This is a genomic window from Phenylobacterium sp. GW821-FHT12F10 (assembly GCF_058806695.1).
On sequence record NZ_JBXAPY010000001.1, the window covers coordinates 1,299,881 to 1,353,432 of the forward strand.

Consider the following 53,552-nt stretch of genomic DNA (forward strand, 5'->3'; position numbering starts at 1 on the left):
TCTCCCTGCGCCGCAGCGCCCCGTCCTCCGCCGATCTCAAGGTCGCGCTCTCCAAGGGCGCCTTCCTGGCCGCCGGGAGCGTCACCGGGGCGGTGAAGATCGTCGACGCCCCCGGCGGCCCCCGCGCCAGCCTGGACCTGCGCGCCGAAAAGGCGATCCCGCCCGGCGCCCAGCTGGAGATTCGCACCGCCCACGTCACCGCCGACGGCCCGCTGGCCCGGCTGCCCTATCAGGCCCAGGCCACGGGGATGTCGCGCAACGGCGGCTGGAGCCTGGATGGCCGGGGCCTGCTCACCGACACCAAGCCCGGCCATCTCCTGGCCTTCGACGGTCAGGGCCGTTACGGGCGCCGCGACCTGAAGACGGTGGAGACCGCCACCTTCCGCTTCGGCGGGCCCGAGCGCAGCGCCCGGCTGCGGTTGGCGGCCGCCGAGGGGGGGCAGATCGACGTGGACGCCAGGCTGGCCGGCGACAGCGCCGACGTCCGCGCCCAGATCCGTCAGCTGGGCCTGGGTCTGTTCAATGAGGATCTGACCGGCAAGGTCGACGCCAGCCTGTCCCTCTCGGGCAAGGGCGCCCGCCTGGACGGGGTGATGACCGCCAAGCTGGACGGCGCGCGCGGCCGGGGCTCGCCGAGCTCCCAGGGCCTGGACGGCACGCTCAACGCCCGGCTGGCCGACAGCAGCATGACCATCGACGCGGCCTTCACCAACCCCAGCGGGCTGAAGGCCAACGCCAACTTGGTGTTGCCGGCCGAGGCCTCGGCCGCGCCCTTCCGGGTGGCCATCAACCGCCAGAAGCCGCTGCGCGGCCACGTCTTCGCCGACGGCGAGGTCAAGCCGCTGTGGGACCTGCTGGTGGGCGGGGAGCGGGAGCTGGCCGGCCGGGTGCGGCTGGACGGGACCCTGAGCGGCTCCCTGGCCGACATCCGGACCCGCGGCGAGGCCTCTGTGGACGACGGTCGGTTCTCCGACGGGGCCACCGGCCTGGTCCTGCGCGAGGTCGTCCTGCGGGCGACCCTCACCGACAACGTGATCAACGTCACCCGCGCCACTGGCGCCGACGGCCACGGCGGCTCGGCCACCGGCTCGGGCCGGATCAGCCAGGACGGGGTCAGCACCTTCAAGCTCGACCTGACCGGGTTCCGCCTGATCGACAACGACCAGGCCACCGCCTCGGCCAGCGGCCAGGTCACCCTGGACCGCGACGCCGCCGGCAAGGTCCGCCTGGCCGGCAAGCTGCTGGTGGAGCGCGCCGACGTCTCGGCCCGCACGCCCACCCCCTCCGGCGTGGTCCCCATGGACGTCATCGAGGTCAACAAGCCCATCGACCTGGGGACCGCCCAGCAGGCCGTGGTCCGCCAGGGGCTGGGGATGAATCTCGACGTCACCCTGACGGCGCCGCGCCGCATCTATCTGCGCGGCCGCGGCCTGGACGTGGAGCTGTCTCTCGACGCCCATGTCGGCGGCACCACCAACAAGCCGGTGCTGACGGGGGTCGCACGGGTGGTGCGCGGCGACTACGACTTCGCCGGCAAGCGGTTTGAGTTCGACCAGCGCGGCGTGGTCTATCTGGCCACCTCGCCCCGCGACATCCGTCTCAGCCTCTCGGCCACGCGGGACGACCCGGCGCTGACGGCGGTGGTCAGCATCCGCGGCACGGCGGCCAAGCCGGAGATCACGCTGACCTCCACCCCTGTCCTGCCCAATGACGAGGTCCTGTCCCAGGTGCTGTTCGGTCGATCGGCCTCGCAGCTCTCGCCCCTGGAGGCCGCGCAACTGGCCTCGGCGCTCTCGTCCCTGGCCGGGGGCGGCGGCTTCGACGTCATCGGCAACCTGCGCACCTTCGCCGGCCTCGACCGCCTGGCCCTGGGGGGCGACGGCGAAAGCGGCATGACAATTTCCGGGGGCAAGTATCTGACCGACGACGTTTATCTGGAGCTCACCGGTGGCGGCCGCACCGGTCCCTCGGCCCAGGTGGAGTGGCGGGTCGGCAAGAACCTGTCCATCATCTCCAAGCTCGCCGGCCAGGGGGACGGCAAGCTCGCCGTGCGCTGGCGCAAGGACTACTGAGCATGACGAAGCGGGGGGCGATGATCGGCGTGGCGGGGGCCATGGCGCTGGCCGCCTGCGCGCCGCCGCTCAAACCCCCGACCCATACCGGTGTCTGCTGGCGACTGGCCCCGGCCATGAACGGGACCCAGGACTTCAAGCCCATGACCAACAGCGTCGAGAGCCTGCAGGCCTGCGCGGTCCAGCTCGAGGGCCTTCGCCTGAAGCACGGGGTTCCGATGACCGGCGCCTATCAGGGCCAGATCATCTTCGTCACCGACCAGGATATCAGCGCGGCGGCCAGCACGAAGGCCAGGCGCTATCCCCTGTTCACGCCGCAGCAGCGGGCGGAGATGGACGCCGGTCTCAGGCGGCTCATGGCGCAGGAGGGCCGCTAGGCCTTGGCGGCCGCATAGGCCTGGCTGCCGCGGGTGAACACCTGGTCCCCGGCCTCGATCGCCGCGATGGGGATGTCGGCGGCGCCCGACAGGCGCTGATAGATCGGGGCGAAGTCCTGCAGGGTGGCGTCCAGCAGGGCCCGCAGGGACGGGATCACGAAATAGACCTGCTGGAAGTCGTCGATCCGGTAGGGGGTGCGCATCACCCGCTCCAGGTCAAAGCCCAGGCGGTTGGGGGAGGGGTCGTCCAGGGCGAAGATCGACTCGGCGTGGGACGAGACGATGCCCGCCCCGTAGATCCGCAGGCCTTCGGTCGTCTGCAGCAGGCCGAACTCGACAGTGTACCAGTAGAGCCGCGCCAGGTTGTGAAGTTGGCCTCGGCCCAGGGCGCGCAGACCGCCCTCGCCATAGGCGGCCATATAGTCGGCGAACACCGGGTCGGTCAGCATCGGCACGTGGCCGAACACGTCGTGGAAGATGTCGGGTTCCTGAAGGTAATCAAGCTGCTGCGGCTGGCGGATGAACCGCCCGGCGGGGAACCTGCGGTTGGCCAGGTGCTCGAAGAACAGGGCGTCGGGCACCAGGCCCGGAACCGCCACCACGCTCCAGCCGGTCAGGCGGTTCAGCTCCTCGTTGATCCGCGCGAAGTCGGGGATGCCGCCCCGGTGGAGGTCCAGCGCGTCCAGGCCGTGCAGGAAGGCGTCGCAGGCCCGTCCCGGCAGCAGCTTGGCCTGCCGCTCATACAGGGTCATCCAGACCTGGTGCTCGGCGGGCGTATAGGCGGCCCAGTCCTGATCGATGGTCCAGTCGGCCCGGGCTCCGGGCGGGGGAAGGCCGTCAGCGCTCATGGCCGGAGAATGGCCCCAAATCGCCGGAAGTTCCGTTCGCAATGGGCGGGATTCGGCCCAGTCGGCGCGAAAACCTTGCTCAGGAGGGCGCGATCACGCCCAAGCCTTGCCTAGTGGCTGATGCGCGGCCGCAGGGTGTAGTGGCCTTCGTTGAAGGATTCGAAGATCAACGGCGCCTGGGGATGGCCCACCGGCTCGCCGCTCTCGTCGGGCAGCAGGTTCTGCTCGGACACGTAGGCGACATAGGCGTTGTCGTCGTTCTCGGCCAGCAGGTGATAGAAGGGCTGGTCCTTGCGGGGCCGCACATGCTCCGGGATCGACTGCCACCACTCCTCGGTGTTGGCGAAGGTGGGATCGACATCGAAGATCACGCCGCGGAAATTGAAGACACGGTGCTTCACGACATCGCCGATGGCGAACTTGGCCAGCCGAACGTCCGCGATCGCCGCGGGATTGGGCAGGTGGCCTGCGTTTGGCTTTTCGAGTCGAGCGTCCATGACCTGAGAATCTACACCGAGGTACCTAACTGGGAGATGAACGTAGCGCTCACGCGTCCGTGTTCAAGTGCGCGCCTTCCGGCAGGCGAACTTGCTTGGTACAGTCGCTTTGAAACGAGGCGCCCGTACCGGCGTCTGCGAAGGACTTAAGGTTGGTCCATGTCTGAGGCGCGCAGAAACACGCGATGCGTGTTTCGCCCTCTTGATCTACGCGCTTTCCGGGCGCCTGAATGAGCGATCAGGCTGGAAACGCGCCCGGAGCCATGCGCAATGGCCGGGAGAGGTCTGGGAATGATGCGCCCTGCTATGGCGCCCTCGACCTCGGCACCAACAACTGCAGGCTCCTGATCGCCACCCCGTCGGGAAAGAGCTTCCGGGTGGTTGAGGCCTATTCGCGCATCGTGCGGCTGGGGGAGGGGCTGTCCCAGAGCGGCCGGCTGTCGGACGTCGCCATGGAACGCGCCATGGCCGCGCTGAAGGTCAGCGCCGAAAAGGTCCGTCGCCGGCGGGTCGTCAAGCTCAAGGCCATCGCCACCCAGGCCTGCCGCATGGCCGAGAACGGCCAGGAATTCATCGACCGGGTCTTCGAGGAGACCGGCCTGCGCCTGCAGATCATCGCCCCGCGCGAGGAGGCCCAGCTCTCCGTCGCCGGCTGCCTCAATCTGCTGGACCGCAGCGCCGACGCCGCCCTGGTGGTGGACGTGGGCGGCGGCTCCACCGAGCTCTCCTGGGTCGATCTCCAAGGTGAGGGCCTTGGGGGCGAGCTGAGCACCTTCGTGGCCTCGAAACTGCCCATCAAGGCCTGGCTCTCCATCCCCATCGGCGTCGTCACCCTGGCCGAGCAGTTCCCGGAGGGCGAGACCGCCACCGAGGCCTGGTTCCGCGCCATGGTGGACCGGGTGAAGCTCGATCTCGCCGCCTTCCGCCACGCCGATCCGATGCGGCCGATCTTCGACGAGGACCGCGCCCACCTGATCGGCACCTCGGGCGCCATCACCAGCCTGGCCGGCATGCACCTGCGCCTGCCGCGCTACGACCGCTCCCGCGTCGACGGCATCTGGATGACGCGGGCCGAGTGCGAGGGCGCGGCCAACCTGCTGCTCGGCCTCACCGCCCAGCAGCGCGCCGACCAGCCCTGCATCGGCCCCGACCGCTCGGACCTCGTCCTGGCCGGCGCCGCCATCCTCCAGGCCGTCCAGGAACTCTGGCCCTGCACCCGTGTCCGGGTCGCCGACCGCGGCCTGCGCGAGGGCATCCTGATGTCCCTGATGTCCGAAAGTGGCGGCCGTGGCCGCCGCAAGCGCCGCCGCGGCCGTCGCGGCAAACCCCTGCCCCAGGCGGCCGAATGACCGACGAACTCCCTCCGGCTCGCAAGCGCATGGTCAAGCCGCCCATGGGCGGCACCGAGGAAGGCCGCGGCAAGCCCGCGCGCCTGAAGACCGCCAAGATGCGGACCCCGTCCTCCCAGGCCTGGCTGTCGCGTCAGGTGAACGACCCCTTCGCCGCCAAGGCCAGGGCCCATGGCTACCGCAGCCGCGCGGCCTATAAGCTGACCGAGATCGACGACCGCCTGCACCTGCTCAAGCCCGGCATGCGGGTCATCGACCTCGGCGCGGCCCCCGGCGGCTGGACTCAGGTCGCCGTCGAGCGCGGCGTGGTCAATATCGTCGGCGTCGACCTGCTGCCGGTCGATCCCATCTCGCCGGCCCAGATCATCGAGATGGACTTCACCGACCCGGCCTGCGGCCCCCTGCTGATCCAGATGCTGGGCGGGCCGCCGGATATCGTGCTGTCGGACATGGCCCCCAACACCGTCGGCCACCGCAAGACCGACCACCTGCGGATCATGGGCCTGATCGAGATCGGCGTGGATTTCGCCATCAGCGTGCTGAAGCCCGGCGGATCCTTCATCGCCAAGGCCTTCCAGGGCGGCGAGACCTCCCTGGTGATCGCCAAGCTCAAGCACCACTTCACCGACGTGAAGAACATGAAGCCCAAGGCCAGCCGCGCGGACTCCTCGGAGACCTACCTGGTGGCGACGGGGTTCAAGGGGCGGACCTAGCGGCGCCCGGCGAACCGGGCGCCGTCATATCCTAGGCCAGCATGCGGACCTTCGGCTCCCGGTCCCACTGGCGGGTGCGGGCCGGCGGGATGAAGCCGTCGGCGCCCCCCGCCAGGTCCACGATCCCCGCGTCCGGCTCCACATTGGCCTTGTCCAGCAGGGGTTGAGCCTCCGCCGTGAAGCCGATGGCCTTCAGGTGGACGAAGGCGTTGGCCACGAAGTCCACCGCCGCGCTCTCCTTCAGCAGCTCGGCGCAGCCCGCCTTCGACAGCACCAGGGCCACGGCGTCGAACAGCACCGAGGGCGTGCCGGCCAGCTGGCCGTCCGCCGGCAGCTTCTTGCCGTCCTTCAGGGTCACCCCGCCGACCTTGGGGGCGACGATCTTGACGCTGGCGCCCTCGGCGAGCGCCGCCTTCTTCACCGCGTTGATCACCGCCCCGTCGGCGCCGTCGGTCACCAGGATGGCCACCGCCCGGCCCATCAGGGTCTCCGGATACTTGCCGACGATGCGCAGGGCGGGCGAGGGGTCCATGTCCACCGGCTTGACCGCCGCCTCGGACTTGGCCGGCAGGTCCATGGCCAGGCCGTCGGCCACCCGCTTGGCGAGGCCCGCATCGACGTTCTGCAGATTGCCCAGGATGCGCAGCCGCACGTGCTCGAAGCTGCACTTGGACAGCTCGAACACCAGGGCGCTGGCCAGGTGGGCCTGCTCGATGGGCGTCTGGGAGGCGTAGAACAGCCGCGCATGGCTGTAGTGATCGGCGAAGGTCTCCGCCCGCAGCCGCGCCTTGGGCGCGTCATTGGCCACCGCCGCCGAGCGGAAGCCGCCCTTGGGGTCCTCGCGCGGACCGCCGGGTTCACCCGCTTCGCCCAGGCTGTTGGGTTCGTAGTTGGCCCGGCCGACGGGAACCTCCATCTGCATGTGGCCGTCGCGCTGGAAGTTCTGGAAGGGGCAGCCCTTGGCGCGGTTGATGGGCAGCTGGTGGAAGTTCACCGAGCCCAGCCGCGAGAGCTGGGTGTCCTGGTAGGAGAACAGCCGCCCCTGCAGCAGCGGGTCCTCCGAGGCGTCGATCCCCGGCGGCATGTTGGTGGGCAGGAAGGCCGCCTGCTCGGTCTCGGCGAAGAAGTTGTCGACGTTGCGGTCCAGCACCATCCGCCCGATCACCTTGATGGGGACCAGCTCCTCGGGGATCAGCTTGGTGGCGTCCAGGATGTCGAAGGGCAGGGCGTCGGCCTCGGCTTGCGAGAGCAGCTGCACGCCGAACTCCCACTCAGGGAAGCCGCCGGTGTCGATGGCCTCGAACAGGTCTCGGCGGTGATAGTCCGGATCGGCGCCGGCGATCTTCACCGCCTCGTCCCAGCAGGTGGACTGGGTCCCCAGCTTCGGCCGCCAGTGGAACTTGACGAAGGTGGCCTCGTCCTTGTCGTTCAGCAGCCGGAAGGTGTTGACCCCGAAGCCCTCCATCATCCGCAGGCTGCGCGGAATGGCGCGGTCGGACATGGCCCACATGACCATGTGGGTGCTCTCCGGCATCAGGCCGATGAAGTCCCAGAAGGTGTCGTGGGCGCTGGCGGCCTGCGGATAGCCGCGGTCGGCCTCCATCTTCACCGAGTGGATCAGGTCGGGGAACTTGATGGCGTCCTGGATGAAGAACACCGGGATGTTGTTGCCCACCAGGTCCCAGTTGCCCTCCCTGGTGTAGAACTTCACCGCGAAGCCCCGCACATCGCGGGGCGTGTCCACGCTCCCCGCTCCGCCGGCCACGGTGGAGAAGCGGGTGAAGACCTCGGTCTTGACGCCGACCTCCGTCAGGATCCTGGCCCGCGTGTACTTGGCCAGCGACTCCGTCAGCTCGAAATAGCCGTGCGCCGCCGAGCCGCGGGCGTGGACGATCCGCTCGGGGATCCGCTCGTGGTCGAAGTGCTGGATCTTCTCGCGCAGGACGAAGTCCTCCAGCAGGGTCGGGCCCCGCGGGCCGGCCTTCAGGGAGTTCTGGTCGTCGCTGACCGGCACGCCGAAATTGGTGGTCAGCCGCGCCTCCGGGGCGCTGGCGGTCTGGTGCAGTTCGCCGCCGGTCCCGACCTGCGAGGTCTCGGCGCCGGAGGGCGGGGTCTTGGGCTTGGTCATGTCGAGGGTCCTGATGGAGGGCGGTTGCTTGCCTTGTCCAACGCGGCGCCCTTCGATTGGTGGCCGACCCCAGGTAGAAAAACCCGCTCTGTCAGGCGCCCGACGCAAGGCGGCGCAAGGGTTTGCGGCCCGTCGCCCGACCTAGGGCGCCAGTTTGCACGGCCTTGTGTCGGATCGCGGCCCCGTCCTTCGTCCTGGGATCAGGGAAACAGAACAGGAGGCTTCCATGCCCTATGTCGACGGCTTCATCCTCGCGGTCCCCAAGGCCAAGATCGAGGACTACAAGGCCATGGCCCGCCTGGGCGCGGAGGTCTGGAAGGATCTCGGCGCGCTCGCCTATGTCGAGTGCATCGGCGACGACGTGCCCCATGGCGAACTGACCTCGTTTCCCCGCGCCGTCCAGGCCACCGACGACGAGGTCGTGATCTTCTCCTGGATCGTCTACGAGAGCCGCGAGGCGCGAGACGAGATCAACGCCAAGGTCATGAGCGACCCGCGCATGAAGCACTATGATCCGACCAACACGCCCTTCGACGGCAAGCGGATGATCTACGGCGGCTTCCAGCCCTTCATCCAGGCCTAGAACCCGAAGGGCGACCCATCGGGATTCAGCACCTTCGGCTGCTGGAAGGGGACATAGGCCAGGCGCGCCGGTCGCGACGAGCCGCCTCGGTGATAGGCCTTACCCTCGCCGTTCAGCGGCCCGATATATTCCCAGTCGCCCTGATGATAGCGGCCCTCGCCGCGCGCCTCGCCGCGAGCGTAGACGGCGTTGAAGCGCGACCCGTCGCCATAGGTCCACTCGCCGGGCCCCTCGGCCAGACCGTCCTTCCAGTTGACCGAGAGCTGGTCGAAATTGGCGGCGTAATAGACCCCGTGCCCGTTGCGGGCGCCCCCGCTCACCCCGCCGTCGTACTTGGCGGCGAAGCGGTTGTTGCGGGAATAGACGATCACGCCCTGGCCCTCGGCCATGCCGTCCACGCACCGCCCGCTCCAGCGCACGGTGAGGGCCGGATCGGGGCGCGTGTTGTAGATGGCGCACTTGCTGAGAGGGTCCACGATCCAGTGCGGATCCCTGGCATAGTCGAGGTAGCGCGCGCCCTGCGGCTTGGGCTGGGCCGGAACCTGGGCCTGGGCGGTCCCCGCCAGCAGGACCAGGCCGATCGCCATCATCGCGACCCTCATCTCAAGCCCTTCCGTCATCGCCGACGCAGACCGGGAAGCCGGCCGCCTCGCCGCGGCGGCGCAGGCGAACCGTGCCCAGGCGCTTGCTCTTCAGCACCAGCGTCTCCCCCACGAAGCGGCCGGTGAACACCTCGCCGGTGGCGGTCACCGTGAAGCTCAGGCCACGGGCGTTCACCTTGGCGGCGTGCGCGGCCAGGGGCGGCAGGGGCGCGCCCTCCGCCGTCTGCACGACGATCCGGGGGCTCATCCCCTCGGGGCGTACGAACACCCGCATGCCCCGCGCGTCCCCCGTCTCCTGGGACAGGCAGATATTGGACCAGGTCTCCGCCCCCCGCAGGTCCCAGGACCCGGCCTGGGCCGGACCGGCAAGGAGGGCCAAGGCCAGGATGAGGGTTCGTCGCATGGTTCGCCTCCTCAGCGGGCCAGCCTCTCAGAGGCGCCGCCGTCGCGGCACTGGCGAAAATTGGGCCGTCCTTGACTCGAAAAGAGAAAGAGAAACATCATTCTCTTATTGGAGATCCGAATGGGCCAGGCGCGGTCGACATCGACGCAGGACGGGGAGGGCGAGGCTGTCGCGCGCTTTTCCGGCGACCACGGCGTCGAGGCCCCGCCCCGCCAGGCCCGCAGCCGCGAGACCCTCCGCGCCCTGCTGGCCGCCGCCGAGGCCCTGTTCGACGAGGTGGGCTTCCACGCCTCCACGGTCCCGGAGATCTGCCGCCGGGCGGAGTCCTCCACCGGGGCCTTCTACAAGCGCTTCCGCGACAAGGACGAGCTGCTGGCGGTGCTGTTCGCCGACCTGCTGGCCGACGTACGCGCCCGCCTCGACGCCTGCCTCAACCCCGCCGCCGTCGCCGCCCAGGACCTCGCGCCCCTGGTCGCCTCCGTCGTCCACGCCCTGGCGCAGGCCTATCGCGGCCGGGCGGGAACGGCCCGCGCCCTGATCCTGGTGGGGGAGCAGCGCCCGGAGTTCCAGGCCCTGTCGCGCCAGACCCACGCCGAACTGCTGGTCCAGGTCGCCCAGGCCCTGGCCGCCAAGCGGGCCCATTTCAGCCACGCCAATCCCCGCCTGGCCGCCGAGTTCGTCTCCCGTCAGCTCACCGCCGTCTTCCAGCAGCAGGTGCTGACGGGCGGCTTCGACCCCCAGTCCCAGCTCCCCGGCTGGCCCGCCCTGGAGCAGGAGCTGGTCCGTGCGGTCTGCGCCTATCTGGGCCTGCGCGTCCCGCGTCCGCCGGCCCCGCCGCAACAGCTCTCCTTGGACCTGGGCTGATGGAGGTCGCCGAGGCCCTGGCCACCCGCATCACCTGCCGCGCCTTCCGCGACGCCCCGGTTCCGCGGGCGACGGTGGAGACCATCCTGACGGCGGCGTCACGCGCCCCCTCCGGCGGCAACCTCCAGCCCTGGCGGGTCTGGGCGCTCCGCGGCGACGACCTCGCGGCCCTGCGGCACGCCATCAAGGCCCGCATCGCCTCAGGCGCCCTCTCCGACGGCCAGACCGAGTACAACATCTACCCGCCGGACATGGGCCCGCCCTTCAGCGACCGGAAGTTCGCCGCCGGAGCGGCCATGTACGCCGCCCTCGGCGTGGCCCACGCCGACCTGGCCGGCCAGATGGCGCAGTAGGTCGCCAATTTCGAGCTGTTCGGCGCCCCGGTCGGCCTGGTCTTCGCCATCGACCGGTCCCTGCAGCAGGGCCAGTGGGCGGACCTGGGCATGTACATGCAGTCGGTCATGCCGCTGGCCCGCGAGCACGGCCTGCACACCGCGGCCATGGAGTCCTGGGCGCTCTGGCACGCCACCATCCGCCAGGTCCTGGGCATCCCCGACGAGCTGATGATCTTCTGCGCCATGGCGCTGGGCCACATGGATGAGGCCGCCCCCATCAACCGCGTCCGCACCGCCCGCGCCCCCCTGGCCGAGTTCGCCGTCCTGCGCGGGTTCTGAGCGCGCCTGGGCGGCCGGCGCGGCGCGGTGTAGCTCTTGCCGTCCCACGCCCTGGAGAAGCCCGTGGCCCAACTGACCTTCGATGCGGCCGCCGCCAAGGCGCTGGAGGCGATCTACCTGACCCCCGACGTCATCGCCCAGCGTGCCCGGGTGCTCGACCTGTTGGCGCCCCAGCCGGGGGAACGGGTGCTGGACGTGGGCGTCGGCCCCGGCCTGCTGGCCTATGACCTCGCCCGCTTGGTGGGAGAGGGGGGAACCATGGTGGGCCTGGACCTGTCGCCGGCCATGGTCGCGGCGTCGGCCGAGCGCCTGGCGGCCTTTCCCCAGGCCCAGGTCCGCCAGGCCGACGCCACCGCGCTCGGCGGTCGCGACGCGGCCTTCGACGCGGTGGTCTCTACCCAGGTCTACGAGTACGTCGCCGACATGCCTACCGCCCTGGCGGAGTTGCATCGCGTCCTGGTCCCCGGCGGCAGGGTCCTGATCCTCGACACCGACTGGCGCAGTATCGTCTGGCATTCCTCCGACGAGGCCCGCATGGCCCGGGTCCTGGCCTGCTGGGACGCCCACCTGGCCGATCCCCACCTGCCGGCCCGCCTGGGGCCCCTGCTGCGGGCCTCCGGCTTCACGGTGCGCCGGGTGGAGATCCTGCCCATGCTCTCGCCCCGCTGGCAGCCGGTCAGCTATGCCGGCGCCATGATGCGCACCATCGCCAATTTCGTCCGCGCCAACGCCGAGCGCGCCGGCCTTGTCCCCGAGGAGATCGAGGCCTGGTGGGCCGACCAGCAGGCCCTGATCGCCCGCGACGAGTTCTTCTTCAGCCTCAACCGCTACGCCTTCCTGGCCACCCGCGCCTGAAGCGGGCCGACCCCTAGTCCGGCGCCCGGGGCTCGGCGCCCGCCGGCTCGGCGCGCAGGCGGTTGCGGAACTCGTCCAGGCGGCTGCGATATCCCTCGGCGTCGCCGTATTCCAGGAACTCATAGTAGCGCCGGTGCGGATCGGAGACCTTCAGGGCGTGCTTGATGGGGCACCAGTACTGCTCGGTGCGGCTGGACACCTCCCGGACATAGGCCACCAGGCCGTTGGCGTAGGCGCAGAAGCTGCAGTTCAGGGCCTCGATGACGTTGAGATAGGACAGCCGCCCGCGGTCCATGGCGATGTAGTCGCGGCGTTTGACCCGGGGAATGCCATAGGCCCGGAAGCATATGGCCTGGTAGGCGCTGACCCAGGCGTCGACGATGAGCAGGGGGATGATCAGCGAATAGATCACCGGCGCCGTCAGCACCACGGCCGGGGAGGCCCCGCCGAGGAACCTGCGCAGACCCAGGCGCAGGCGGCGATGCTCCAGGGTTATGCCGTGCTCGAACTGCCCGATCTGTTCCTTGAGCTTCCAGCCCAGGGCCTTGCGGCGCGCCTCGATCTCCCGGTCGAGGTCGCCCTGGAGGCGGACGATCTCCTCGGCGAGATCCTTCATGTGCTGGGTCATGGGCGGGGGGCGGCTCCTGGAGGGACCGCCACCCTAGCCTAAATGCTCAAGGTTTGGGGCGCGACCGACAGCGGCCATCCCAGCGGGAGCAAACAGGCGCGGCAACCTGAAGTCGACGCCGCCGCGGGCTTGATGTAGCGTCACCATGGGGAGGATCGACATGGACTCAGATCCGCGCGCCGGAAGGGCGCATTCAATGCGTCCGCCAGGCGTCCTGGCGCGCCTGCTGCGCGGCGCCCTCGCCGGCGCCCTGGTGGCGGCGCTCGCCGGCTGCGCCTCGTTCTCGGGATCGGCCGAGCCGGTGGTCTCGCTGAAGACCCGCCTGGACGCGGTCAAGGCGCTGCCGGAGGCCGACGCCCTGGCCGCCTTCGCCTCGGGCGACGACGAGGACCGCGGCGGCCTGGATCCGAAGAGCTACCGGGACTATGTGGCCGGCGTCTATGTGCGCGCCGCCGACGCCCAGTACCTGGCCTTCCGCACCAACCTCTCGCGGGAGACCAAGGGCGCCGGCTTCGGGTCCAGCACGGCGATCCTGGTGATGAACGGGGCGGCCATCGTCTCCGGCGTCGAGGGCGCCCGGGCCCTGGCCACGGCGGCCGCGGTGACCAGCGGAACCTACTCGGCCCTCAGCAAGGAGGTCTTCCAGGACAAGACCCTCCAGGCCCTGCTGGCGGCCATGGACAGTCGCCGCGCCACGGCGAAGATCGCCCTGCAGAAGGGCCTGCAGCAGCCCGCCAATGTCTACACCCTGCGCGACGCCTTCGACGCCATCTACGACCTCGAGCGCCAGGCCAGCCTCGACGTCGCCGTGCAGCAGCTCACCACCCTGGCCACCGCGGACGCCGCGGCCCAGGAGAAGGCGCTGAAGTCCCTCTACCAGGCGCCCATCCTGACCCAGGCCGCCGTGGACCGGCTGGCCGCCATCCTCGACTATGTGGACGCGCTCGCCGCCTCCAATCAGCGGGCGGACCTCGACATGCTCAATGCGATCGCCGCCGCGCCGGGGATCGAGGTGGGGGTCGGGGACACGCCGGGGAAGACCCGCAACAACATCGTGGTCTGGCTGAACGACCCCGCCCAGACGGCGGACATCGACGCGGTCATCGCCAAGCTCAAGCCCGTGACCAAGAAGGATACCTACTGATGGCGGACGTCAGGGTGGTGGGGGCGTCGAAGGATCTCGACCTGGCGCTGCTGAATACCTGGATTGGCCAGCGGGAGCGCCTGATGGGCCCGGTGGTGGGGGTCGGCGCGGGCCAGACCCCGGAGGGCCAGCCGGAGACGGCGGTATCCCTGGACCTCGACCAGCCCCGCCCGAAGAAGAACTTCGCCAAGGTGAAGCTGAAGGTCGGCGGCGCGGCCGTGGTCGCCCCCGACCAGGTGTTGGTCTGCGAAGGCCAGGCCTATGTCAGCGGCGCGCTCAGCGAGGTCTTCCTGGTCCGCAAGAAGAGCTAGGCGCGGTCGGCCGCGCCCCGACGGGCGCTTGAAGGAGACGAGCGATGAACTGGATGATCCTGCCGCTGAAGCGGACCTTCGATTTCGGCGGACGCTCCCGCCGAAAGGAGTTCTGGATGTTCGTCCTCTTCTGCGTCCTGGTGGGCGTCGGGGCGGGGATCCTCGACCTGATGCTGGGCTATGGCGCCTCTGGCGCCCATGCCGGCGGCGGTGGCTACGAGGCCTGGGTGGAGACGCGTGGCCCGGTGGGGGTGATCAGTTCGCTGCTGCTGATTGTTCCCCAGCTCGCGGTGTCCGTCCGGCGGCTGCACGACATCAACCGCACCGGCTGGTGGCTGCTGCTGTTGCTGCTTCCCTTGGTCGGCTGGCTCGTCCTGCTGGTCTTCTATGTCACCGAGGGCACGCGCGGTGAGAACCGCTTCGGGCCGGATCCCAAGCCAGCCCCGCAGACGGCGGAAGCGCCCTGAACGGGCGGCGTCCGGACCTGTTTCAGGCGGCCGGCGCCGTACCCTGGCTCAGAGCTTCCCGAACGCCACGCCCCGCCAGCCCCAGCCGCCCGCGTGGACGGCCTTGATCAGCGGGCCTTTGATCTCGCCGGTGCTGAAGCTGTATTCGTAGATCTTGCCGAAGGAGAGGTCCTCCTCCCGGAAGGCGTAGACCGCCTCGTAGCTCTTCTCCCACTTGCGGCCGCGCGACGCGCTGGCGGCGGCCGAGAGGGTCGGCACGCCCGCGCGCCATTCCACCTCCCACTCCTCGTCGACGGCCCGCACCTCGCCCTTGGCCTCGTCGAACTTCATCCGCACCTTGAACACCCGCTTGATGCCGGCCTTGGCGAAGATCTCGATCCACTTGGCGTCGACGATCCGCCACTCCGCCACCAGGTCGCAATGCTCCTTCTTCGTGGCCTCGCGGATCTTGAAGGGGGCGGTGGGGCGGTTCACGGCCATCAGCCGCTTGCGGAGCTTGGCCACGGGCTCCCGCGCCACGCCGCTCGGCGCCGGCTTGGCGCCGCTCAACCAGTCCAGGATGCTCATCGCGGCCTCTCCGTGGGACGCGCTGTCCAGGGCGCGAGTCCTTGACACCATGGCACGATCCCCCGTCAGGTGGCTCCTATTCCTGGTCGGTGACCACAGTTGGAAGGACCGCCAGATGACCCACCGCAACCGTCTTGCCCGCGCCGCCGCGATCGTCGCCGTGCTCCTGCCCCTGGCGGCCGGCGCGCCGAGTCAGGCCGCGGCCAAGAAGCCCGCCGGCGAGCTGCGCTGCGGCTGGCTGCAGAACCCGTCGCCGGGCAACTGGTGGCTGTTCGACAACGCCGGCGAGTGGACCGTGGGCACGCAGGGCGGCTTCCAGGCCCGCGGCCTGGACAACGTTCCCGACCTCACCGAGCGCAACTGGGTCGTCACCAACGGCTCATCCTACGGCTATGGCTGCGTCTGCATGCGCGTCGAGACCGACGCCAAGCAGCGCCGCATCACCCGCATCCACAGCGTCACCCAGAAGCCCATCAAGGTCTGCCGCTCCGACAGGAAGCTCCCCAAGCAGTAGGGGCCGGCCTCATAATCGCGGCGAGGGCGGTGGGTCTCCCAAGTTGAGCTTGACACATTCGACACGTGGGCGACGAGTAGGCGTCGCCCCGTTCCGGGCGCCGTCCGTGCGGAGGGCCGAACATGCCACTCGTGTTCGTTCATGGCGTCGCGACCCGGCCCAAGCCGGAATATCTGGCCGAGGTCGCGCAGCGTAGCGCGCTGTTCAAGAGTCTGGTGCTGCACAAGGACGCCGTCGTGCTCAACCCCGACTGGGGAAGTCATGCGGTGAAGTTCACCGAGACCTTGCCGTGGCTGCCCAATCCGTCGGGAAATCAGGCCTATGGCGCGGGCGCCCTGGCCGGATCGGGGGGCGAGATCGGACTGTCGGCCATGGCCCAGGCCGATGCGGCCCAGGCCGTCGACCTGGCGATCGCCGGCGTTCTCGAACAGGCGATCGTCGAGGCGGGCAGGGCGCAGGACCCCGACCTCGCCGCGGGCCGCAATGTCGCCCTGGCCAAGGCCGCCGCCCTCTATCTGGACCAGCACGCGCCGGATGAGACGCCCGCGGGCGTCGACGCCCTGGCCGGGGACAGCGACGCGGCGTTCGCGGAGGCCTTGGACCTCCAGCTGAACATGATGCCCGGAATCGAGGCCTATGGCGGGATCGGCGACGCGATCAAGAGCGGCCTGGACGCCGTCGGCGGGTGGCTCGGAAACGGCGCCAGCGATCTGGCCCTGAAGGCCAAGCGGCGGGACCTCAGCAAGGGGGTGGCCTTCTTCCTGGGCGACATCTTCGTCTATCTGCGTCAGCGCGAGGTGGCGGGGGGCGAGGGGGTCCAGGCGCGCCTGTTCAAGCCCATCCTGGATGACCTCATCGCCGCCTTCCACGCGCCGCGCCAGCCCAAGGAGCCCTTCGTGGTGGTGGGCCACAGCCTGGGGGGCGTGCTGCTCTACGATCTGCTGACCGACCTCGACTGCCTGGCCCGCCTGGCCGCCGAGGCTCCGGGCTTCAAGATCGATCTGCTGGCCACCGTGGGGTCGCAGCCGGGGTTCTTCGCCGACCTGAAGCTCTATTCGGGAAAACCCCTGACCGGAACGCTCCTCGCCAGGCCCCCCGGCGTCGCCGCCTGGCACAACGTCTATGACTTCACCGACGTCTTCTCCTTCCTGGCCGCCCCGGCCTTCGCCGGCGTGCAGGACTTCGGCTACGACACGGCGGTGGACGTGCTGGCCGCCCACACCGCCTATTTCAAGCGCCCGTCCTTCTATCAGCGCATGCGCAAGCGCCTGCAGGGCCTGGGCTATTCGTGACCCGGGTCTTCGAAGCGCCCGTCGCCGGCGGAGGGGTCCGCGTCCTGATCCTGGGCGCCGGAACCTATCCCAACGCCCGGGTCGCCCAGCCCCGCGTGCCGACCCTCCCCGACGTCTCCAGCGCCGCCAAGAGCGCGCTCGACCTGGCCCTGCGGGTCCTGGGCCCCTGGAAGGGTCTGTTCGAGCGGCCCCTGGCCAGCGTCGACCTGCTGGTCAACGCGCCGGGCTCCCCCGACGGCGTCAGCTTCACCCCACCCGGCCAGGCGGCCCTGACGCTGGCCGCCCCGACGCTTGCGAACATCAAGGCCGCCCGCACCCGGTGGCTGGCCGGCGCGGAGAAGGACGACATCCTGCTGTTCTACTGCTGCGGGCATGGCATCTGGCTGCCCTCGATCAGCCGCACCTTCCTGGCGGCGGATTTCGGGGCCGATCCCGAAGACCCCTGGCCGAACGCGGTGGCCCTGGACGACTTCCGCTTCAACCTTGGGGAACGCAAGCCGCGCAGGCAGTGGGTGATCTTCGATTGCTGCGCCAATACCCCCACGGCGGCCTTGAGAGCCCTGGCCGCGCGCCCCGATCCGCTGCTGGTGGGGGATGCCGGAGGGCGTCAGCAGGCCGAGGATCAGTACGGGGCGCTGTCGCAGGTGACGCTCGCCTCCTCGACCCCGGGCGCCCAGGCCTTCGGCAAGGATCAGCGCGCCTCGCGCTTCATGGAGGCCTTCCTGGAGGCCTGTGACGGCGCCGCCTTCGTGACCCAGGACGCCGATGGCAAATGGTGGGTGGACCAGCAGAGCCTGGAGCGGGCCATCGCCACCTATGCGGTGCGCGTCGCGCCGAGCGCCGACCAGACCTATTTCACCTTTCCGCGGGTCAGCCAGACCGACGCCAACGACATTCCGCGCCTGCTCAAGCGGGACCAGACGGCGCCATGCACCCTGCTGGTGCGCTCCGACCCGCCGGTCCGCCTGACCCAGGCGGAGCTGACCATCACCTGTCCGCCCTCCGTCGCGGTGGTGGGACGGCAGGTTCCGGGCCCGGCGGCCCTGGCCCGCTTCCGCCAGCAGGTCGCGCCCTGGACCACCTATACGGTCGAGGCCGTCTTCCCGGAGGGGCCACGGGTGATCCAGAGGCTGGCCCTGCCGCCCCTGGCCGAGGCGGTGTTCTGAGCCATGGCGACGCTCACCATCACCGCCGCGGGCGATCTGGGTCCCCTCAGCCTGAGGGTGGTGAGCGCCGGCGGCCGGCTGGTCGAACCGCCGCCGCCGCCGCTGTCCTCCGCCCAGCGGCGGGTGAGCGTCCCCGGCCTCGCGGAGGGGACCTTCGTGGTCATCGGCACGCGGCCCTCGGGCCAGACCCTGACCCGGGAGGTGGCGGTCGGGCCCGATGGCGGCGAGGCGACCTTCAGCGTGGAGGGCCAATCGCCCAACGAATTCCTGAACCAGGCGATGCAGCGTGGCCTGGTGCCCCCTCTGATCGACGATCTGGCCCGGCAGGATCACCGGGAGGCCGCCCGAACCCAGATGAGCGTTCGGGTGGGGGCTTCGGGCGACGCCGGACGGGCGCTTCGGGCGATCGGCGACAAGCTTGTCGAGCCCGAGCTCGAGGCGGCCGTCGAGGCGGTTTCGCCGGAAGGGTTCGAGATCGGCTCGGTGGCGCCGGCCGAGGCCGCGGCGCCGCCTGGCAGCGCGCTCTTCAAGTCCCTGTCGGTGTCCGGCGCTCCGCAGGCCGCCGCCAGCCAGGTTTTTCGCCTTCGCCGCTGGACCTGGGCCGACGGCCGGTGGCGGGCGGACAGCAAGGTCTCGGGCGCATCGGCGCGGCCACACTGGGTCGATTGGGGCGCCGGCTATGTCAGGTTGCGGCTCTCGGCCGGCTCCGGCCCGAACGGCGGAAACGTGCAGGCCTTCGGGTTGCTGGACGACACGGGATATGGCCCGATCGTCGTCGCGCCGCCCTTCCGGGACGGCCTGGACATCACCTTCCTGGCCGACGGACTGACCGCGGAAGGCGCCGCCGAGCGGGTCGACAACCCCTCCTCGGTGCGGGTTCCGGTGGCGGTCGCCCTGCCGCTCAATCCGATGGCCGCCGACCTGTTGGGGGGCGTCACCGCCGCGGGCCTGCCCGGGGCCGAGCAGATCTGGAGCGGCCAGGCCGACATCGGCGATGTGGACAACGCCTTCGACCTCCTCTTCCACAAATATGCCGACCCGGCCGCGGCGGTCCTCGGCGCCCACTATCTGGTGCGGTTCACCCCCAAGCGCATTCCGGTGCAATGGATGCACAACCTGATGAACCTGCTGCCGAATGTGGCGGACGGGCCGACGCTCCTGGCCTGGCGCTACATCACGGCGGGGGGCAAGCAGGGCGCCAAGGTCACGCGCCGCGAAATTCGCGACATCCTGCGCGAGGCGTCCCGCCGGCCGGTGTGCTATTTCGCCCGCAGCCGATCCCTGCTGAGCCAGGGCATGCGCCTCTATGGGCCCTGGACCCGTAACCGCAGGCTGGAGCGCGGCGGCGCGCGGCCTCCGCGCACCGGCGACTTCCTCGACGTGGCGGCCGACGCCGGCGGGTTGGAGGCCTTCTGGGGCGCCAGTCCCAACATGCCCTGGCGCCGTGAGCGGCCGATCACCTGGTCGACGCCGCCGCTCTTCGAGGTGCGCCTGCGCAACGGACTGTTCTGGCGGGACGACGAGGCCGGTCAGTCCTTGATCTCGGTGGTCTAGTTACCGCGCCCTGGGCGGCGTGGCCGCGGCTCACACCAGACCCCGGGCGCCTTCCGGCTCCGGCGTCTTCGCCCCCTCGGCCTTCAGCCAGGCCCGGAACTGGTCCAGCGCCCGGCTGCTGACGCCCGGCGCGGCTAGCAGGGCGAAGCCGCTCTGGGCGGGGATGAACCCGAAGGGCGCCGTCAGCCGGCCGCTCCTCACATAGTCCGCCACCAGCGGCCAGGGCATCACCGCCACCCCCAGGCCCGCGATGGCGGCGTCCAGGGCGAAGTGCAGGTGGGCGAAGGGCTGCTCCGGCGCCTGCGGCAGCTCCAGTCCCGCCAGGGCCGCCCAGATGGCCCAGCCCTGCGGATGGGTCTGGGCGACCAGACGCGGCGCCCGCAGCGCGTCGGGGAACCGCTCCGCCAGACCCGGCGACATCACCGCCCCCAGGTGGCTGGGCATGAAGGCCGTGGCCAGCGGATCGGCGAACCGGCTGGTGGGGACCAGCCGCACCACGGCGTCGGCGCCGCGCTGGGCGGTGGCCTGGGGCGCCAGCTCCGTCAGATGCAGGCGCACGCCGGGATGGGCCTCGGTGAAGCGCGACAGCCGCGGGATCAGCCACTTCACCGAGATGCTGGCGTTGACCGCGATGTGCAGGTCCTCCGACCCGCCGCGCGCCTGGCGCACGGCGCCGGCGATCTGGTCGAAGGCGGCGGTGAGCGCCGGCGCGAGGGCCGCCCCGGCCGCCGTCAGCTCCAGCCGGTGCTTGGGGCCGGTGAACAGGCGCACCCCGAGGCTCGCCTCCAGGGCCTTCACCTGACGGCTCACCGCCGAGTGGGTGACGTGCAGCTCCTCCGCCGCCAAGGTCGCCCGTCCGGTCCGCGCCATGGCCTCGAAGGCCCGCAAGGCGTTCAGCGAGGGTAGGGGGCCGGATGTGAGGTTTTCGAACATGCTGCTGTCTTATGTGCGGTTTAGGCGTTCATCAAGACTCTGAGACGGCCAGGCGCGGCCCTGCAGCTTGCTCAAAACGAGTGAGATACATCCGACGGGTGGTCTCGCCGGGCGCCCACCTCGTCTAGGGTCGCGCCGACCTTGTCCTCCCCCGCAGTATCCTCACCGCGACCGAGCCGTCGCCCCAGTTGCGTACCCATGACCTCCGAAATCCTCGTCCCCGCCCCATGCCCAGATGTCGGCATCGAGACGATCTTTGACCGGGCGCAGGCCCACTTCGCCCATGGGCGGCTGGCCGCGGCGGAGGCCGACTGCCGGGCCCTGCTGGCCCGGCGCCCGGCGAGTCCCTCGGGGCGATACCTTCTGGCCCAGGTCGTGCTCGCCCAGGGTCGGCAGGACGAGGGGCTCGAGCTCTACGAGGCGCGGATCGATCTGCTGGCGGCCCGGGGCGTGTCGGCCGATCCCGAGCTGGGCTATCCGCGCTGGAGCGGTGAGCCGCCGGCGGGAAAGCGCATCCTCATCTGGCCCGAGCAGGGTTTCGGCGACCAGATCCAGTTCGCGCGCTACATCCCGGCCCTGGTGGAGATGGGCGCCCGCGTCACCCTGATGGCCCCGCCGGAGCTGGCAGGCCTGCTGGGAGGACTTGGCGCGACCGTCATCGCCATCACCCAGGGCGTCCATATCCCGCCCCATGATCTCTGGGTCTATCACGGGTCGTTGCCTTGGCTGTTGGCGGGCGCTCCGGCCCCTGTGCCCTATCTGCCGGCGCGGCGGCCCGCGCGCCCGAGCGGCCGTATCGGCGTGGTCTGGCAAGGCGATCCCACCCACCCGAACGACCGCAACCGCTCCTTCGGGCCGGGTGTGTTCCGGCCCCTCCTGGCGCTTGGCCTGCATCCGATCGCACTGGCGCCCCAGCACAGCGGCGCCCGGGACTTCGAGGCCACGGCGCGGATCATCGACCAGCTCGACGCCGTGGTGACCGTGGACACCGCCGTCGCCCACCTGGCCGGGGCGATGGGCCGACCGGTCCACGTGGCCCTGCCGTTCCTGCGCACCGATTGGCGCTGGATGCGGAGCCGATCCGACACCGCCCTGTATCCCAGCATGAAGCTGCACCGGCAGGGGCCCGACCTCGACTGGGACCCGGTGGTCGCGGCGATCGCGAGGGACCTGGTCTCGGTGGGCCCCGCGGAGGCGCGCGCCGCCCCTGAGCCGTCCGGACCCGTCCGCGCCTCGATGGCGGGCGCCCTGTGACCTCTTCGCCCTACGACAACGTGCTTCACTGGGCGGCGGTGGCGGGCGACCGGATCGCCATCGTCGAGGGCGCCGTCAGCCACACCTACGGCGCCGTCGCCCTGCAGCTGCGGCGGTTCTCCACCTTCCTGCGCCGGTCTGGCGTGCGGGAGGGGATGGTCGTCGGCGTGGAATGCGAAAGCCGCCGCCTGGCCCTGCTGGTGATGCTGGCCTGCGAGTCCCTGGGCGCGGCCCATCTGCCGCTGGGCGTCGCGGACCTGGCTCCGGACTCGCCCCTGGCGGGCCGCTGCGACCTGATCTGCGCTCAGCACGTCCCCGCGGCCGAAGGTCTGCCTCCGATCCTCGCCCTCACCCAGGAGACCCTGGTGGCCATCCTGAGCCTGGACCTCGAGGTGGGGGAGGGCGCGCCGGCCCCTCGCCGCTTCGGACCGGAGACCGCTGTGCGCATTTCCAGGACATCTGGAACCACCGGCGCCGGCAAGTTCATGATCAAGCGGCGAAGATACTACGACGAAGCCATGCCGAGCTATGACTGGTGTCTGAAGCCGGTCGACGGCGACCACACCTATCTTTGCTTCTACAGCCCCTCGGTTGGCGGGGTCTTCTTCGACCTGGTCCGGGCGCTGAGGTCTGGCAACAGGATCGTCTTCGCCACGGGTCTGTCGGACATTCTTGGCCTGGAGGACCTGGGTTCCGCCTACGCCTTCCTTCTCCTGCGGGACGCCGAGACCTTGGCGGGCGCCTGTCGCGACCTCGGCCGAAACCTCGGGCTCCACTATATCGACATCACCGGAGCGGCCATTCCGCGGGCCCTGTACGCCTTGTTCGAGGCCCATCTCACGCCCGACGTCTGCAACGTCTATTCCAGCAACGAGGCCGGCTGCATCGCGGCCATGCGGTCGGGGGTAGGCCGGGTGTGCCCGGGCGTCGAGATCCGCATCGTCGATGACGCCGGCGCGCCGGTGGCGCCGGGCCAGGTGGGCCGCATCCTGGTGCGCGGCCCCATGGTGATCTCCGGCTACCTCTGGGACGAGGCCCTCAACGCCGAGTCCTTCGACGACGGGTGGCTGCGCATGAGCGACCTCGGCCGGGTTCCGGAACCCGGCGGGCTGGAGGTGCTGGGCCGGGTCGACGACATGCTCAACATCGGCGGCGAGAAGATCGCCCCCTATCCCATCGAGCAGCGTCTGCGGGCCATCGAGGGCGTGTCCGACGCGGTGGTGCTGCGGATCGAGAACGACAACGGCGTGGGCCGTCTGTGCGTCGTGCTCGAGCGGCCCGAGGGGAGCGACGACGGCCGGCTGCGCGAGGCGGCCGCCCAGGTCATGGCCGCCCATACCCGAAGCTTCGCCCTGCGCCTGGAGGCCGCCTTCCGCCGCACGGAAACCGGCAAGGTGCGCCGCAACCTGCTGCAGCCCGCCCCGCAGACCGCCCCCCGATGATGTGAGATTATCGAACATAGCGGATCAAAGATGTCGGTTTCCGTCAGGCCTTGATCGGGGCAGAAGCTGGGGATGGCGCAACCCCACCCGTCACAGACCGTGGTCATGCTGGCCCTGGGAGTCGGCCAGACCATCGCCTTCGCCTCCAGCTTCTACCTGCTGGGCGTCCTGGGCGACGACATCGCGACCGACCTGACCCTCGCCCCGACCTTCGTCTTCAGCCTGATGTCCGTGGCCCTGGCCGCCAGCGCGCTCACCGCCCCGGCGGTCGGACGCTGGGTGGACCGCCGGGGCGGCAAGGTCGTGCTGCTGATCTCCAACCTGGTGTTCGCCACGGGCCTTGGCCTGGTGGGCCTGGCGCAGGGCCCGGTCCTCCTCACCCTCGGCATGATCGTCCTGGGCCTGGCCATGGCGCTCGGCCTCTACGGCACGCCCTTCGCCATCCTGGTGGCCCTGTACGGGGATCGGGCGCGGCGCGCCATCACCGGCGTCGCGCTGATCGGCGGCCTGGGCTCCAGCCTCGGCTTCCCCGCCACCCACGCGCTCGCCCAGCAGTTCGGCTGGCAGGGCGCCTGCTTCGCCTGGGCGGGCCTGCATCTGCTCGTCTGCCTGCCGCTGGGCGCCTTCCTCATTCCGCGACTGCTTGAGGGCCACATGTCGGCCGATGTCGGCGATCTCGCGCCGGTGGTCTGGGACCGCCGGATGATCCAGTTATCGGTTCTATTCGCCGGGGCCTGGTTCCTCTCCACCTGCATGAGCAACCACCTGCCGCGCCTCTTGGTGGCCTTTGGTCTCTCCGCGACCGTCGCCATGTCCACCGCCGCCCTGGTGGGGGTCGCCGCCGTCGCCGTCCGGGCCCTGGAGTTCGCCGTCCTGCGGCGCTTCCCGCCCCTGATGGCCACCCGCGCCGCCACCCTGATGCACCCCCTGGGCGCCGCCGCCCTGCTCGCCTTCGGCAAGGCCGCCGCCCCGGCGATGGCCCTGGGGCAGGGGGCGGGCAATGGGATGCTCACCGTGGCCAAGGGCGTCCTGCCGCTCAGCATCTGGGGATCCGGCGGCTACGCCTACCGCTCGGCCCTGCTGGGACGGCCCGCCCAGATCGCCCAGATCGGCGGCCCGGCCCTGTACGGCCTGGCCCTGGATCGATCCCCGACCCTCGCCCTGCTGGGCGGCGCCACCCTCTGCCTGGTCATGTTCGCCATGACCTTCGGCCTGAATAAGGAGCCCGTGACATGACCCTTCTCGACGCTGCGCTTGCTCACCCCCGCCCCGACGCCTTATACGCGGCTCGCAAAATGGAGACTCCAATGGAGATTCGCGAAGGGCTCACCTTCGACGACGTTTTGCTCGAACCCGGCGCATCCGATGTGATGCCCGGCCAGGTGGACACCTCCACCCGGTTCACGCGCGAAATCAGTCTGAACATACCGCTCGTGTCCTCGGCCATGGACACCGTCACCGAGAGCCGCCTGGCCATCGCCATGGCGCAACACGGCGGCCTGGGCGTGCTTCACCGCAACATGACGCCTGAGGAACAGGCCGAGCAGGTGCGCGAGGTGAAGCGCTACGAAAGCGGCATGGTCATCAATCCCCTGACCATCAACCCGGACACCCCGCTCAGCGAGGTCCTGGCCATCAAGTCGCGGCGCAAGATCTCCGGCTTCCCGGTGGTCGAGCCCGGCACCGGCAAGCTGGTTGGCATTCTCACCAACCGCGACATGCGGTTCGAGGGCTCCAGCGAAGTCCCGGCCAAGGCCTTGATGACCAAGGATAATCTGATCACGGTTCGCGAGGGCTGCAGCCAGGACGAGGCCCGCGCCCTGCTGCGAAAGCACAAGATCGAGCGGATCATCGTGGTGGACGAGGCCTACCGCGCCGTCGGCCTGATCACCGTCAAGGACATGGAGAAGGCCCAGGCCCACCCGGTCGCGGCCAAGGACGCCCAGGGTCGCCTGCTGGTGGGCGCCGCCTCCACGGTGGGCGACACCGGTTTCGAGCGTTCCATGGCCCTGGTGGACGCCGGAGTGGACGTGCTGGTGATCGACACCGCCCACGGCCACAACGCCGACGTCTCCCGCGCCGTCGGCCGCCTGAAGCGCGAAACCAACCGCGTCCAGATCGTCGCCGGCAATGTCGCCACGTATGAAGGCGCCCGCGCCCTGATCGACGCCGGCGCCGATGCGGTCAAGGTGGGCATCGGCCCGGGCTCCATCTGCACCACCCGCATGGTGGCCGGGGTGGGTGTGCCCCAGCTCACCGCCATCGCCGACGCCGTCCGCGCCGCGGCCGGCACCGACGTGCCGATCATCGCCGACGGCGGCATCAAGTATTCCGGCGACCTGGCCAAGGCGCTGGCCATGGGCGCCCAGGTGGCCATGATGGGCTCGGCCTTCGCCGGCGCCGACGAGGCCCCCGGCGAGGTGTTCCTCTACCAGGGCCGCTCCTACAAGGCCTATCGCGGCATGGGCTCGCTGGGCGCCATGTCCACCGCCAACGGCTCGGCGGACCGCTACTTCCAGAAGGAGGTCTCGGCCCTGAAGCTGGTGCCGGAGGGCATCGAGGGCCAGGTGGCCTACAAGGGCCCGATCGCGGCCATCCTGCACCAGATGGTCGGGGGCTTGAGGGCGGCCATGGGCTATACCGGCGCGGCCAACCTCCAGGCCTTCCGCGACAACGCCCGGTTCATCCGCATCACCGGGGCGGGCCTGCGCGAGAGCCACGTGCACGACGTCATGATGACCCGTGAGGCCCCCAACTATACGAGCCCGGTCTGAGACCATGAACGCAGCCCCCGAACTCCAACTCATCGGCGCGGCGATCATCGTCGGGGTCGTCCAGTTGCTCTGGGCGGCCGGGGCGGCGCGGGCCCAGCAGGACCTGAAGTGGGCGGCCGGCCCGCGCGACGAGGACATGCCGCTTACCGGTGTGGCCGCCCGCCTGGACCGCGCCTTCAAGAACTTCCAGGAGACCTTCCCCTTCTTCGTGGCCGCCATCTTCGCCGCCTATCTGGTGGCCAAGACCGGCCCGCTGACCCTGTGGGGGGCGGTGCTCTATGTCGTCGCCCGGGCGCTCTATGTGCCTCTCTACGCCGCCGGGATTTCCGGCGTGCGCACCCTGGTCTGGCTGGTCAGCCTGGTGGGCATAGGCATGATCGTGGCGGCGATCTTCCTTGCGTGACGGCGGACGCCTCTCGGCGGCCATCGAGGTTCTCACCGACGTCGAGGAACGCCACCGGCCAGTGCGGCTGGCCCTGAAGTCCTGGGGCAATGACGCCCGCTACGCCGGCTCCAAGGACCGCGCCTGGGTCTCGGGCCTGGTGCTCGACGCCCTGCGCCGCCGCCGCTCCATCGCCTGGAAGATGGGCGACGACAGCATCCGCGCCGCCATCCTGGGCGTCCTGAAGTTCGAGTGGGACTGGCCCGTCGACCGCATCGCCGCGGCCGTCACCGAGGAGCCGCACGGCCACGGCGCCCTGACCGAAGCCGAGATCATGGCGCTCGAAAATCCCCGCGACCTGGGCGAGGCCCCGCCCTCGGTGCGGGGCGACTACCCGCAATGGCTGGAGGCCAGCTTCGCCCGCGCCTTCGGCGACGCGGCGGCGCGGGAAGGGGAGGCGCTCTCCGAACGCGCGCCCATCGACCTGCGGGTCAACACCCTGAAGACCGACCCGGCCCGCGCGCTGAAGGCCACCCAGCCGCTGAACGCCGCCGCTGTGCCGCAACTGCCCAACGCCCTGCGCATCCCCGCGCCCGCCGCCACCGATCGCGCCGGGGCCGTGGAGACCATTCCGGCCTTCTCCAAGGGCTGGTTCGAGGTGCAGGACCTCGGCTCGCAGATCGCCGCGGCCTGCGCCGGCGAGATCAAGGGCGCCCAGGTGCTGGACCTCTGCGCCGGAGGCGGGGGCAAGACCCTCGCGCTCGCCGCCGCCATGGGCAACACCGGCCAGATCTACGCTTATGACAGCGAGGCGCGCCGCCTGGCCGACACCATCCGCCGCGCCGACCGCGCCGGCGTGCGAAACCTGCAGATCCGCTCGCCGGTGACCGAGGGGCCGCTCGTGGGCCTCGAAGGCAAGATGGACGTGGTTTTCATCGACGCCCCCTGTTCCGGCTCGGGCGCCTGGCGCCGCCACCCTGACACCAAGTGGCGGCTCAGCGAGGAGACCTTCGCGCGGCGCCAGTCCGACCAGGACGCGGTGCTGGACCTGGGCGCGACCTTCGTGAAGCCGGGCGGCCGGATGATCTATGTCACCTGCTCGGTCCTGCCCGAGGAGGACGAGGACCGGGTGGCCGCCTTCCTGGCCCGCACCGAAGGCTTTTCCGTCAAGCCCGCCACCGCCGACGAGCAGCTCGCGGAACGCCTGACGCCGGAAGGCTATCTCCGCCTGACCCCCGCCACCGCCGCCACCGACGGCTTCTTCGTCGCGGTGCTGGAGCGAACCAAACCTCTTTCCGACAAAGCCCCATGACCTCCGAGCCCACCCACGAACGCGTCCTGATCGTCGACTTCGGCAGCCAGGTGACCCAGCTGATCGCCAGGCGCCTGCGCGAGAGCGGCGTCTTCTGCGAGATCCATCCCTACGACAAGGTCGAGGCCATGCTGGCCGACTACGCCCCCAAGGCGGTGATCCTGTCGGGCGGCCCGGCCAGCGTGCACGAGGACGAGAGCCCCGCCGTCACCAAGAAGGTGTTCGAACTGGGCGTACCGGTCCTGGGCATCTGCTACGGCGAGATGACCATGTGCGCCGAACTGGGCGGCAAGGTCGAGGGCGGCCACCATCGCGAGTTCGGCCGCGCCGAGATCAAGATCGAGAAGGCCTCGCCCCTGCTGGCCGGCCTCGGCGACGTGGGCGATCTCGAGACCGTCTGGATGAGCCACGGCGACAAGATCACCGCCATCCCGGAGGGGTTCGAGGTGGTGGCCTCCTCGCCGGGCTCGCCCTACGCGGTGATCGCCGACGAGGCGCGACGCTTCTACGGCATCCAGTTCCACCCGGAGGTGGCCCACACCCCGCGCGGCGCCCAGATGCTGCGGAACTTCACCCACGGCATCGCAGGGCTCACCGGCGACTGGACCATGGCCTCGTTCCGCCAGGAGATGGTGGCGAAGATCCGTGACCAGGTGGGCGATGGCAAGGTGATCTGCGGCCTGTCGGGCGGCGTCGACTCCTCGGTGGCCGCGGTCCTGATCCACGAGGCCATCGGCGCCCAGCTGACCTGCGTCTTCGTCGACACCGGCCTGTTGCGCCACAACGAGGCAGAGCAGGTCGTCACCCTGTTCCGCGACCACTACAACATCCCGCTGATCCACGTGGACGCCGGCGATCTGTTCCTGGGCGAACTGGCGGGCGTCAGCGATCCGGAGACCAAGCGCAAGACCATCGGGCGCCTGTTCATCGACGTCTTCGACAAGGAGAGCGCCAAGATCGAAGGCGCGGCCTTCCTCGCCCAGGGCACCCTCTATCCCGACGTGATCGAGAGCGTGTCGACGAGCGGCGGCCCCTCGGCGGTGATCAAGAGCCACCACAATGTCGGCGGCCTGCCCGACTACATGAAGCTGAAGCTGGTGGAGCCCCTGCGCGAGCTCTTCAAGGACGAGGTCCGCGCGCTGGGTGTCGAGCTGGGCCTGGCGCCCGCCTTCGTCGGCCGTCACCCCTTCCCGGGGCCGGGCCTGGCCATCCGCATCCCCGGCGAGATCACCCGGGAGAAGGTCGCCGTCCTGCAGCAGGCCGACGCCATCTATCTCGACGAGATCCGCAAGGCCGGCCTCTACGACAAGATCTGGCAGGCCTTCGCCGTGCTGCTTCCGGTGAAGACGGTCGGCGTCATGGGCGACGCCCGCACCTACGAGGACGTGCTGGCCCTGCGCGCCGTCACCTCCACCGACGGCATGACCGCCGACTTCTTCGAATTCCCCTGGGAGGTCCTGGGTCGCTGCGCCACCCGGATCATCAACGAGGTCCGCGGCGTCAACCGCGTGGTCTACGACGTGACGTCCAAGCCGCCGGGCACGATCGAGTGGGAATAGGGCCGGCCTAGCCGCCCCCAGGCCGTCACGCCGAGGCGCGGACCGGAAGTTTCCAGTTCGGGCGCACGAAGTGGCAGGTGTAGCCGTTGGGGATGCGTTCCAGGTAGTCCTGGTGCTCCGGCTCGGCCTCCCAGAAGTCGCCCACCGGCTCGACCTCGGTCACAACCTTGCCCGGCCACAGGCCCGAGGCCTCGACGTCGGCGATGGTGTCCAGGGCGACCTTCTTCTGCGCCTCGTCGGTGTAGTAGATCGCCGAGCGGTAGCTCATCCCGAGGTCGTTGCCCTGCCGGTTCTTCGTCGTCGGGTCGTGGATCTGGAAGAAGAACTCCAGCAGGGCGCGGTAGCTGATCCTGGCCGGATCGAAGATGATCTCGATGGCCTCGGCGTGGGTCCCGTGGTTGCGATAGGTGGCGTTCTTCACGTCGCCGCCGGAATAGCCCACCCGGGTGGAGATCACGCCGTCATAGCGGCGGATCAGATCCTGCATGCCCCAGAAGCACCCGCCGGCCAGCACCGCACGTTCCTGACTCATCGATCTTCTCCTTCAACCGCTTCGACCTTAGACGCCCGGCCCGGCGAAGCCCAGCCACGTCCAGCCCCCAAGATGGGGGCGAGACGCGGCCTATCCAAGGCGGCCCCGCAGCCTTAGGCGCTCAGGCGCCGGCGGGCTTCCAGTAGGATCGGCTGCTGGCCGCGATGGATCTTGATCAGGGCCGCCTCGGCCGGGACGTAGGCGGCCTGGTCCACCTCCGGGAAGCTCCGCATCCGGCCCGAGCCGCGCGGCCATTCCATCTCGAAGCTGTTGCTGCGGAACCCAGAGAGGTCGAGATCGGCCTGGGTCATCCAGGCCTGGACGACCTTGCCGCCGGGCAGCCGTTGAGGGGACAGGGGCGTGAGCGGGGTGGCGATGGCCAGGCCCAGCTCCTCCTGAAACTCCCGCCGCGCCGCCGCCAGCAGGTCCTCGCCCGGATCGGCCAGGCCCTTGGGGATCGACCAGGCCGCGACATCCTTGCCCCGCCAGAAGGGCCCGCCGGGATGGACCAGCAGGAATTCCAGGCCCGGCCCCGCGCCGCGGCAGACCAGGACGCCGGCGCTCACCACCGCGGGCCGGGCGGGCGGGGCCATGGGCGCCTACTTGGCCGAGGCGATCTCATAGAGGAAGTCCACATAGCTCATGGTCGCGCCCACCAGGCCCTCGACCTTGGGGTTGCTGGACTCGATCACGTAGTACTCGTTGGGGGCGTGCGCGCCATTGCCGTGGCCCAGGCCGAACTGGCCGGCCGGCAGGCTGACCGGGGCCGAGGTGAAGACCGCGCCTGGCCAGGATCCCGCCAGGCGCGGATAGATGGTGGTGGGGACGTTGTTGCGCTTGTAGGTGGCCAGCTCGGCGCGGATCAGGCGGCTGTTCTCGTCGGTCTCGGTGGGGTCGTAGCCGCCGCTGACATTGATCTCCACGTCCTGGAAGCCGCGCTTGTCCAGGTGGGCGCGGATCTTGGCCACCGAATCCGCGGCGGTCTGGTTGGGCACCAGGCGCAGGTCGATCTTGGCGACGGCCCGGCCGGGCAGGACCGTCTTGCCGCCGGGGCCGGTATAGCCGGCCACCAGGCCCTCGATGTTGACCGTGGGCTGGGAAGCCAGGCGCTCCAGGGTCTTCTCCCAGGGCAGGTCGTCAATGAAGTGCTCGACCCCCAGGGCCTTCTTGGCGTCGGCCTCGCTGAGCTGCTTGCCGGCCAGGGCGATCAGCTCCTTCTCGCGGGCGGTGAGGGGGCGGACCTTCTCGAAATAGTTGTCGATGGCCGGGGTGTTGCCGTCCGGGGTGACCAGGGTCGAGAGCGCCTGGACCAGGCGCCAGGCCGGACTGTCGACGCGGGCCTTCTCGCTGGAATGGATGTCGGTCTTGGGGCCGCGTCCCCACTTGGCGCCGCTGGCCACCAGCTCGAACTCGACGACGCCCTTGGCGCCCAGGTTCACGGTCACCCCGCCATCGCTGGGGCTCTGCCAGCCGGCCGGGATCACCACGCCCTCGCACTTCTTCAGGGCGGCCAGCACGTTGGGCCTGGTGACGATCTGGCGGAAGTGGGGGCTGCCGATCTCCTCCTCGCCCTCGCAGACCAGGACCAGGTTCACCGGCGGCTTCTTGCCCGCCGCGCGGATGGCGTGCAGGGCGGCCAGGAACGTGCCCTCCGGGCCCTTCTGGTTCACCGCGCCACGGCCGACGATCACCTTGCCGAAGCCGGGCTTGTCGACGATGCGCGCCTCCAGGGGCGGGGAGCTCCACTCGGCGGGGTCGAACTGCTTCACGTCGTACATGAAGTAGATGCCCATCCAGCGCTTGGCGCCGACATCCAGGGTCGCGAAGACGCCGGGGTGGCCGTCGGTGGGCACCTTCTCGATGTGCTGGAACCCGGCGTCCTTGGCGAGCGCCATCATGTAGTCGGCGCCCTTGTCCATGTCGCGGTTCTCCGCGGCGATGGAGGGCAGGGCGATCCAGTCCTGGATGCGCTTGACCGAGGCGTCGTAGCCCTTCTCGGCGGCCTTGCGGATGACCGCCAGGTCGCCGCTGGCGGCGAAGGCCAGGCCCGGGGCGAACAGGGTGGCGGCCGCGCCCCCCGCCAGCAAGGCGCGGCGGCTATGGAGGAAGCCCTGCTGTTGGTTCGACATCCCGATTCCCCTGGCCAGTGAAGGACCAGATTAGGAGGGCGATATTCCGGGGCCGACAAGGGCGATCTGGCGGAGCGGGGTTCGCCGATCGCGGGTTGAGCCGGTCAGGGCAGGGTCTTGACCACCCGGGTCAGGGTGGGGTCCTGGGGGGGCTGGCGCTCGAAGCCGAAGGCCGCGGCCATGTCCAGCATCGGGCGGTTCTCGCGGTCGATCTCCCCCCACACCTGAACCAGCTTGCGGGCCGCGGCGTAGCTCAGCAGCTCCTGCAGCAGCCGGCGGCCCAGGCCGCGGTTCTGCCAGTCGCTGCGGACCATCAAGGCGAACTCCGCCGTGGCCCCCTCCGGGTCGCCGGCCAGCCGCGAGACCCCCAGGATGGCGCCGTCGGGCGCTTCCGCCACCAGCGCCATCTCCCGGTCGTAGTCGATCTGCGACAGCCGCTGGGCCCAGCTCTCCGGCAGGGGTCGGAAGCCGGTGCGGAAGCGCAGGCGCACATCCTCCGGCGTGCTCTGGTTCAGCATCTCGATCAGGCGCGGGGCGTCCTGGGGCCGGATGGCGCGCACCGTCAGGGCGGCGTCCCCGACGGTCACGGAATGGGTCAGGTCCTCGGGATAGGGGCGGATCGCCGCCCGCGGCGCGTGGTCCGGCCTGGCCAGGCGGATCCGGGCGTCCAGGGCGATCACCCCGTCGGCGTCGGCCAGCAGCGGATTGATGTCCAGCTCCACCACCTCGGGCAGGTCGGCGGCCAGGCGGGAAAGGCCGATCAGCACCTCCGACAGGGCGCCCAGGTCGGCGGGCGGGCGGTCGCGATAGCCGGCCAGCCGCTTGGAGATCCGGGTGCGGCCGATCAGTTCGCGGGCCAGGACGTCGTCCAGCGGCGCCAGGCCGATGGCGCGGTCGCCCTCCACTTCCACGGCGACGCCGCCACGGCCGAACAGCACGACGGGACCGAAGACCGCGTCCTGCAGGACGCCGACGATCAGCTCCTCGCTCTTGGGGCGCAGGATCATGGCCTCCAGGCTGAAGCCGTCGATCTTCGCGCCCGGCTTGGCGGCGGCGACGGCCTCCAGCATCCGGCGGGCCGCGGCCTCCACCGCCTGGCCGCCCGTCAGGTTCAGGACCACGCCGCCGACATCGGACTTGTGGCTGATGTCCCGCGACAGGATCTTCAGGGCGACCGGGCCGCCAATCGCCTCGGCCGCGAGGCCTGCGGCCTCGGGGGTCGGGGCGGCGCGGCTCTCGATGACCGGGACGCCATAGGCCTTCATCACCTCGCGGGCCTCGGGGTCGGTCAGTTCCGTGCGCCCGGAGGCCAGCACGGCCTCGATCAGCTTGCGCGCCGCGGGGGGATCGCGGCTGACTCCGGAGGACAGGGCCGGGGTCTGCAGCAGCATCTGCTGGTTCTGGCGATGGGCCACCAGGTGGGTGAAGGCCCGCACCGCCTCGTCCGGGGTCTCATGGGTGGGGATCTTGGCGGCGGCCAGGACGCGGCGGCCCTCGGCCACGGCGCCGTCCCCCAGCCAGCAGCTGAATATCGGCGGCCTGATCTTGGCCTTGGCGTAGGTCGCCACGACGGCCCGGGCCGCATCGGCGCTGTCGGCCACGGCGACCGGACAGTTGAGCACCAGGATGGCGTCGGCCTCGGGCTCCTGCAGCAGGACCTCCAGGGCCAGGCTGTAGCGGTCGGCCTGGGCGTCGCCGAGGATGTCCACCGGATTGCCGCGCGAGGCGTTGGCGGGCAGGCCGGTGGCCAGGCGTTCCAGTCCCTCCGCCGACAGGGTGGCGAGCCGCCCACCCCGGGCCTCCAGGGCGTCGACCGCCATGACGCCCGCGCCGCCGCCGTTGGTGAGGATGGCCAGCCGGTCGCCCTGGATCGACAGACCGGCGGTGAGGGTGGTGACGGCGTCGAACAGCTCCCGCAGCTCGCCCACCCGCAGCATGCCGGCGCGCCGGAAGGCCGCGTCATAGACCGCGTCGGAGCCGGCCAGGGCGCCGGTGTGGGAGAAGGCCGCCTTGGCCCCGGCGGCGCTGCGTCCGGCCTTGATCACCACCACCGGCTTGGTGCGGGCGGCGATCCGGCCGGCGGTCATGAACTTGCGCGCGTCGGTGATGCTCTCGACATAGAGCAGGATCGCCTTGGTCTCGGGGTCCAGGGCCAGATAGTCCAGCAGGTCGCCGAAATCGACATCGGCGGCGTCGCCGATGGTGACCACGTGGGAGAAGCCGAAACCCCGGCTATTGGCCCAGTCCAGGGCCGCGGCGGTGACGGCGCCGGACTGCGCCACCAGGGCGATGCCGCCGGCGGCCGGGGTCAGGTGGACGAAGCTAGCGTTGATCCCGCGCTTGGGGGAGATGAATCCGAGGCAGTTGGGGCCGACGATCCGCAGAAGATGAGGCCGGGCGGCCTGCAGCAGTTGCTGGCGCAGGCCCCCTTCGCCGGCGGCGAAACCCGCCGAGATCACCACGGCGGCGCGGCAGCCGCGCGCGCCCAGGTCGGCGATGATCTGGGGCACGCCGGGCGCCGGGGTGGCGATCACCGCCAGGTCCGGGGTGATGGGGAGGTCGGCCACCGAGGTGTAGCTCAGCGTCGAGCGGATCGCCTGCTCATGCGGATTGACCGCCAGGACCGGGCCCTTGAAGCCGCTCTCCAGCAGATTGCGCGCCAGGACCGCGCCCACGGTGTGGGGGGTGTTGCTGGCGCCCACCAGGGCGATCGCCCGCGGCTCGAAGAGGGCGTCGAGGTTGCGCGTGGTCATGGGAACCGGTGGGTTAGGCGGAGGCGTCCGCGGCGAAGCTGCTGCGCAGGGCGGCGCGGACCTGGTCTAGCATGTCGGCGGCCGGGTCCTCCGCCATGTTCGGGACGATGCCGCCGAAGTGCGAATGGCCCAGCACGGTCAGGCCGCAGACTCCGGCCAGGTGATAATCGAACACCGTCATCAGGGCCTTGAGCGCCCCGGTGGAATTGACCCACTGGTCCGGCGCGCCGGAGGTGGAGAAACTCAGCAGGCTCTTGGCCTCCAGCAGGGGCTCGGTCCCGTCCGAGGCCGGGGCGAAGCCGAAGCGCATGCCGAACACCCGGTCGACATAGCCCTTCAGGATCGCCGGCGGGGCGTTGAACCAGAAGGGATAGACGAAGATGAAGCTGTCGACCCCGGCCAGCAGGCCGCGCTCGGCGGCGACGTCGGCGGCGGCCTGGAAGCCGGCGTCGGTGGGCAGCTCCTGCGCCTTCAGGCGCGGGTCGAAGTCCATGGCGTAGAGGTCGCGCAGGACCGCAGTGTGGCCCAGCTCGGTCAGGGTCTCGACGCAGGTCCGCGCGATGGAGGCGCAGAAGCTGTCGGGCTTGGGATGGGCGAGGACAACGGCATGCTTCATGGCGGCGATCCCAAGGCGCCGGCGAGACCGGCTGATGACAAGTATCAGGGGCGGCCCCGGCCGGGTTTGATCTCAGTCACAGGGCGTGGTTTGGACAGGCGCAGTTTGTCGGGTCGGGGCGCAGGACGCAAACCCGATGCGACCCTGGAGAACTCAAGATGGCGCGACCCCCGTCGGTGACGATCTACGGCATCAAGGCCTGCGACACGATGAAGAAGGCGCGCACCTGGCTCGACGAGCACGGGATCGCCTACGCCTTCCACGACTACAAGACCGCCGGGATCGAGCGGGCGCGCCTGGAGACCTGGGCCGCCCAGGTGGGCTGGGAGCTGCTGTTGAACCGCTCGGGGACCACCTTCCGCAAGTTGCCGGAGGCCGACAAGGCCGACCTGGATGAGACCAAGGCCATCGCCCTGATGCTGGGTCAGCCCTCCATGATCCGGCGGCCGGTCCTGGATGTCGGCGGCGGCGTCATCGTCGGCTTCACGCCCCACGCCTATGCGGCCTCCTTCGGCTAGGACTGGGCGCCGGCTCTCGCGCTGCTAGACTTTCCGGCTGGGAGGCGGAGATGGCCCAGCAGAACAAGACCCAGCCCACGCAGGCCGACGTCGAGACCTTTCTCGGCGACCTCCAGCCGGCGTCGCGCCAGGCCGATGCGCGGGACCTCTGCGCCCTGCTGGCCAAGGTCAGCGACCGGCGCCCCAAGATGTGGGGGCCCAGCATCGTGGGGTTCGGCCAGTACCACTATCGCTACGAGAGCGGCCGGGAGGGTGACGCGCCCTGCATCGCCTTCTCGCCGCGCAAGGCGGCCCTGACCCTCTACCTGATGGGAATCTACGCCGATGGCGGCATGGCCAGCGAGCCGCTGTTGGCGAGGCTGGGCAGGTTCACGACCGGCAAGGGCTGCCTCTATATCAAGCGGCTGTCCGACGTTGATCTCGAGGTGCTGGAGGCCCTGGCGGCCAGGTCGCTCGCTTATGTGCGAAGGACCTATCCGCACAGCTGACCCGGCCGGGCCAGAAATAATCGCCAGTCCCGCATCCAATCGGCGCCGCGGCGGCGACTAGGGATGAAACGGGCGGGCAGACGAATTCCCGGCCCTGGAAACCACTCGGGGCTCAAGCTCATGGATACATCGACCGTGCAGGACTTTTTCCACAGCTATTGGTGGCTGATCTTTCCCATCGGCGGCTTCATCTTCGCCGCCTGGGACCGCTGGCTCAGCTATCAGCGCAGCCGCGACGCCCTGGATCTGATCAAGACCTATTCGGCCCAGGGCAAGGACGTGCCGCCCGAGTTGCTGCGCCAGGTGCAGGATGACGCCTGGGAGGACGACGACGACCGCTATGCCGGCCGCCGCGGCCGGCGCGCCTATCGCCGCTACTATCGGCATGGGCCCTACTGGCAGTTTCGCTCGGCGATCTACACCGGCGCCATCGCGGCCGCCTTCTGGCTGGCCTCGCAATACGCCTTCGTGCCCGGCACTGTCGGGCCGTTCCGGGTGGTGGCGGTCATCCTGACCTGCATCGCCGTGGCCAACCTGGCCCTGGCCCTTCTGTCCTCGACCTTCAAAGGCAAATGACGCCCATGGCGTTCGATGGCGGCCATGTTCCGACGCAGGACATCGCCCGGCTCGTCGAGCGCCACCAGCAGGCGCTGCGGGCCTTCCTGCGCCGGGCCTGCGGCGACTGGGCCCTGGCCGACGACCTGGCCCAGGAGACCTTCCTGACCGCCTGGGAGAAGCTCGACGAGCTGCCGCCCGACGCCAATGTCCGGGCCTGGCTCTGCGGGATCGGCTATAACAAGACCCTGACCGCCCTGCGTTCGGCGCGCCGCGCCAGACGGCGGGAGGCGGACTACCAGGAGGCGGCGCCGACGACCGGGGCGCCGCACCCCGCCGACCGCCTGGCCCTGGACCAGGCCATGGCGGACCTGCCGGTGGAACAGAGGGCCGCGGTCGCCCTCTGTCTCGCCGGGGACTTCAGCCACGCGGAGGCCGCCCAGATTCTGGCGCTTCCGCTGGGCACAGTGAAATCGCACGTCAGCCGCGGCCGCGCGCGTCTGCTGAAAGCTTTGGGAATAGCTGATGACCCGGCCTGACGATCACCTCGCCGCCCTGTTCGCCCAGGACCTGCCGCCGGCGCGCGATCCGGCCTTCTCGGCGGCGGTCCTGGAGGCGGTGGCGCGCCGGCGCTTTCAGCGGGAACTGGCCTTCATCGCCGCGGCCAGCCTCGCCGGCGCCGCGGCCCTGGCCATGCTGTGGCCGGTGCTGCAGCCGGCCCTGCGCGCCCTGGCGGAAGGCCTGGCCCCCGCCGGCCTGGCCATCGGCGGAGCGGCCCTGCTCGTGGCCCTGGCCTCCGGACGGCTCGGGTCGGTCTTGAGTTTCCGATGATGACAAAGATTTCATGGCTCCGCTTGCATCTGTACGCAGCCGAGCAAGCCTCTTTCCCTACAGAAGCGGGCTGAAACGGCCCCAACTGGAGAGACCACATCATGGAAGCCGTCCTCATCGTCTTCATCATTTTCGGTTCGATCGCCTCGCTCTTCCTGGTGCCGAGCTACCTGAAGAGCCGCGAACGCTCGCGCCTGCACGACACCCTCAAGGCCTCGATCGAACACGGCCAGCCGATCCCCGCCGAGGTGATCGAGGCCATCACCAGCGATGTGAAGATCAAGGCTCCGGCCTCGCCCACCCGCGACCTGCGCGTCGGCATCATCTGGCTGGGGGTCGCCGTTGGCCTGGCCGCCTTCGGCTTCGCCATCAGCTTCGAGGAGCCGGACGCCCTCTATCCGCTGATCGGCATGGCCGCCTTCCCGGGTTTCATCGGCCTGGCCTTCATCGCCATCTCGTTCTTCGGGCGCGGCAAGTAGGCCGGTTCCAGGGGGAGCAAGCCCAATGTCGGGCGCACAACAGCTACGGTATGCGAGCCTCCACGATGTGGAGCTGGCGGCCCTCGCCGCGGCGGGGGAACGGGGCGCCTTTGGCGAGCTGGTCCGTCGGCATGGCTCGGCCGTGCGGGGTCTCCTGCGCCGGATGGGCGCGGGCGGGGCCGAGGCCGACGACACGGCCCAGGACGCCTTCCTCGCGGCCTTCGAGAGCATCACCGAGTTCCGGGGCGAGGGGACCTTCGCCGCCTGGGTCAAGCGGATCGCCGCCCGGCAGTACCTGAAGCGCCTGCAGCGCGAACGGCGCCTGGCGAGCCTGGCCGTCGAAGCCGAGGAGGGGGCGGAGACCGCCCACCACCCCGACGCCGCCGGCCGTATCGATCTGGATGAAGCCATGAAGTGTTTGGGGGCGGCGGAACGTCTCTGCGTGAGCATGTGCTACGGCGCGGGCCTTTCCCACGCCGAGGCCGCGGACGCCTTGAATCTGCCGCTTGGAACGGTCAAATCCCATGTCAAACGTGGTCTGGAGAAGCTCAGAACGCGACTGGCGCCTGAGGGCGCGGAGCTTGAGGGGAGGCGCGGCAATGGCTGAGATCGATTTCGAGCGTCGCCTGGAGCGGCTCTTCGCCGAGGCGCCCGTCTTCCCGGACGAGAGCGCCTTCGCCGCGCGCGTGGAGCGCCGGCTGAACTACGGCTGGAACCTGCGCCGCTGGTTCATCGGCGCCGCGGGCCTGGCCGGCGGCGTCATCGGCGCGAGCCAGCTGATCATGTCCAACTTCGTCCAGCGGGTGGAGGACGCCTCGGAGGGGTCCTCGCGCATCCTGCAGGCCGGCATCGCCCAGGCTCGCCCGGGCATGGACTTGTTCGCCATGGTGCAGTCCGACTGGACCGTGGTCTGGATCGCCAGCGGCCTCGCCGTCCTGGCCATGGGCTTCGTGCTCACCCGCGTGATCGAGGAGATCTGATGTCGTCCCATCGTCAGGAGACCGTCCGGCGCCTCGCCGCGCCGGACATCACCGCGCGCAAGGGCGGCGTGCCCATCGTCTGCCTCACGGCCTACACCGCGCCGATGGCCGAGCTGCTGGACGAGCACTGCGACCTGCTGCTGGTGGGCGACAGCGTCGGCATGGTGGTCCACGGCCTGCCCAACACCGTCGGTGTGACGATGGAGATGATGATCCTGCACGGCCAGGCGGTCATGCGCACCTCCAGGAAGGCCATGGTCGTCGTCGACATGCCCTTCGGCTCCTACGAGGGCGCGCCGGAGACCGCCTATGAGAACGCCGTGCGCATCATGAAGGAGACCGGCGCCTCGGCCGTGAAGGTCGAGAGCGGTTCCACGGTGGTCGACACCATCGAATACCTCGTCAAACGCGGCGTGCCGGTCATGGGCCATGTCGGTCTGCGGCCCCAGGCGGTGCTGGTGGACGGCGGCTTCAAGGCCAAGGGCCGGGGCGGGGACGAACGCGCCCGCATCCTGGAGGAGGCCAAGGCCACCGCCGCGGCCGGCGCCTTCGCCGTCGTCGTCGAGGGCGTGGCCGAGGGCCTGGCCCGTGAGATCACCGAGACCATCGCCGTCCCCACCATCGGCATCGGCGCCTCGGCCGGCTGCGACGGCCAGATTCTGGTGACCGACGACATGCTGGGCCTGTTCGACTGGACGCCGAAATTCGTGCGCCGCTACGGCGACCTGCGGGGCGAGATCTCCAAGGCGGTCGCCGCCTATGCCGACGACGTGCGTCAGCGGAATTTCCCCGGCCCGGCCGAGATCTATTTCGCCAAGGCCGCCAACACCTAGGCGAAGACCACGGTAGGTTCCGCCGCCGGTTCAAAGGTCTTCGCAAGATCGACGGCCTCGGCCTCCACGGCCTTGCGATCCTTGGCGCTGAGCGTCTCGAAGGCGGTGACGGTCACCGTCGCGGTCTTGCGCCTGACCTCCAGCCTCCAGGTCCCGGCCACGAAGCCGTCCACCAGCAGCATCGGCGGCACCTGCAGGTTCTTGCTGGCGATCCTGGGCGCGTGTTCGGCGGGCAGGACGCGGGTGCGGTCCTGGTGGCCCTGGGTGACGGCGTCGAAGTCCGGCACGAGGCGCGGCGGGGCCGGCGTGTCGCCGTCCGGGCGGGGCGCGTCCTTCAGATCGTAGAGGACCCGCTTGCGCGCGTCGCGGAAGGTGACCAGCTCCGGGCCAAGCGCCTCGAACAGCGGGGCCACGCCCTTCAGCCCCGACCAGCCGCTGAAGTCCGCCGGCGTCGCCGGGCCCCAGGCGGCCAGATAGCGGCGCAGCAGCTCGGCAGGGGCGGGGCCCGCGACCTCCTGGTCGAGATAGGCCTGGGTCAGGACGAACTCGCCCCCCGGTGCGAAGCCGTAGGCGGTGTCGGAGGCCGCCTGCACCAGGGGCAGCAGCTGACGGGCCGCATAGGCCATGACGCGGATGTCGGAATAGCCGGCCTTTTCAAGAACCTCGCGGAAACTCTCGAAGGCCCTGGGCTCGGCGAAATGGGTGCGCGCCAGGGCCAGGACAGGCTCCAGCTCAGCCACCGTGGTCTTGGTCCCACCGGGCAGGCTCATGGCCTCGTCGGTGCGCAGGCTGCCGCGGAGGGCCAGGAAGGCCGCGGCGGTCATGAGATAGAGCGTCCCGCGCATGGCGGTGGCGCGCACCACCTGGCGCGCCGCGATGGCCTGGCGCAGGGTCTCGGGATTGAACCCCGCCAGCCGCGCCCAGAGGCCGATGAACGGCGTGCGTGGAAGTTGCGCCTGGACGCCCACCAGCCGTTCCAGGGCCTCCAGCGGCCCGATCGGCGCGCGTTCCAGCAGCATCTGCCGGGCCAGCAGGGCGCGGTTCAGATCGCGGGGGCTCAGAATCTCCTCGGCCATGGCGTCAGGATCGCCGAGGCTCGACGCCTAGACCAGCCCCGTCACCGGGCCGGCCGCGGCGCTGTCGGGGAAGACCGTGGTCTCCAGCGCCCGGCGGTCCAGGCCCATCTGGTCGGCCAGCACCCCCTTGAACAGGCTGCGCATGTCCAGGGTCGGCGCCAGATCGCGGCCCTCGAACAGGGCCGAGCTCTTCAGGGTTGGCCAGTCGCCGACGATGCCGCCGGGTTTCAGCCCGCCTCCCAGCAGCAGGGCTGTGGAGGCCGTGCCGTGATCGGTGCCGCCGGTGCCGTTGACCCGCGCCGTGCGTCCGAATTCCGTGGCGACCAGGACCACGCTGTTCTTCCATTCGTCCCGCAGGCCGGTGTGCAGGCCGTCCAGCACCGCGTCCAGATAGGCCAGCCGCACGTTCAGCTGATTGGTCTGGCCGGCATGGGTGTCGAAGCCGTCCAGGCTGAGCACGGCGATTTGCGGCCCGCCGGGCTCGCGCAGGAAGCCGGCCAGGGTGGCGCCCAGGTTGCGGGCCGCATCGGTCCCCTGGCGCACCGGGCCCGCCGTGCTCGGTGCGGCCATGGCGGTCTCGCCGCTGAGCGAGGTCATGGCCGCTTGGGCCATGGTCTCGGTGGCCAGGCCGCGGGCGAGCGCCGGGCCCAGGACGGGATCGTCCTTGTAGAGATCCTGCAGCAGGGTCGGCAGGCGGGCCGAGGCGTCAACCCCGCGGCCGGGAGACCAGGAGGAGGCCGGCGCCGGCCCGCGCAGGATCAGGGGCGCGGTGGGCCCCACCGACAGGGCCTCGACACGGCGCTGGGCCGAGAGGCTGGTGAGCGCCCGGTTCAGCCAGCCGCTGGAGGTCCCGTAGACCACGGCGGCGCCGCTCTCCAGCACGTCCTGGGCCTCGAAATGGGAGCGGGCGCGGTCCGGCGTGGCCACGGCCGGAACGATCCGCGCCTGGCCGGCTCGAGCCAGGGCGTGGACGCCGGCCAGGGACGGATGCAGGCCGAAGGTTCCGTCGAGCTTCAGGGCGCGCTCATCCACGGCGATGGCGCCTCGCAGGCCGCGATAGTCGGGGTCGCCCACCGGCGGCGTCACCGACAGGCCGTCGAGGCCGCCGCGGCAGATCACCACGACCAGCTTGCGCCGCGCGGCCGCGCCGTCCGAGGCCGCGAAGGCCTGGCGGGCCAGGAGGTCCAGGGAGAGGCCGAAGCCGGCGGCGGCGGCCAGGGCCCCGCGGCGGGTGGGGTTTGGGGTCATCGGCGTTGGAACTCCGGACTCATCAGCAACAGGGCGAACCCCTCGGCCCGGGTTTCGGACCGGGCGATGGCGGTGGCGGCGGCCGGCGACAACCGCGCCCCCAGGGCCTGGGCGGCCAGCTCCCGGGGATCGCGATCCTGGATCGCGGCGGCGGCGAAGGCCTGGGCCCAGGCCATCCGCTTGACGATGGCGTCGGGCGCGGTCCAGGCGGCGGCGTCCTCGGGCCAGCCCTTGGGGGAGGGGGCGCTGAAAGCCTTCTGACCCATGGCGTTGAGGGTGGGGGCCAGCACGGTGATGTCCCGCGGCGCGCCCCCGGCCGCCCGCCAGCTGGAGATCAGGAACTCATAGGGGGTCTTGAACTTGGCGGGGGTGGGGTCCCAGGCCTCCGGCGCCTCCACTAGGGCCCGGGCCATCTGGGCGAGGTCGCCGCCGGTCTCGCGCCAGCGACGCTCCAGCCGGGCGGTCAGGGCCGGCGGCGGGTCGTCGGCCACGAAGTGGCGGGCGATCTTGCCGCAGATGTGCCGGGCGGTCTCCGGCCGCGCCGCCAGGTCCGCCAGGATGGCGCCGGCCTGCTCCTTGCCGCCCTCGGGATAGCGCTTGCCCAGCACGGTGCGGGGCCCCGGCTCGTGGGCCGCGGCGCGGAAGACTGCCGCCCCGGCGCGGCTGGGATTCTCCCGCAGCCCGCCCACCGACAGACCGGTCATGGCGCGCGCGAACTCGGTGACGTCGGCCTGGCTGTAGCCGCCGTTCACGCCCAGGGTGTGCAACTCTAGGATCTCCCGCGCCAGGTTCTCGTTCAGCCCAGGCGCGCGACCGGCCCGCCGGACAAGCTGGGCCGCCGGGCTGCCCGGTCCCACCGATTGGGCCTGGTCCAGGTAGAGCAGCATGGCCGGATGGGTCTCGGCCGCCCCCAGCAGGGTCGCGAAGCTGCCGAACACGTGGGGCCGGATCGCCTCCTGCTCGAAGGGGCCGACGATGGTGGCGGTGATCAGCTTGGTGGCCGAGACCGTGAAGTGGTTGGCCCAGAACAGGGTCCAGCGCTCGGAGAACCCGTCCGGGGTCTCGGCGCCCAGCCGGGCGCGGGCGGCGAAGTCCGCGCCGGTCTCCTCCCGCAACATCCTCTGGGCCATCTTCACCGGATCGCGGGGGCCGGGCCTGGGGGCGTCGGGGCCCTGGGCCTGCTTCATCGCCCGGCGGTCCTCCTGGTACGCGCGGAACTCCGCCAGCCGGGCCTGCGCGCTCTCAGGCTCCGCCTGGGGCTGGGCCGCGCCCGCGGGCCGAATCTGCGCCTTCAGGAAGCCGCGCGGGTCGCTGCGGGCCTGCGCGATCTCGCCCCGCCGCGCCCCCAGCCCGAAGCGGGTGACGGCGATGGCGGCGTCCAGGTCGCGATCGGCCAAGCGAGCCTCCTTGCGCAAATCTCATCCAACGCTCATTTGCACGCGCACGGCGACAGGTTTCCGTCGTTGGCATCTGGAGGACCGTGTGGCGAAGGGATTCAAGGAGGCCGGCGAGAAGCCGCGGCGCTTCTACAAGCAGGTCACCGTGGGGCCCGCCGAGGGCGGCTTCGCGGTCATGCTCGACAACCGCAACCTGCGCACGCCGAAGGCCGCCCTGATGGTCCTGCCGACCCGGGCTCTGGCAGACCTGGTGGCCGAGGAATGGGCGGCCCAGGGCGACCACATCGAACTGGCCCTGATGCACGCCACCCGCCTGGCCAACACCGCCCTCGACGCCATTCCCGCCGCCCGCGACGGCACAGCCGAGCAGATCGCCCAATACGCCGGCTCGGACCTGCTCTGCTACTACGCCCAGGATCCCGCCGTGCTGCTGGAGCGCCAGGTGCGCCACTGGGAGCCTGTGCTGGAGCGCGCCGAGCACGAGTTCGACGTCGCCTTCGTCCGCGCCGCGGGCATCGTCCACCAGTCCCAGCCGGAGCAGACCCTGGCCAAGGTCAAGGCCATGGCGCTGGCCCTCGACGACTTCGGCCTGGCGGGCGTGGCGTTCGGCACGGCCCTGTTCGGCTCGGCGGTCCTGGCCTTCGGCCTCTCGCGGGGCTGGATGACGGGGGTTCAGGCCCTGGAGCTGTCGCGCCTGGACGAGATCTTCCAGGAGGAGAAGTGGGGCATCGACGACGAGGCGGCCGAACGCACCGCCCGCCACATGGTCGAGGCCCAGATGCTGGAGCGCTGGTTCAAGGCGCTTTGAGCGGCGCATGCCCGTCCGCAGGCTGACGTGCGGTGAACTTGCGCCGGCTTCCGGGCGCGACTAGGGCTTGCTCCCAGCACAGAGCGTTAAGAGGGGCCGGCCTTGAAGCATATCATCGAGGAGCTTGAGAAGCGTCGCAGCGAAGCCCGCATGGGCGGGGGCGAGCGCCGCATCGAGAACCAGCACGCCAAGGGCAAGCTGACCGCCCGCGAGCGGCTGGACCTGCTGCTGGACGAGGGCTCCTTCGAGGAGTTCGACATGTTCGTCGAGCATCGCGCCACCGACTTCGGCATGGCCGACCAGAAGGTCCCCGGCGACGGCGTCGTCACCGGCTGGGGCAATATCAACGGCCGGCTGGTCTTCGTCTTCTCCAAGGATTTCACGGTCTTCGGCGGGTCTCTTTCCAACGCCCACGCCCAGAAGATCGTCAAGGTGCAGCAGCAGGCCCTGAAGGTCGGCGCACCGATCATCGGCCTGTTCGACGCCGGGGGCGCCCGCATCCAGGAGGGCGTCGACGGTCTGGCCGGCTATGCCGACATCTTCCTGCAGAACACCCTGGCCAGCGGCGTGATCCCGCAGATCAGCGTGATCATGGGCCCCTGCGCCGGGGGCGACGTCTATTCGCCGGCCATCACCGACTTCATCTTCATGGTGAAGGACACCTCGTACATGTACGTCACCGGCCCCGACGTGGTCCGCACGGTGACCCACGAGGAGGTGACCCACGAGGAGCTGGGGGGCTACCGCGTCCACGCCATGAAGTCCGGCGTCGCCGACGGCGCCTTCGAGAACGACCTGGAGGCGCTGACCCAGGTCCGGCGGCTGGTCGATTTCCTGCCGCTGTCCAACCGCGAGAAGCCCCCGGTCCGGGAAAGCTTCGACAGCGTCGATCGCGACGAACCGAGCCTCGACACCCTGGTGCCGGCCAATCCCAACAAGCCCTACGACATGAAGGAGCTGATCCTGAAGGTCGTGGACGAGGCTGACTTCTTCGAGATCGCCCCGGACTTCGCCAAGAACATCATCTGCGGCTTCGCCCGCATGGACGGCCATACCATCGGCGTCGTCGCCAACCAGCCCCAGGTGCTGGCCGGGGTTCTCGATATCGATTCAAGCCGTAAGGCGGCCCGCTTCGTGCGGTTCTGCGACGCCTTCGAGATCCCGCTGGTGACCTTCGTGGACGTGCCGGGCTTCATGCCGGGCACCAAGCAGGAGCAGGGCGGCCTGATCCGCCACGGCGCCAAGCTGCTGTTCGCCTATGCCGAGGCCACTGTGCCCAAGGTGACCCTGATCACCCGCAAGGCCTATGGCGGCGCCTATGACGTGATGAGCTCCAAGCACATCCGCGGCGACGTCAACTACGCCTGGCCCACCGCCGAGATCGCGGTCATGGGCTCGAAGGGAGCGGTGGAGATCATCTTCCGCGCCGAGATCGGCGACCCCGACGCCATCGCCGCCCGGGAGGCCGAGTACAAGACCCGCTTCGCCAATCCGTTCATCGCGGCGTCGCGCGGCTATATCGATGACGTCATCAAGCCCCACAACACCCGCAAGCGCATCGCCCGCTCGCTGAAAAACCTGCGGGGCAAGGTGCTCACCAACCCCTGGAAGAAGCACGACAACATCCCGCTCTAGGGTCTTGATCACGTTTGCGGACTTGGGCGTCCGGCCTCGACAGGGGCGGCGCCGGGTGCTGACCTGCCTGCAACAACAGGGAGGAGATGGTGGTGTCCGAGACTTTGACCAAGGACCTGAGCTGGGCGTCGGCCGGTGAGCTGACGCGCGCGCTGGCGGCCGGCCAGGTGAGCGCGGCGGAGCTGACCGAGGCGGCCATCGCTCGCATCGAGGCCCGCGACGGCCCCATCAACGCCGTGGTGGTGCGCGACTTCGACGAGGCTCGCCTCCAGGCCAGGGCGGCGGACGCGGCCCTGGCGCGGGGCGAGCGGCGGCCATTGCTGGGCGTGCCGATGACGGTCAAGGAATCCCACAATGTCGGCGGCCTGCCGACCACTTGGGGCTCGCCCGCCTTCGGGAACTGGACCGCTCCGGAGGATTCGGTCGGGGTCGCCCGGCTGAAGGCGGCGGGCGCGGTGGTGCTGGGCAAGACCAACATCCCACCCTTCCTCGGCGACTGGCAGTCGGCCAATCCGGTCTATGGCCAGACGAGAAACCCCTGGAACCTGGAGCGGTCGCCGGGCGGCTCCTCAGGCGGGGCGGCGGCCGCCGTCGCCGCCGGGATGGTCCCGCTGGAATTCGGCTCCGACATCGGCGGATCCATCCGCATTCCGGCCGCCTTCTGCGGGGTCTATGGCCACAAGCCGAGCTTCAACCTGATCCCCCAGCGCGGCCATGCGCCGCCCGGCGTGGAGGGAGCCGGGGTGGAACTGGCGGTGCTCGGACCCCTGGCGCGCACAGCCGCCGATCTCGACCTGGCCCTGTCGGTGCTGGCCGGCCCTGAGGGCCTGGAGGCCAAGGGTTATCGCCTGGATCTGCCGCCCGCGCGCCACGCCAGCCTCGCCGCCTATCGCGTCCTGGTGATCGACCATCACCCCGCCGCCGTGCTGGACGAGGCGATCAGGACGGCCCTTCACGCCTTGGCGGCGCGGTTGGACGGGGAGGGGGTGGAGGTCGCCCATGCCAGCGACCAGTTGCCCGACCTCGCCCACCAGCAGGAGGTCTACGGTCAGATGCTGGGGAGCGCCATGTCGCGCGGAGCCCCGCCCCAGCCGGGCGCGCTCTCCGCCCACGACTGGATGGGCCTGCAGGACGCCCAACTCGCCCTGCGCCGTCAGTGGGAGACCCTCTTCGAGCGCTTCGACGTGGTGTTGGCGCCCGCCTTCGGGACCGTCGCCTTCCCGCATGATCTCAGTGAAAACACCGTCGCCCGCAGCCTCAGAATCAATGGCCAGGACACCCCCTATTGGGGCCAACTCGCCTGGCCGGGCCTGGCGACCCTGCCCAACCTGCCCGCCACCGCCGTGCCCATCGGGCTGGGCCAGGACGGCCTGCCGATCGGGATCCAGGTGATCGGCGCCTATCTGGAGGACCGCACCACCATCGGCTTCGCGGGTTTGCTGGAACAGGCCTTCGGAGGCTTTCGCCGCCCCGGCGCCTGAGGGCGGCTCCGGAACTTGGCCGGAGCCCTTCCCGTTGTGAGGTCAAGGCCGAATGGGCCAGGCAGCAACGGGAGAAGACGTCATGGCGGGCAGGTGGGAAGACGAACGCGGCTGGCGCGACCATGAGGCGCGATACGGTCGCGAACCCCGGGACCAGGACTTTGGACGTCCCGACGGCTACCGCGCCGAGGACCGCAGCTTCCAGGTCCCGCGCGGTCCGGTGTTCGGCGAGCGCGAGACCGGGACGAACTACGCCGCGCCCCGTGGCCCCGACCGCGGCCATGGGCCGACGCCCGGCCGCTTCCCGTCCCCGATTCGCGGCGCCGACCGTGGTTATGGTCAGGGCCACGACGAGGCCGATCGCGAGCGCGCCTACCGCGCCGCCTATGGCGAGGACTACGACCACCCCCGCGGCGACTATGCGGGCGACGAGGCTCGCTACTATCGCGACAGCGCCGAGCGCTGGGACCGCGATCCTCGCGGCCCCGAGCCGCGCAACTTCCTCGATCGCGCCGCCGACAGCGTCGCCTCCTGGTTCGCCGGGGACCGCCATCGCGACGCCCCGCGTCCGGAAGCGCCCCGTCGGGACCTCGGGCACCGGGGCCTAGGCCCCCAGGGCTACAAGCGTCCCGATGAACGCATCACCGAGGAGGCCCACGAGCGCCTCACCGAGGACGCCTGGGTGGACGCCTCCAATATCGCCATCTCCGTCTCCGGCGGCGAGGTCACCCTCTCGGGCACGGTCACAGAACGCGAGGCCAAGCACCGCGCCGAGCGCCTGGTGGAGGACATTTCCGGCGTGACCCACGTGCAGAACAACCTGCGGGTCGATCGGGGGAACTTCCTCACCCGGCCCGCCGCCGGCTTCGGCGACAGCGTCCAGGCCGCCCAGATGAAGGCCGCCGACCGCCGCAACGACAGCTAGCTCGGCGCCCCGCGCCTTGTCCTGGATCAAGGCGCGGGGGGCCAACTCCTGGCCGCTAGGGGGTCATGGACACCCTGGCGCACCAGCTTCTCATCTCCACCGCCATCGTCTCGGCCACGGTGGTGATCCACCTGCTCGGCCTCGACGCCCTCCAGCTGGTGCTGCGGCTGCACCTGGAGCGCTTCACCCGCTGGATTCATCTGGACCGCATGATCGTCCCCCTCGGGATCGTCCTGGGGCTGTTCGTCCTGCACGGGCTGGAGATCTGGCTCTACGCCCTGGTCTACTGGAAGATGGGCATGCTCCCGACCCTCGAGCAGGCGCTGTACTTCTCCACCAGTTCCTACTCCACCGTCGGGGAGACCGGCGCCATCCTGTCGGCCCGCTGGCGCATCGTCGGCGTGCTGGAGGCCATCAACGGCATGCTGCTGATCGGCTGGTCGACCGCCTTCCTGTTCCAGATCCTGCACCACCTGATGTGGAACGAGAGCGACGATCATCCCCTGCCCAGGGGCGCCATCGCCCGCCGCGCCAGGTCCCCCGGAACAAGCCGCCCGCCCCGGGGTTGAAGGGCCAGAGCCCCTCGCAATACGGGAGAACGCAGATGGCCGGCAGATACGATGATCGGTGGGATCGGGAAGACGTGGGCTACGGCCGCGACGCGCGACGCGACGATCACCTCGACGACGGTCCGAGGGACGGCCCCAGCGAGACCCGCAGCTTCCGGAACGTCCGCGCCGCCTGGCCGGGTCCCGAACAGGGCGGTGAGTTCACCGGTGCCCGCTACGGCGCCGGCGGCTATGGTCAGAACGGCAGCGATCCGGGGCGGCGGGTGTCGTCCTATGGCGACCGCGTCTATCGCGGCGGCGTGGGCGGCGGCGGTCCGGCCGAGGACTATCGGCGCGGTGGGGCTCGCCATGGGCCGGCGGACCTGCCCTACGGCGCCGAGTATGGCGCGCCCTGGCCGGGTGGTGACGCGGGCCGCGCGAGCCATCGCGGCCTCGGACCCAAGGGCTACAGGCGCAGCGACGAGCGGATCAACGAGGACGTCCACGACCGCCTCACCGAGGACCCCCACATCGACGCCTCCGGCGTCGTCGTGACGGTGCAGGAGGGCGAGGTCACCCTGTCCGGCTCGGTCAGCGACCGTCGCGCCAAGCATCACGCCGAGGCCATCGTCGAGCACATCGCCGGGGTGACCCACGTGCAGAACAACCTACGGGCCGATCCGGGCGCGGCCCGCGGGCCGGCGCCCCTCGGCGAGAACACCGTCCTGCGCGACCAGGCGCAGGGCGAGAAACCCTGACTGAAGACTCCACGCGCCGCTGGCCCTAGGCTGACGGCGTGTCGGAGGCGGCGTTTCAGACCTGGATCGACCGTTGGGGCCTGACCCCCGACGGAGAACCGTTCACCAGTCTTGGCGGACGGCTCGTGCCGGTGCGCCAGGACGGCGTGGCCGCCATGCTCAAGGTGAGCCACGCGCCCGAGGAGATCGCCGGCGGCGTCCTGATGACCTGGTGGGACGGCCACGGGGCGGCCCCGGTCCTGGCCCATGAGGGCGAGGCCCTGCTGATGGTCCGCGCCACCGGGACGCAATCCCTGGCCGACATGGCCCGCAACGGCCGGGACGACGAGGCCAGCCGTATCATCTGCGCGGCCCTGGACGGATTGCACGCGCCTCGGCCCGGGCGCCTTCCGGCGAGCCTCAACCCCTTGCCCGACTGGTTCCGGGCCCTCGGCCCCGCGGCCAACCTCCATGGCGGCGTCCTGGCCAAGTCCTACGCCATGTCGAAGCAGTTGCTGGCCGACCCGCGCGAGGTCTGCGTCCTGCACGGCGACGCCCACCACGGCAACTTCCTGGACTTCGGAGACCTCGGCTGGCTGGCCATAGACCCCAAGGGCCTGATCGGCGATCGGGGCTACGACTACGCCAACCTGCTGTGCAATCCCGATCTGGCCACGGCGATCGCGCCCGGCCGCATCGCGCGGCAAGTGAGAATGGTGGCGCAGGCCGCGAACCTCGACCCGGTGCGGACGCTGCAATGGCTGCTGGCCTATGCCGGCCTATCGGCCGCCTGGACCCTTTCGGACCGAAACAACCCGGCCGGCGCCCTGCGGATCGCCGAGCTGGCGGCGGCGGAGCTGGGCCTCTGAGGCCCTAGTAGAGCTTCTCGTTGGCCTGGCGGGTCGCGCGGCTGCTCATATAGCTGATCAGTTCGAGTTTGAGCGCGGCGAGGTCGCTGGCGGCCGGCGACAGCTTGGCGATCAGCCTATTCCACACCTTCAGCCCGGCGCCGGTGTCCGTGCCGCGGGCCACCTCCTGGGCCAGGGCCGCGACGACCCCTGGATCCAGGTCGGCCCAGGCCGCGTCCAGTTGCGCGGGATAGACCTTGGTCAAGATTTCCAGCCGCCGCTCGGCGATGAGCTGGCCGGTGTAGCCGGAGAAGGCCAGGCCTGCAGGCTCCATGGCGGCGTCCCTGACCTGGCAGGCGTTCAGGGCGAGGCCGAGCTGCGCCTCGCTGAAATGGTCCATGATGTCGGGCCGCTGGTCCTTCAGCCCCGCGAGGAGGTAGCTGTCGCGGCCGCTGCCCGGCAGGTGATCCCAGATGCACTTGGCGTCGCCCGCCATGGCCGGGCCCGCCGCGGCCAGGACGCCGATCAGGATGAGCGCGCGCAAGGGCATGGGGACCTGCCAGGGTTGGGGCGCCGGGCGTCCGACAGGGCATCCTACAGCGGAGCTTCGCCATCCGCCATGAAATCAACGGCCTAGCCGCGTCAGCTCGCGGCGGTCGCCAGGTGCTGGTTGTCGCCGCGCTGCAGTGGGTCGCGCAGGGGTTGGCCGTTCTGGACGAACTCCAGGGACACCGAATTGATGCAGTAGCGCAGCCGGGTCGGCGGCGGGCCGTCGGGGAAGACGTGGCCCTGGTGGCTGTCGCAGCGGGCGCAGCGGGTCTCGATGCGGATCATCCCGTAGCTGACGTCCTTGACCGCCACCACATGGGCCTCGTCGAAGGGGGCGAAGAAGCTCGGCCAGCCGGTGCCGCTCTCGAACTTGGTCTTGGCCTGGAACAGGGGCAGGCCGCAGAGCCGGCAGCAATAGGCCCCGTCCTCCTTGTTATCCAGCAGGCCGCCGCAGAAGGGGGCCTCGGTGCCGTGGTGCAGCAGCACATCGGCCTCCTCGCGGCTGAGGTCGGCCTCGAGACGCTTGCGTTCCGCTGCGTCGGGAGGTGTCAGGTCGAAACCGGACGGGGAGAGGGTGGCTTCTGGCGTGCTCATGGGGTCCAATCTAAGGTCTCTCCCCACAGTACGGAAGCACCCCAGGGGAGGTTACGTTCATGATCGGCCACAGAAATTCCGCCATTGGCCCCGCAGCCCAAAAACTGCGCTAAGACGGCTCCCATGTTCTCAAAGATTCTGATCGCCAACCGCGGCGAGATCGCGGTCCGCATCATCAAGACCTGCCGCCGGATGGGTATCGCCACGGTGGTCGTCTATTCCGAGGCCGACGCCGACTCCATGGCCGTCGAGATGGCCGACGAGACGGTGTTCATCGGGGCCGCGCCGGCCTCCGAAAGCTATCTCGTCGCCGACAAGATCGTCGCCGCGGCCCGGGAGACGGGCGCGGAGGCCATCCACCCCGGCTTCGGCTTCCTCTCGGAGAACGCGTCCTTCGCCCGTCGGCTGGAGAAGGAGGGGATCGTCTTCATCGGTCCCAACCCCCACGCCATCGAGGCCATGGGCGACAAGATCGAGAGCAAGAAGTTCGCCACCAAGGCCAAGATCTCGGTGGTGCCCGGCCATGTCGGCGAGATCGACGACACCGCCCACGCCATCAAGATCAGCGAGGACATCGGCTATCCGGTGATGATCAAGGCCTCGGCCGGCGGGGGCGGGAAGGGGATCCGGGTCGCCTGGAACCGCAAGGACGTCGAGGAGGGCTTCCCGGCGGTCAAGTCGGAGGCCAAGTCCAGCTTCGGCGACGATCGTATCTTCATCGAGAAGTTCATCGAGAGTCCGCGCCACATCGAGATCCAGGTGATGGGGGACAAGCACGGCAACGTCGTCCACCTGTTCGAGCGCGAATGCTCCATCCAGCGCCGCAACCAGAAGGTCATCGAGGAGGCGCCGAGCCCGCTCCTGGACGAGGAGACCCGCGCGGCCATGGGCGCCCAGGCCGTGGCGCTGGCCAAGGCCGTGAACTACGACTCGGCCGGCACCGTCGAGTTCGTCGCCGGCCAGGACAAGAGCTTCTTCTTCCTGGAGATGAACACCCGCCTGCAGGTGGAGCACCCCGTCACCGAGCTGATCACCGGGGTGGACCTCGTCGAGCAGATGATCCGCTCGGCCTATGGCGAGAAGCTGGCCTTCGAGCAGAAGGACCTGGCCATCAAGGGTTGGGCCATCGAGAGCCGCATCTACGCCGAGGACCCGTATCGCGGCTTCCTGCCCTCCATCGGCCGGCTGGTGCGCTACTACCCGCCGGAAGAGGGCGCCAAGGGCGACATCATCGTACGCAACGACGCCGGCGTCCGCGAGGGCGACGAGATCTCGATGTTCTACGATCCCATGATCTCCAAGCTGTCGACCTGGGCGCCGGAGCGGCTGGCGGCCATCGACGCCATGGGCCGGGCGCTGGAGGATTTCCACATCGAGGGCCTGGGGCAGAACATCCCCTTCCTGGCCGCGGTGATGGATCAGGAGCGGTTTCGGTCGGGCAAGCTGTCGACCAACTACATCAAGGACGAGTTCCCCGAGGGCTTCATCGGGACCCCGCCCACCAACTGGCAGCGGGACCTGGTCTCGGCCGTGGCCTGCGCCATGCACCGCATCGTCACGGCCCGCTCCGCGCCCCAGTTGCTGCGCGACGAGTGGATCGTCATCGCCGGCCACGACAAGCGCCTGGTGCGCCTCTCCAACGGCGGGGCGGCCTATCAGGTGGAGTACGTGAACGAGAACCGGGCCCTGACTCTCACCGACGTCGACTGGCGGCCGGGCAAGCACGTC

The 53,552-nt window shown here is 70.3% G+C and carries 58 protein-coding genes (2 of these 58 running past the window's edge); 40 read left to right on the plus strand and 18 right to left on the minus strand.

Annotation, left to right across the window (positions count from 1 at the left end; genetic code table 11):
- Both AC1RN5_RS06510 and AC1RN5_RS06515 read left to right on the plus strand, forming a co-directional pair.
- On the plus strand, positions 1-2,072 hold the end of the coding sequence (locus tag AC1RN5_RS06510) for a translocation/assembly module TamB domain-containing protein (protein WP_493040437.1). It extends 2,125 nt beyond the left edge of the window; the window shows 2,072 of its 4,197 coding nt (coding positions 2,126-4,197); its start codon lies off the left edge, out of view; the stop codon is at positions 2,070-2,072.
- A 2-nt stretch (positions 2,073-2,074) separates the two neighbouring features.
- A complete protein-coding gene (locus AC1RN5_RS06515; protein WP_493040438.1) occupies positions 2,075-2,449 on the plus strand; it encodes a hypothetical protein in 375 nt (124 codons plus the stop codon).
- On the opposite strand, the gene phhA is transcribed toward AC1RN5_RS06515, so the two are convergent.
- Positions 2,446-3,297, minus strand: coding sequence for a phenylalanine 4-monooxygenase (gene phhA, locus AC1RN5_RS06520; protein WP_493040439.1), 852 nt, complete (start codon positions 3,295-3,297; stop codon positions 2,446-2,448). The two genes, AC1RN5_RS06515 and phhA, sit on opposite strands and share 4 nt — an antisense overlap.
- Before the next feature lie 110 nt (positions 3,298-3,407).
- Positions 3,408-3,794 (minus strand): heat shock protein HspQ, encoded by a 387-nt coding sequence (gene hspQ / locus AC1RN5_RS06525; RefSeq protein WP_493040440.1) that lies wholly within the window; start codon positions 3,792-3,794, stop codon positions 3,408-3,410.
- Between the two features lie 230 nt (positions 3,795-4,024).
- On the opposite strand from hspQ, the gene AC1RN5_RS06530 reads away from it, so the two are divergent.
- Both AC1RN5_RS06530 and AC1RN5_RS06535 read left to right on the plus strand, forming a co-directional pair.
- Positions 4,025-5,143 (plus strand): Ppx/GppA phosphatase family protein, encoded by a 1,119-nt coding sequence (locus AC1RN5_RS06530; protein ID WP_493040441.1) that lies wholly within the window; start codon positions 4,025-4,027, stop codon positions 5,141-5,143.
- Positions 5,140-5,856 (plus strand): RlmE family RNA methyltransferase, encoded by a 717-nt coding sequence (locus AC1RN5_RS06535; protein WP_493040442.1) that lies wholly within the window; start codon positions 5,140-5,142, stop codon positions 5,854-5,856. Before AC1RN5_RS06530 ends, AC1RN5_RS06535 begins: the two co-directional genes overlap by 4 nt.
- A 31-nt stretch (positions 5,857-5,887) precedes the next feature.
- On the opposite strand, the gene AC1RN5_RS06540 is transcribed toward AC1RN5_RS06535, so the two are convergent.
- Positions 5,888-7,984: a catalase gene (locus tag AC1RN5_RS06540; RefSeq protein ID WP_493040443.1), complete on the minus strand. Its 2,097-nt coding sequence runs from the start codon at positions 7,982-7,984 to the stop codon at positions 5,888-5,890.
- A 226-nt stretch (positions 7,985-8,210) separates the two neighbouring features.
- On the opposite strand from AC1RN5_RS06540, the gene AC1RN5_RS06545 reads away from it, so the two are divergent.
- Positions 8,211-8,567, plus strand: a complete 357-nt coding sequence (locus tag AC1RN5_RS06545) for a DUF1428 domain-containing protein (RefSeq protein WP_493040444.1) — start codon at positions 8,211-8,213, stop codon at positions 8,565-8,567.
- On the opposite strand, the gene AC1RN5_RS06550 is transcribed toward AC1RN5_RS06545, so the two are convergent.
- Together AC1RN5_RS06550 and AC1RN5_RS06555 are read right to left on the minus strand one after the other, a co-directional pair.
- Entirely contained in the window at positions 8,564-9,169 is a 606-nt protein-coding gene (locus AC1RN5_RS06550) for an MORN repeat-containing protein (RefSeq protein WP_493040445.1), read from the minus strand. The two genes, AC1RN5_RS06545 and AC1RN5_RS06550, sit on opposite strands and share 4 nt — an antisense overlap.
- A 1-nt stretch (position 9,170) precedes the next feature.
- Positions 9,171-9,572 carry a hypothetical protein gene (locus AC1RN5_RS06555; protein ID WP_493040446.1) on the minus strand — a complete coding sequence of 134 codons (402 nt, stop codon included), beginning with the start codon at positions 9,570-9,572 and terminating at the stop codon, positions 9,171-9,173.
- A 120-nt stretch (positions 9,573-9,692) separates the two neighbouring features.
- Here AC1RN5_RS06555 and AC1RN5_RS06560 point away from each other — a divergent pair, with 120 nt between their 5' ends.
- From AC1RN5_RS06560 to AC1RN5_RS06575, 4 genes are all read left to right on the plus strand, one after another.
- The gene (locus AC1RN5_RS06560; protein ID WP_493040447.1) at positions 9,693-10,436 is read left to right on the plus strand and encodes a TetR/AcrR family transcriptional regulator; all 744 of its coding nucleotides are present in this window, start codon (positions 9,693-9,695) and stop codon (positions 10,434-10,436) included.
- Positions 10,436-10,789, plus strand: a complete 354-nt coding sequence (locus AC1RN5_RS06565; protein ID WP_493040448.1) for a nitroreductase family protein — start codon at positions 10,436-10,438, stop codon at positions 10,787-10,789. The genes AC1RN5_RS06560 and AC1RN5_RS06565 overlap by 1 nt, the downstream gene beginning before the upstream one ends.
- Before the next feature lie 15 nt (positions 10,790-10,804).
- On the plus strand, positions 10,805-11,110 hold the full coding sequence (locus tag AC1RN5_RS06570; protein WP_493041473.1) for a nitroreductase family protein: 306 nt from the start codon (positions 10,805-10,807) through the stop codon (positions 11,108-11,110).
- Positions 11,111-11,173: 63 nt separating this feature from the next.
- On the plus strand, positions 11,174-11,965 hold the full coding sequence (locus AC1RN5_RS06575) for a methyltransferase domain-containing protein (protein ID WP_493040449.1): 792 nt from the start codon (positions 11,174-11,176) through the stop codon (positions 11,963-11,965).
- A 13-nt stretch (positions 11,966-11,978) separates the two neighbouring features.
- Here AC1RN5_RS06575 and AC1RN5_RS06580 read toward each other — a convergent pair whose 3' ends face one another.
- On the minus strand, positions 11,979-12,593 hold the full coding sequence (locus tag AC1RN5_RS06580) for a hypothetical protein (RefSeq protein WP_493040450.1): 615 nt from the start codon (positions 12,591-12,593) through the stop codon (positions 11,979-11,981).
- Positions 12,594-12,789: 196 nt separating this feature from the next.
- Between AC1RN5_RS06580 and AC1RN5_RS06585 the strand changes: the two genes are divergently transcribed.
- From AC1RN5_RS06585 to AC1RN5_RS06595, 3 genes are read left to right on the plus strand one after another with little or no spacing between them, the layout of a single operon-like run.
- Positions 12,790-13,737 carry a hypothetical protein gene (locus tag AC1RN5_RS06585; RefSeq protein ID WP_493040451.1) on the plus strand — a complete coding sequence of 316 codons (948 nt, stop codon included), beginning with the start codon at positions 12,790-12,792 and terminating at the stop codon, positions 13,735-13,737.
- Complete coding sequence (locus AC1RN5_RS06590) at positions 13,737-14,048, plus strand: hypothetical protein (RefSeq protein ID WP_493040452.1); 312 nt, start codon at positions 13,737-13,739, stop codon at positions 14,046-14,048. Before AC1RN5_RS06585 ends, AC1RN5_RS06590 begins: the two co-directional genes overlap by 1 nt.
- Positions 14,049-14,092: 44 nt before the next feature.
- Positions 14,093-14,515 carry a DUF805 domain-containing protein gene (locus tag AC1RN5_RS06595; RefSeq protein WP_493040453.1) on the plus strand — a complete coding sequence of 141 codons (423 nt, stop codon included), beginning with the start codon at positions 14,093-14,095 and terminating at the stop codon, positions 14,513-14,515.
- Between the two features lie 48 nt (positions 14,516-14,563).
- Here the strand turns inward: AC1RN5_RS06595 and AC1RN5_RS06600 are convergent, their stop codons facing one another.
- A complete protein-coding gene (locus tag AC1RN5_RS06600) occupies positions 14,564-15,082 on the minus strand; it encodes a hypothetical protein (RefSeq protein WP_493040454.1) in 519 nt (172 codons plus the stop codon).
- A gap of 115 nt (positions 15,083-15,197) precedes the next feature.
- On the opposite strand from AC1RN5_RS06600, the gene AC1RN5_RS06605 reads away from it, so the two are divergent.
- From AC1RN5_RS06605 to AC1RN5_RS06620, 4 genes are all read left to right on the plus strand, one after another.
- On the plus strand, positions 15,198-15,596 hold the full coding sequence (locus AC1RN5_RS06605) for a DUF4087 domain-containing protein (RefSeq protein WP_493040455.1): 399 nt from the start codon (positions 15,198-15,200) through the stop codon (positions 15,594-15,596).
- A gap of 122 nt (positions 15,597-15,718) precedes the next feature.
- A complete protein-coding gene (locus AC1RN5_RS06610; RefSeq protein ID WP_493040456.1) occupies positions 15,719-16,888 on the plus strand; it encodes a hypothetical protein in 1,170 nt (389 codons plus the stop codon).
- Entirely contained in the window at positions 16,885-18,054 is a 1,170-nt protein-coding gene (locus AC1RN5_RS06615; RefSeq protein WP_493040457.1) for a hypothetical protein, read from the plus strand. Before AC1RN5_RS06610 ends, AC1RN5_RS06615 begins: the two co-directional genes overlap by 4 nt.
- Before the next feature lie 3 nt (positions 18,055-18,057).
- Positions 18,058-19,608 (plus strand): hypothetical protein, encoded by a 1,551-nt coding sequence (locus AC1RN5_RS06620; RefSeq protein ID WP_493040458.1) that lies wholly within the window; start codon positions 18,058-18,060, stop codon positions 19,606-19,608.
- Positions 19,609-19,638: 30 nt separating this feature from the next.
- Here the strand turns inward: AC1RN5_RS06620 and AC1RN5_RS06625 are convergent, their stop codons facing one another.
- Positions 19,639-20,541, minus strand: a complete 903-nt coding sequence (locus AC1RN5_RS06625; protein WP_493040459.1) for a LysR substrate-binding domain-containing protein — start codon at positions 20,539-20,541, stop codon at positions 19,639-19,641.
- Positions 20,542-20,739: 198 nt separating this feature from the next.
- Here AC1RN5_RS06625 and AC1RN5_RS06630 point away from each other — a divergent pair, with 198 nt between their 5' ends.
- The 7 genes from AC1RN5_RS06630 (at position 20,740) to guaA (ending at position 29,264) form a co-directional block, all read left to right on the plus strand.
- Positions 20,740-21,795: a tetratricopeptide repeat protein gene (locus tag AC1RN5_RS06630; protein ID WP_493040460.1), complete on the plus strand. Its 1,056-nt coding sequence runs from the start codon at positions 20,740-20,742 to the stop codon at positions 21,793-21,795.
- Positions 21,792-23,237, plus strand: coding sequence for a class I adenylate-forming enzyme family protein (locus tag AC1RN5_RS06635; RefSeq protein WP_493040461.1), 1,446 nt, complete (start codon positions 21,792-21,794; stop codon positions 23,235-23,237). Before AC1RN5_RS06630 ends, AC1RN5_RS06635 begins: the two co-directional genes overlap by 4 nt.
- A 72-nt stretch (positions 23,238-23,309) precedes the next feature.
- Entirely contained in the window at positions 23,310-24,473 is a 1,164-nt protein-coding gene (locus AC1RN5_RS06640; protein ID WP_493040462.1) for an MFS transporter, read from the plus strand.
- A 71-nt stretch (positions 24,474-24,544) separates the two neighbouring features.
- Complete coding sequence (gene guaB, locus AC1RN5_RS06645; RefSeq protein ID WP_421931860.1) at positions 24,545-26,011, plus strand: IMP dehydrogenase; 1,467 nt, start codon at positions 24,545-24,547, stop codon at positions 26,009-26,011.
- A 4-nt stretch (positions 26,012-26,015) separates the two neighbouring features.
- Complete coding sequence (locus AC1RN5_RS06650; protein ID WP_493040463.1) at positions 26,016-26,414, plus strand: MAPEG family protein; 399 nt, start codon at positions 26,016-26,018, stop codon at positions 26,412-26,414.
- A complete protein-coding gene (locus AC1RN5_RS06655; RefSeq protein ID WP_493040464.1) occupies positions 26,407-27,705 on the plus strand; it encodes an RsmB/NOP family class I SAM-dependent RNA methyltransferase in 1,299 nt (432 codons plus the stop codon). The genes AC1RN5_RS06650 and AC1RN5_RS06655 overlap by 8 nt, the downstream gene beginning before the upstream one ends.
- A complete protein-coding gene (guaA, locus tag AC1RN5_RS06660) occupies positions 27,702-29,264 on the plus strand; it encodes a glutamine-hydrolyzing GMP synthase (protein ID WP_493040465.1) in 1,563 nt (520 codons plus the stop codon). The genes AC1RN5_RS06655 and guaA overlap by 4 nt, the downstream gene beginning before the upstream one ends.
- 25 nt (positions 29,265-29,289) lie before the next feature.
- On the opposite strand, the gene msrA is transcribed toward guaA, so the two are convergent.
- From msrA to AC1RN5_RS06685, 5 genes are all read right to left on the minus strand, one after another.
- On the minus strand, positions 29,290-29,796 hold the full coding sequence (gene msrA, locus AC1RN5_RS06665; RefSeq protein WP_493040466.1) for a peptide-methionine (S)-S-oxide reductase MsrA: 507 nt from the start codon (positions 29,794-29,796) through the stop codon (positions 29,290-29,292).
- A 113-nt stretch (positions 29,797-29,909) separates the two neighbouring features.
- A complete protein-coding gene (locus AC1RN5_RS06670; protein ID WP_493040467.1) occupies positions 29,910-30,389 on the minus strand; it encodes an NUDIX hydrolase in 480 nt (159 codons plus the stop codon).
- A gap of 6 nt (positions 30,390-30,395) precedes the next feature.
- Positions 30,396-31,925, minus strand: a complete 1,530-nt coding sequence (locus AC1RN5_RS06675) for a M20/M25/M40 family metallo-hydrolase (protein WP_493040468.1) — start codon at positions 31,923-31,925, stop codon at positions 30,396-30,398.
- 104 nt (positions 31,926-32,029) lie between these two features.
- Positions 32,030-34,678, minus strand: a complete 2,649-nt coding sequence (locus AC1RN5_RS06680) for a bifunctional acetate--CoA ligase family protein/GNAT family N-acetyltransferase (protein ID WP_493040469.1) — start codon at positions 34,676-34,678, stop codon at positions 32,030-32,032.
- 13 nt (positions 34,679-34,691) lie between these two features.
- Positions 34,692-35,294, minus strand: coding sequence for an NAD(P)H-dependent oxidoreductase (locus AC1RN5_RS06685; RefSeq protein ID WP_493040470.1), 603 nt, complete (start codon positions 35,292-35,294; stop codon positions 34,692-34,694).
- A 158-nt stretch (positions 35,295-35,452) separates the two neighbouring features.
- Between AC1RN5_RS06685 and AC1RN5_RS06690 the strand changes: the two genes are divergently transcribed.
- The 9 genes from AC1RN5_RS06690 to panB all read left to right on the plus strand — a co-directional run bounded on the left by AC1RN5_RS06690 (position 35,453) and on the right by panB (position 39,978).
- A complete protein-coding gene (locus tag AC1RN5_RS06690) occupies positions 35,453-35,812 on the plus strand; it encodes an ArsC family reductase (protein WP_493040471.1) in 360 nt (119 codons plus the stop codon).
- A 50-nt stretch (positions 35,813-35,862) separates the two neighbouring features.
- Positions 35,863-36,300 carry a DUF1801 domain-containing protein gene (locus AC1RN5_RS06695; protein WP_493040472.1) on the plus strand — a complete coding sequence of 146 codons (438 nt, stop codon included), beginning with the start codon at positions 35,863-35,865 and terminating at the stop codon, positions 36,298-36,300.
- A gap of 120 nt (positions 36,301-36,420) precedes the next feature.
- Positions 36,421-36,876, plus strand: a complete 456-nt coding sequence (locus AC1RN5_RS06700; protein WP_493040473.1) for a hypothetical protein — start codon at positions 36,421-36,423, stop codon at positions 36,874-36,876.
- Positions 36,877-36,881: 5 nt separating this feature from the next.
- Positions 36,882-37,394 (plus strand): RNA polymerase sigma factor, encoded by a 513-nt coding sequence (locus tag AC1RN5_RS06705; RefSeq protein WP_493040474.1) that lies wholly within the window; start codon positions 36,882-36,884, stop codon positions 37,392-37,394.
- Positions 37,381-37,686, plus strand: coding sequence for a hypothetical protein (locus AC1RN5_RS06710; protein WP_493040475.1), 306 nt, complete (start codon positions 37,381-37,383; stop codon positions 37,684-37,686). The genes AC1RN5_RS06705 and AC1RN5_RS06710 overlap by 14 nt, the downstream gene beginning before the upstream one ends.
- 101 nt (positions 37,687-37,787) lie before the next feature.
- Positions 37,788-38,165 carry a DUF6249 domain-containing protein gene (locus AC1RN5_RS06715; RefSeq protein ID WP_421931734.1) on the plus strand — a complete coding sequence of 126 codons (378 nt, stop codon included), beginning with the start codon at positions 37,788-37,790 and terminating at the stop codon, positions 38,163-38,165.
- Positions 38,166-38,190: 25 nt separating this feature from the next.
- On the plus strand, positions 38,191-38,772 hold the full coding sequence (locus tag AC1RN5_RS06720; RefSeq protein WP_304700604.1) for an RNA polymerase sigma factor: 582 nt from the start codon (positions 38,191-38,193) through the stop codon (positions 38,770-38,772).
- Positions 38,765-39,145: a hypothetical protein gene (locus tag AC1RN5_RS06725; RefSeq protein ID WP_304700603.1), complete on the plus strand. Its 381-nt coding sequence runs from the start codon at positions 38,765-38,767 to the stop codon at positions 39,143-39,145. The genes AC1RN5_RS06720 and AC1RN5_RS06725 overlap by 8 nt, the downstream gene beginning before the upstream one ends.
- Entirely contained in the window at positions 39,145-39,978 is an 834-nt protein-coding gene (panB, locus tag AC1RN5_RS06730) for a 3-methyl-2-oxobutanoate hydroxymethyltransferase (protein ID WP_493040476.1), read from the plus strand. Before AC1RN5_RS06725 ends, panB begins: the two co-directional genes overlap by 1 nt.
- Here the strand turns inward: panB and AC1RN5_RS06735 are convergent.
- Genes AC1RN5_RS06735 through AC1RN5_RS06745 form a run of 3 tightly spaced genes read right to left on the minus strand, consistent with a single transcriptional unit; the run spans position 39,975 to position 43,699 of the window.
- A complete protein-coding gene (locus AC1RN5_RS06735) occupies positions 39,975-41,054 on the minus strand; it encodes a winged helix DNA-binding domain-containing protein (RefSeq protein WP_493040477.1) in 1,080 nt (359 codons plus the stop codon). The genes panB and AC1RN5_RS06735 overlap by 4 nt on opposite strands.
- Before the next feature lie 27 nt (positions 41,055-41,081).
- Positions 41,082-42,302 carry a DUF1501 domain-containing protein gene (locus AC1RN5_RS06740; protein WP_493040478.1) on the minus strand — a complete coding sequence of 407 codons (1,221 nt, stop codon included), beginning with the start codon at positions 42,300-42,302 and terminating at the stop codon, positions 41,082-41,084.
- Positions 42,299-43,699 (minus strand): DUF1800 domain-containing protein, encoded by a 1,401-nt coding sequence (locus AC1RN5_RS06745; protein WP_493040479.1) that lies wholly within the window; start codon positions 43,697-43,699, stop codon positions 42,299-42,301. Before AC1RN5_RS06745 ends, AC1RN5_RS06740 begins: the two co-directional genes overlap by 4 nt.
- Positions 43,700-43,784: 85 nt before the next feature.
- Here AC1RN5_RS06745 and AC1RN5_RS06750 point away from each other — a divergent pair, with 85 nt between their 5' ends.
- The 7 genes from AC1RN5_RS06750 (at position 43,785) to AC1RN5_RS06780 (ending at position 50,702) form a co-directional block, all read left to right on the plus strand.
- Positions 43,785-44,507, plus strand: a complete 723-nt coding sequence (locus tag AC1RN5_RS06750) for an ATP12 family chaperone protein (protein WP_493040480.1) — start codon at positions 43,785-43,787, stop codon at positions 44,505-44,507.
- Between the two features lie 102 nt (positions 44,508-44,609).
- On the plus strand, positions 44,610-46,142 hold the full coding sequence (locus tag AC1RN5_RS06755) for an acyl-CoA carboxylase subunit beta (RefSeq protein WP_493040481.1): 1,533 nt from the start codon (positions 44,610-44,612) through the stop codon (positions 46,140-46,142).
- Between the two features lie 92 nt (positions 46,143-46,234).
- Positions 46,235-47,623, plus strand: coding sequence for an amidase family protein (locus tag AC1RN5_RS06760; protein WP_493040482.1), 1,389 nt, complete (start codon positions 46,235-46,237; stop codon positions 47,621-47,623).
- Between the two features lie 82 nt (positions 47,624-47,705).
- Complete coding sequence (locus tag AC1RN5_RS06765) at positions 47,706-48,548, plus strand: BON domain-containing protein (protein WP_493040483.1); 843 nt, start codon at positions 47,706-47,708, stop codon at positions 48,546-48,548.
- Between the two features lie 65 nt (positions 48,549-48,613).
- Complete coding sequence (locus AC1RN5_RS06770; RefSeq protein ID WP_493040484.1) at positions 48,614-49,117, plus strand: ion channel; 504 nt, start codon at positions 48,614-48,616, stop codon at positions 49,115-49,117.
- A gap of 35 nt (positions 49,118-49,152) precedes the next feature.
- Positions 49,153-49,854 carry a BON domain-containing protein gene (locus tag AC1RN5_RS06775; protein ID WP_493040485.1) on the plus strand — a complete coding sequence of 234 codons (702 nt, stop codon included), beginning with the start codon at positions 49,153-49,155 and terminating at the stop codon, positions 49,852-49,854.
- Positions 49,855-49,892: 38 nt separating this feature from the next.
- Positions 49,893-50,702, plus strand: a complete 810-nt coding sequence (locus AC1RN5_RS06780) for an aminoglycoside phosphotransferase family protein (protein ID WP_493040486.1) — start codon at positions 49,893-49,895, stop codon at positions 50,700-50,702.
- 4 nt (positions 50,703-50,706) lie between these two features.
- Here AC1RN5_RS06780 and AC1RN5_RS06785 read toward each other — a convergent pair whose 3' ends face one another.
- Both AC1RN5_RS06785 and msrB read right to left on the minus strand, forming a co-directional pair.
- A complete protein-coding gene (locus AC1RN5_RS06785) occupies positions 50,707-51,231 on the minus strand; it encodes a hypothetical protein (RefSeq protein WP_493040487.1) in 525 nt (174 codons plus the stop codon).
- Between the two features lie 92 nt (positions 51,232-51,323).
- The gene (gene msrB, locus AC1RN5_RS06790; RefSeq protein WP_493040488.1) at positions 51,324-51,824 is read right to left on the minus strand and encodes a peptide-methionine (R)-S-oxide reductase MsrB; all 501 of its coding nucleotides are present in this window, start codon (positions 51,822-51,824) and stop codon (positions 51,324-51,326) included.
- 123 nt (positions 51,825-51,947) lie between these two features.
- Between msrB and AC1RN5_RS06795 the strand changes: the two genes are divergently transcribed.
- Positions 51,948-53,552, plus strand: the 5' portion of a protein-coding gene (locus AC1RN5_RS06795) for an acetyl-CoA carboxylase biotin carboxylase subunit (protein ID WP_493040489.1). 375 nt of this gene lie beyond the right edge of the window; 1,605 of the gene's 1,980 nt are visible here — the first part of the coding sequence; the start codon lies at positions 51,948-51,950; the stop codon falls past the right edge of the window.

Excerpts from the sequence above, each read along its gene's own strand:
- AC1RN5_RS06735 (WP_493040477.1), bottom strand. The coding sequence starts at position 41,054 with ATGGCCGAGGAGATTCTGAGCCCCCGCGATCTGAACCGCGCCCTGCTG.
- AC1RN5_RS06625 (WP_493040459.1), bottom strand. The coding sequence starts at position 20,541 with ATGTTCGAAAACCTCACATCCGGCCCCCTACCCTCGCTGAACGCCTTG.
- AC1RN5_RS06740 (WP_493040478.1), bottom strand. The coding sequence starts at position 42,302 with ATGACCCCAAACCCCACCCGCCGCGGGGCCCTGGCCGCCGCCGCCGGC.
- AC1RN5_RS06710 (WP_493040475.1), top strand. The coding sequence starts at position 37,381 with ATGACCCGGCCTGACGATCACCTCGCCGCCCTGTTCGCCCAGGACCTG.
- AC1RN5_RS06595 (WP_493040453.1), top strand. The coding sequence starts at position 14,093 with ATGAACTGGATGATCCTGCCGCTGAAGCGGACCTTCGATTTCGGCGGA.
- AC1RN5_RS06720 (WP_304700604.1), top strand. The coding sequence starts at position 38,191 with ATGTCGGGCGCACAACAGCTACGGTATGCGAGCCTCCACGATGTGGAG.
- guaA (WP_493040465.1), top strand. The coding sequence starts at position 27,702 with ATGACCTCCGAGCCCACCCACGAACGCGTCCTGATCGTCGACTTCGGC.
- AC1RN5_RS06630 (WP_493040460.1), top strand. The coding sequence starts at position 20,740 with ATGACCTCCGAAATCCTCGTCCCCGCCCCATGCCCAGATGTCGGCATC.
- AC1RN5_RS06670 (WP_493040467.1), bottom strand. The coding sequence starts at position 30,389 with ATGGCCCCGCCCGCCCGGCCCGCGGTGGTGAGCGCCGGCGTCCTGGTC.
- panB (WP_493040476.1), top strand. The coding sequence starts at position 39,145 with ATGTCGTCCCATCGTCAGGAGACCGTCCGGCGCCTCGCCGCGCCGGAC.
- AC1RN5_RS06725 (WP_304700603.1), top strand. The coding sequence starts at position 38,765 with ATGGCTGAGATCGATTTCGAGCGTCGCCTGGAGCGGCTCTTCGCCGAG.
- AC1RN5_RS06675 (WP_493040468.1), bottom strand. The coding sequence starts at position 31,925 with ATGTCGAACCAACAGCAGGGCTTCCTCCATAGCCGCCGCGCCTTGCTG.
- AC1RN5_RS06515 (WP_493040438.1), top strand. The coding sequence starts at position 2,075 with ATGACGAAGCGGGGGGCGATGATCGGCGTGGCGGGGGCCATGGCGCTG.
- AC1RN5_RS06775 (WP_493040485.1), top strand. The coding sequence starts at position 49,153 with ATGGCCGGCAGATACGATGATCGGTGGGATCGGGAAGACGTGGGCTAC.
- AC1RN5_RS06610 (WP_493040456.1), top strand. The coding sequence starts at position 15,719 with ATGCCACTCGTGTTCGTTCATGGCGTCGCGACCCGGCCCAAGCCGGAA.
- AC1RN5_RS06565 (WP_493040448.1), top strand. The coding sequence starts at position 10,436 with ATGGAGGTCGCCGAGGCCCTGGCCACCCGCATCACCTGCCGCGCCTTC.
- AC1RN5_RS06600 (WP_493040454.1), bottom strand. The coding sequence starts at position 15,082 with ATGAGCATCCTGGACTGGTTGAGCGGCGCCAAGCCGGCGCCGAGCGGC.
- AC1RN5_RS06540 (WP_493040443.1), bottom strand. The coding sequence starts at position 7,984 with ATGACCAAGCCCAAGACCCCGCCCTCCGGCGCCGAGACCTCGCAGGTC.
- AC1RN5_RS06680 (WP_493040469.1), bottom strand. The coding sequence starts at position 34,678 with ATGACCACGCGCAACCTCGACGCCCTCTTCGAGCCGCGGGCGATCGCC.
- AC1RN5_RS06685 (WP_493040470.1), bottom strand. The coding sequence starts at position 35,294 with ATGAAGCATGCCGTTGTCCTCGCCCATCCCAAGCCCGACAGCTTCTGC.
- hspQ (WP_493040440.1), bottom strand. The coding sequence starts at position 3,794 with ATGGACGCTCGACTCGAAAAGCCAAACGCAGGCCACCTGCCCAATCCC.
- AC1RN5_RS06650 (WP_493040463.1), top strand. The coding sequence starts at position 26,016 with ATGAACGCAGCCCCCGAACTCCAACTCATCGGCGCGGCGATCATCGTC.
- AC1RN5_RS06770 (WP_493040484.1), top strand. The coding sequence starts at position 48,614 with ATGGACACCCTGGCGCACCAGCTTCTCATCTCCACCGCCATCGTCTCG.
- AC1RN5_RS06590 (WP_493040452.1), top strand. The coding sequence starts at position 13,737 with ATGGCGGACGTCAGGGTGGTGGGGGCGTCGAAGGATCTCGACCTGGCG.
- AC1RN5_RS06640 (WP_493040462.1), top strand. The coding sequence starts at position 23,310 with ATGGCGCAACCCCACCCGTCACAGACCGTGGTCATGCTGGCCCTGGGA.
- AC1RN5_RS06530 (WP_493040441.1), top strand. The coding sequence starts at position 4,025 with ATGAGCGATCAGGCTGGAAACGCGCCCGGAGCCATGCGCAATGGCCGG.
- AC1RN5_RS06705 (WP_493040474.1), top strand. The coding sequence starts at position 36,882 with ATGGCGTTCGATGGCGGCCATGTTCCGACGCAGGACATCGCCCGGCTC.
- AC1RN5_RS06585 (WP_493040451.1), top strand. The coding sequence starts at position 12,790 with ATGCGTCCGCCAGGCGTCCTGGCGCGCCTGCTGCGCGGCGCCCTCGCC.
- AC1RN5_RS06560 (WP_493040447.1), top strand. The coding sequence starts at position 9,693 with ATGGGCCAGGCGCGGTCGACATCGACGCAGGACGGGGAGGGCGAGGCT.
- AC1RN5_RS06690 (WP_493040471.1), top strand. The coding sequence starts at position 35,453 with ATGGCGCGACCCCCGTCGGTGACGATCTACGGCATCAAGGCCTGCGAC.
- AC1RN5_RS06605 (WP_493040455.1), top strand. The coding sequence starts at position 15,198 with ATGACCCACCGCAACCGTCTTGCCCGCGCCGCCGCGATCGTCGCCGTG.
- AC1RN5_RS06785 (WP_493040487.1), bottom strand. The coding sequence starts at position 51,231 with ATGCCCTTGCGCGCGCTCATCCTGATCGGCGTCCTGGCCGCGGCGGGC.
- AC1RN5_RS06700 (WP_493040473.1), top strand. The coding sequence starts at position 36,421 with ATGGATACATCGACCGTGCAGGACTTTTTCCACAGCTATTGGTGGCTG.
- AC1RN5_RS06550 (WP_493040445.1), bottom strand. The coding sequence starts at position 9,169 with ATGAGGGTCGCGATGATGGCGATCGGCCTGGTCCTGCTGGCGGGGACC.
- AC1RN5_RS06620 (WP_493040458.1), top strand. The coding sequence starts at position 18,058 with ATGGCGACGCTCACCATCACCGCCGCGGGCGATCTGGGTCCCCTCAGC.
- msrB (WP_493040488.1), bottom strand. The coding sequence starts at position 51,824 with ATGAGCACGCCAGAAGCCACCCTCTCCCCGTCCGGTTTCGACCTGACA.
- AC1RN5_RS06695 (WP_493040472.1), top strand. The coding sequence starts at position 35,863 with ATGGCCCAGCAGAACAAGACCCAGCCCACGCAGGCCGACGTCGAGACC.
- AC1RN5_RS06555 (WP_493040446.1), bottom strand. The coding sequence starts at position 9,572 with ATGCGACGAACCCTCATCCTGGCCTTGGCCCTCCTTGCCGGTCCGGCC.
- phhA (WP_493040439.1), bottom strand. The coding sequence starts at position 3,297 with ATGAGCGCTGACGGCCTTCCCCCGCCCGGAGCCCGGGCCGACTGGACC.
- guaB (WP_421931860.1), top strand. The coding sequence starts at position 24,545 with ATGGAGATTCGCGAAGGGCTCACCTTCGACGACGTTTTGCTCGAACCC.
- AC1RN5_RS06765 (WP_493040483.1), top strand. The coding sequence starts at position 47,706 with ATGGCGGGCAGGTGGGAAGACGAACGCGGCTGGCGCGACCATGAGGCG.
- AC1RN5_RS06715 (WP_421931734.1), top strand. The coding sequence starts at position 37,788 with ATGGAAGCCGTCCTCATCGTCTTCATCATTTTCGGTTCGATCGCCTCG.
- msrA (WP_493040466.1), bottom strand. The coding sequence starts at position 29,796 with ATGAGTCAGGAACGTGCGGTGCTGGCCGGCGGGTGCTTCTGGGGCATG.
- AC1RN5_RS06545 (WP_493040444.1), top strand. The coding sequence starts at position 8,211 with ATGCCCTATGTCGACGGCTTCATCCTCGCGGTCCCCAAGGCCAAGATC.
- AC1RN5_RS06580 (WP_493040450.1), bottom strand. The coding sequence starts at position 12,593 with ATGACCCAGCACATGAAGGATCTCGCCGAGGAGATCGTCCGCCTCCAG.
- AC1RN5_RS06535 (WP_493040442.1), top strand. The coding sequence starts at position 5,140 with ATGACCGACGAACTCCCTCCGGCTCGCAAGCGCATGGTCAAGCCGCCC.